At 72.2% G+C, this 56,498-nt stretch carries 55 protein-coding genes and 2 pseudogenes (2 of these 57 only partly in view); 37 read left to right on the forward strand and 20 right to left on the reverse strand.

The window, feature by feature from the left end; genetic code table 11:
- Positions 1-700: the 5' portion of a right-handed parallel beta-helix repeat-containing protein gene (locus tag O7602_RS08140; RefSeq protein ID WP_281587599.1), read on the reverse strand. Its footprint begins 968 nt before the window's first position; only the first 700 of its 1,668 coding nucleotides appear in the window; the start codon lies at positions 698-700; the stop codon falls past the left edge of the window.
- Positions 701-767: 67 nt separating this feature from the next.
- A complete protein-coding gene (locus O7602_RS08145; RefSeq protein WP_281587600.1) occupies positions 768-1,730 on the reverse strand; it encodes a COX15/CtaA family protein in 963 nt (320 codons plus the stop codon).
- Positions 1,731-1,861: 131 nt separating this feature from the next.
- Between O7602_RS08145 and O7602_RS08150 the strand changes: the two genes are divergently transcribed.
- The 11 genes and pseudogenes from O7602_RS08150 to O7602_RS08200 all read left to right on the forward strand — a co-directional run bounded on the left by O7602_RS08150 (position 1,862) and on the right by O7602_RS08200 (position 11,466).
- Positions 1,862-2,566 (forward strand): ArsR family transcriptional regulator, encoded by a 705-nt coding sequence (locus O7602_RS08150; RefSeq protein ID WP_281587601.1) that lies wholly within the window; start codon positions 1,862-1,864, stop codon positions 2,564-2,566.
- Complete coding sequence (gene sufB, locus O7602_RS08155) at positions 2,563-3,993, forward strand: Fe-S cluster assembly protein SufB (protein WP_281587602.1); 1,431 nt, start codon at positions 2,563-2,565, stop codon at positions 3,991-3,993. The genes O7602_RS08150 and sufB overlap by 4 nt, the downstream gene beginning before the upstream one ends.
- 85 nt (positions 3,994-4,078) lie before the next feature.
- Complete coding sequence (sufD, locus tag O7602_RS08160; RefSeq protein ID WP_281587603.1) at positions 4,079-5,224, forward strand: Fe-S cluster assembly protein SufD; 1,146 nt, start codon at positions 4,079-4,081, stop codon at positions 5,222-5,224.
- Complete coding sequence (locus O7602_RS08165) at positions 5,224-5,550, forward strand: non-heme iron oxygenase ferredoxin subunit (protein WP_281587604.1); 327 nt, start codon at positions 5,224-5,226, stop codon at positions 5,548-5,550. The genes sufD and O7602_RS08165 overlap by 1 nt, the downstream gene beginning before the upstream one ends.
- Positions 5,550-6,323, forward strand: coding sequence for a Fe-S cluster assembly ATPase SufC (gene sufC, locus O7602_RS08170; RefSeq protein WP_281587605.1), 774 nt, complete (start codon positions 5,550-5,552; stop codon positions 6,321-6,323). Before O7602_RS08165 ends, sufC begins: the two co-directional genes overlap by 1 nt.
- Positions 6,324-6,329: 6 nt before the next feature.
- Positions 6,330-7,637: a cysteine desulfurase gene (locus O7602_RS08175; protein ID WP_281587606.1), complete on the forward strand. Its 1,308-nt coding sequence runs from the start codon at positions 6,330-6,332 to the stop codon at positions 7,635-7,637.
- Positions 7,637-8,095 (forward strand): annotated as a pseudogene (sufU, locus tag O7602_RS08180) (Fe-S cluster assembly sulfur transfer protein SufU); the annotation flags it as partial. The gene O7602_RS08175 and the pseudogene sufU, both read left to right, overlap by 1 nt.
- Positions 8,096-8,166: 71 nt before the next feature.
- Positions 8,167-8,568: a metal-sulfur cluster assembly factor gene (locus O7602_RS08185; RefSeq protein WP_281587607.1), complete on the forward strand. Its 402-nt coding sequence runs from the start codon at positions 8,167-8,169 to the stop codon at positions 8,566-8,568.
- 248 nt (positions 8,569-8,816) lie between these two features.
- The gene (locus O7602_RS08190) at positions 8,817-9,443 is read left to right on the forward strand and encodes a LysE family transporter (protein WP_281587608.1); all 627 of its coding nucleotides are present in this window, start codon (positions 8,817-8,819) and stop codon (positions 9,441-9,443) included.
- A gap of 18 nt (positions 9,444-9,461) precedes the next feature.
- Complete coding sequence (locus O7602_RS08195) at positions 9,462-10,100, forward strand: acVLRF1 family peptidyl-tRNA hydrolase (RefSeq protein ID WP_281587609.1); 639 nt, start codon at positions 9,462-9,464, stop codon at positions 10,098-10,100.
- A gap of 166 nt (positions 10,101-10,266) precedes the next feature.
- Positions 10,267-11,466 (forward strand): hypothetical protein, encoded by a 1,200-nt coding sequence (locus O7602_RS08200; protein WP_281587610.1) that lies wholly within the window; start codon positions 10,267-10,269, stop codon positions 11,464-11,466.
- A 67-nt stretch (positions 11,467-11,533) separates the two neighbouring features.
- Here the strand turns inward: O7602_RS08200 and O7602_RS08205 are convergent, their stop codons facing one another.
- On the reverse strand, positions 11,534-12,448 hold the full coding sequence (locus O7602_RS08205; protein WP_281587611.1) for a neutral zinc metallopeptidase: 915 nt from the start codon (positions 12,446-12,448) through the stop codon (positions 11,534-11,536).
- Positions 12,449-12,693: 245 nt separating this feature from the next.
- On the opposite strand from O7602_RS08205, the gene O7602_RS08210 reads away from it, so the two are divergent.
- The 4 genes from O7602_RS08210 (at position 12,694) to O7602_RS08225 (ending at position 17,900) form a co-directional block, all read left to right on the forward strand.
- A complete protein-coding gene (locus O7602_RS08210; protein WP_281587612.1) occupies positions 12,694-14,301 on the forward strand; it encodes an ABC-F family ATP-binding cassette domain-containing protein in 1,608 nt (535 codons plus the stop codon).
- Between the two features lie 459 nt (positions 14,302-14,760).
- Positions 14,761-14,988, forward strand: coding sequence for a helix-turn-helix domain-containing protein (locus O7602_RS08215; protein ID WP_007072022.1), 228 nt, complete (start codon positions 14,761-14,763; stop codon positions 14,986-14,988).
- Between the two features lie 46 nt (positions 14,989-15,034).
- On the forward strand, positions 15,035-15,802 hold the full coding sequence (locus O7602_RS08220; protein ID WP_281587613.1) for an enoyl-CoA hydratase/isomerase family protein: 768 nt from the start codon (positions 15,035-15,037) through the stop codon (positions 15,800-15,802).
- 115 nt (positions 15,803-15,917) lie between these two features.
- A complete protein-coding gene (locus O7602_RS08225; protein ID WP_281590204.1) occupies positions 15,918-17,900 on the forward strand; it encodes an ABC transporter ATP-binding protein in 1,983 nt (660 codons plus the stop codon).
- 40 nt (positions 17,901-17,940) lie between these two features.
- On the opposite strand, the gene mug is transcribed toward O7602_RS08225, so the two are convergent.
- The 6 genes from mug to O7602_RS08255 all read right to left on the reverse strand — a co-directional run bounded on the left by mug (position 17,941) and on the right by O7602_RS08255 (position 22,204).
- Positions 17,941-18,564, reverse strand: a complete 624-nt coding sequence (mug, locus tag O7602_RS08230; protein WP_281587614.1) for a G/U mismatch-specific DNA glycosylase — start codon at positions 18,562-18,564, stop codon at positions 17,941-17,943.
- Positions 18,561-19,322 (reverse strand): SDR family oxidoreductase, encoded by a 762-nt coding sequence (locus tag O7602_RS08235; RefSeq protein WP_281587615.1) that lies wholly within the window; start codon positions 19,320-19,322, stop codon positions 18,561-18,563. The genes mug and O7602_RS08235 overlap by 4 nt, the downstream gene beginning before the upstream one ends.
- Before the next feature lie 32 nt (positions 19,323-19,354).
- The gene (locus O7602_RS08240; protein ID WP_281587616.1) at positions 19,355-19,801 is read right to left on the reverse strand and encodes a hypothetical protein; all 447 of its coding nucleotides are present in this window, start codon (positions 19,799-19,801) and stop codon (positions 19,355-19,357) included.
- The gene (locus O7602_RS08245) at positions 19,798-20,616 is read right to left on the reverse strand and encodes a DUF692 domain-containing protein (protein ID WP_281587617.1); all 819 of its coding nucleotides are present in this window, start codon (positions 20,614-20,616) and stop codon (positions 19,798-19,800) included. Before O7602_RS08245 ends, O7602_RS08240 begins: the two co-directional genes overlap by 4 nt.
- Entirely contained in the window at positions 20,613-21,539 is a 927-nt protein-coding gene (locus O7602_RS08250; RefSeq protein ID WP_281587618.1) for a TIGR04222 domain-containing membrane protein, read from the reverse strand. The genes O7602_RS08245 and O7602_RS08250 overlap by 4 nt, the downstream gene beginning before the upstream one ends.
- A 92-nt stretch (positions 21,540-21,631) precedes the next feature.
- Positions 21,632-22,204 carry a TetR/AcrR family transcriptional regulator gene (locus O7602_RS08255; RefSeq protein WP_281587619.1) on the reverse strand — a complete coding sequence of 191 codons (573 nt, stop codon included), beginning with the start codon at positions 22,202-22,204 and terminating at the stop codon, positions 21,632-21,634.
- A gap of 67 nt (positions 22,205-22,271) precedes the next feature.
- On the opposite strand from O7602_RS08255, the gene O7602_RS08260 reads away from it, so the two are divergent.
- From O7602_RS08260 to O7602_RS08270, 3 genes are all read left to right on the forward strand, one after another.
- Positions 22,272-23,114 carry a carbon-nitrogen hydrolase family protein gene (locus tag O7602_RS08260; RefSeq protein WP_281587620.1) on the forward strand — a complete coding sequence of 281 codons (843 nt, stop codon included), beginning with the start codon at positions 22,272-22,274 and terminating at the stop codon, positions 23,112-23,114.
- Positions 23,115-23,173: 59 nt separating this feature from the next.
- A complete protein-coding gene (locus O7602_RS08265; RefSeq protein WP_281587621.1) occupies positions 23,174-23,818 on the forward strand; it encodes an HAD family hydrolase in 645 nt (214 codons plus the stop codon).
- 163 nt (positions 23,819-23,981) lie between these two features.
- A complete protein-coding gene (locus O7602_RS08270; RefSeq protein WP_281587622.1) occupies positions 23,982-24,908 on the forward strand; it encodes an RIO1 family regulatory kinase/ATPase in 927 nt (308 codons plus the stop codon).
- Between the two features lie 162 nt (positions 24,909-25,070).
- Here the strand turns inward: O7602_RS08270 and O7602_RS08275 are convergent, their stop codons facing one another.
- Entirely contained in the window at positions 25,071-25,319 is a 249-nt protein-coding gene (locus tag O7602_RS08275) for a DUF2630 family protein (RefSeq protein WP_281587623.1), read from the reverse strand.
- A gap of 387 nt (positions 25,320-25,706) precedes the next feature.
- Between O7602_RS08275 and O7602_RS08280 the strand changes: the two genes are divergently transcribed.
- The 8 genes from O7602_RS08280 to O7602_RS08315 all read left to right on the forward strand — a co-directional run bounded on the left by O7602_RS08280 (position 25,707) and on the right by O7602_RS08315 (position 34,014).
- A complete protein-coding gene (locus tag O7602_RS08280; protein WP_281590206.1) occupies positions 25,707-27,044 on the forward strand; it encodes a cytochrome P450 in 1,338 nt (445 codons plus the stop codon).
- The gene (locus O7602_RS08285) at positions 27,041-27,916 is read left to right on the forward strand and encodes a terpene synthase family protein (protein ID WP_281587624.1); all 876 of its coding nucleotides are present in this window, start codon (positions 27,041-27,043) and stop codon (positions 27,914-27,916) included. The genes O7602_RS08280 and O7602_RS08285 overlap by 4 nt, the downstream gene beginning before the upstream one ends.
- The gene (locus O7602_RS08290) at positions 27,913-29,475 is read left to right on the forward strand and encodes a prenyltransferase/squalene oxidase repeat-containing protein (RefSeq protein ID WP_281587625.1); all 1,563 of its coding nucleotides are present in this window, start codon (positions 27,913-27,915) and stop codon (positions 29,473-29,475) included. Before O7602_RS08285 ends, O7602_RS08290 begins: the two co-directional genes overlap by 4 nt.
- A gap of 80 nt (positions 29,476-29,555) precedes the next feature.
- Positions 29,556-31,973, forward strand: a complete 2,418-nt coding sequence (locus tag O7602_RS08295; protein WP_281587626.1) for a nitrate- and nitrite sensing domain-containing protein — start codon at positions 29,556-29,558, stop codon at positions 31,971-31,973.
- A gap of 66 nt (positions 31,974-32,039) precedes the next feature.
- Entirely contained in the window at positions 32,040-32,465 is a 426-nt protein-coding gene (locus O7602_RS08300) for a roadblock/LC7 domain-containing protein (RefSeq protein ID WP_281587627.1), read from the forward strand.
- The gene (locus O7602_RS08305) at positions 32,462-32,851 is read left to right on the forward strand and encodes a DUF742 domain-containing protein (protein ID WP_281587628.1); all 390 of its coding nucleotides are present in this window, start codon (positions 32,462-32,464) and stop codon (positions 32,849-32,851) included. Before O7602_RS08300 ends, O7602_RS08305 begins: the two co-directional genes overlap by 4 nt.
- Positions 32,832-33,440 carry an ATP/GTP-binding protein gene (locus tag O7602_RS08310; protein ID WP_281587629.1) on the forward strand — a complete coding sequence of 203 codons (609 nt, stop codon included), beginning with the start codon at positions 32,832-32,834 and terminating at the stop codon, positions 33,438-33,440. The genes O7602_RS08305 and O7602_RS08310 overlap by 20 nt, the downstream gene beginning before the upstream one ends.
- 91 nt (positions 33,441-33,531) lie before the next feature.
- A complete protein-coding gene (locus O7602_RS08315) occupies positions 33,532-34,014 on the forward strand; it encodes a GNAT family N-acetyltransferase (protein WP_281587630.1) in 483 nt (160 codons plus the stop codon).
- 74 nt (positions 34,015-34,088) lie between these two features.
- Here the strand turns inward: O7602_RS08315 and O7602_RS08320 are convergent, their stop codons facing one another.
- Positions 34,089-34,937 carry a LysR family transcriptional regulator gene (locus O7602_RS08320; RefSeq protein ID WP_281587631.1) on the reverse strand — a complete coding sequence of 283 codons (849 nt, stop codon included), beginning with the start codon at positions 34,935-34,937 and terminating at the stop codon, positions 34,089-34,091.
- Between the two features lie 95 nt (positions 34,938-35,032).
- Here O7602_RS08320 and O7602_RS08325 point away from each other — a divergent pair, with 95 nt between their 5' ends.
- Positions 35,033-35,761, forward strand: coding sequence for an SDR family oxidoreductase (locus tag O7602_RS08325; RefSeq protein WP_281587632.1), 729 nt, complete (start codon positions 35,033-35,035; stop codon positions 35,759-35,761).
- A gap of 21 nt (positions 35,762-35,782) precedes the next feature.
- Here O7602_RS08325 and O7602_RS08330 read toward each other — a convergent pair whose 3' ends face one another.
- On the reverse strand, positions 35,783-37,525 hold the full coding sequence (locus tag O7602_RS08330; RefSeq protein ID WP_281587633.1) for a DUF6461 domain-containing protein: 1,743 nt from the start codon (positions 37,523-37,525) through the stop codon (positions 35,783-35,785).
- An 88-nt stretch (positions 37,526-37,613) separates the two neighbouring features.
- Between O7602_RS08330 and O7602_RS08335 the strand changes: the two genes are divergently transcribed.
- From O7602_RS08335 to O7602_RS08345, 3 genes and pseudogenes are all read left to right on the forward strand, one after another.
- Entirely contained in the window at positions 37,614-38,018 is a 405-nt protein-coding gene (locus tag O7602_RS08335; protein ID WP_281587634.1) for an SRPBCC family protein, read from the forward strand.
- A gap of 507 nt (positions 38,019-38,525) precedes the next feature.
- Positions 38,526-41,759 carry an RHS repeat-associated core domain-containing protein gene (locus O7602_RS08340; RefSeq protein ID WP_281587635.1) on the forward strand — a complete coding sequence of 1,078 codons (3,234 nt, stop codon included), beginning with the start codon at positions 38,526-38,528 and terminating at the stop codon, positions 41,757-41,759.
- Between the two features lie 474 nt (positions 41,760-42,233).
- Positions 42,234-42,344, forward strand: a pseudogene (locus O7602_RS08345) (IS5/IS1182 family transposase); the annotation flags it as partial.
- A gap of 347 nt (positions 42,345-42,691) precedes the next feature.
- Here O7602_RS08345 and O7602_RS08350 read toward each other — a convergent pair.
- Complete coding sequence (locus O7602_RS08350) at positions 42,692-42,913, reverse strand: DUF397 domain-containing protein (protein ID WP_281587636.1); 222 nt, start codon at positions 42,911-42,913, stop codon at positions 42,692-42,694.
- Positions 42,904-43,671 (reverse strand): DUF5753 domain-containing protein, encoded by a 768-nt coding sequence (locus O7602_RS08355; RefSeq protein WP_281587637.1) that lies wholly within the window; start codon positions 43,669-43,671, stop codon positions 42,904-42,906. The genes O7602_RS08350 and O7602_RS08355 overlap by 10 nt, the downstream gene beginning before the upstream one ends.
- A gap of 88 nt (positions 43,672-43,759) precedes the next feature.
- Between O7602_RS08355 and O7602_RS08360 the strand changes: the two genes are divergently transcribed.
- Entirely contained in the window at positions 43,760-44,074 is a 315-nt protein-coding gene (locus O7602_RS08360) for a hypothetical protein (protein WP_281587638.1), read from the forward strand.
- Positions 44,075-44,143: 69 nt separating this feature from the next.
- Here O7602_RS08360 and O7602_RS08365 read toward each other — a convergent pair whose 3' ends face one another.
- A complete protein-coding gene (locus O7602_RS08365) occupies positions 44,144-46,999 on the reverse strand; it encodes an aconitate hydratase (RefSeq protein ID WP_281587639.1) in 2,856 nt (951 codons plus the stop codon).
- 247 nt (positions 47,000-47,246) lie between these two features.
- On the opposite strand from O7602_RS08365, the gene O7602_RS08370 reads away from it, so the two are divergent.
- A complete protein-coding gene (locus O7602_RS08370) occupies positions 47,247-47,900 on the forward strand; it encodes a DedA family protein (protein ID WP_281587640.1) in 654 nt (217 codons plus the stop codon).
- A 130-nt stretch (positions 47,901-48,030) separates the two neighbouring features.
- Here O7602_RS08370 and O7602_RS08375 read toward each other — a convergent pair whose 3' ends face one another.
- The 3 genes from O7602_RS08375 to O7602_RS08385 form a co-directional block, all read right to left on the reverse strand.
- A complete protein-coding gene (locus O7602_RS08375) occupies positions 48,031-48,675 on the reverse strand; it encodes a C39 family peptidase (protein ID WP_281587641.1) in 645 nt (214 codons plus the stop codon).
- Between the two features lie 943 nt (positions 48,676-49,618).
- A complete protein-coding gene (locus tag O7602_RS08380; protein WP_281587642.1) occupies positions 49,619-50,344 on the reverse strand; it encodes a hypothetical protein in 726 nt (241 codons plus the stop codon).
- A 43-nt stretch (positions 50,345-50,387) separates the two neighbouring features.
- The gene (locus O7602_RS08385) at positions 50,388-50,576 is read right to left on the reverse strand and encodes a hypothetical protein (protein WP_146180017.1); all 189 of its coding nucleotides are present in this window, start codon (positions 50,574-50,576) and stop codon (positions 50,388-50,390) included.
- Here O7602_RS08385 and O7602_RS08390 point away from each other — a divergent pair.
- Both O7602_RS08390 and O7602_RS08395 read left to right on the forward strand, forming a co-directional pair.
- Positions 50,575-51,303 (forward strand): hypothetical protein, encoded by a 729-nt coding sequence (locus O7602_RS08390; RefSeq protein ID WP_281587643.1) that lies wholly within the window; start codon positions 50,575-50,577, stop codon positions 51,301-51,303. The two genes, O7602_RS08385 and O7602_RS08390, sit on opposite strands and share 2 nt — an antisense overlap.
- A gap of 40 nt (positions 51,304-51,343) precedes the next feature.
- Entirely contained in the window at positions 51,344-51,733 is a 390-nt protein-coding gene (locus tag O7602_RS08395) for a hypothetical protein (protein WP_281587644.1), read from the forward strand.
- A gap of 62 nt (positions 51,734-51,795) precedes the next feature.
- Here the strand turns inward: O7602_RS08395 and O7602_RS08400 are convergent, their stop codons facing one another.
- Entirely contained in the window at positions 51,796-53,304 is a 1,509-nt protein-coding gene (locus O7602_RS08400; RefSeq protein ID WP_281587645.1) for an APC family permease, read from the reverse strand.
- A 196-nt stretch (positions 53,305-53,500) separates the two neighbouring features.
- Here O7602_RS08400 and O7602_RS08405 point away from each other — a divergent pair, with 196 nt between their 5' ends.
- Positions 53,501-54,154, forward strand: a complete 654-nt coding sequence (locus O7602_RS08405; RefSeq protein ID WP_281587646.1) for a GPP34 family phosphoprotein — start codon at positions 53,501-53,503, stop codon at positions 54,152-54,154.
- A gap of 91 nt (positions 54,155-54,245) precedes the next feature.
- Here O7602_RS08405 and O7602_RS08410 read toward each other — a convergent pair whose 3' ends face one another.
- On the reverse strand, positions 54,246-54,845 hold the full coding sequence (locus tag O7602_RS08410) for a GNAT family N-acetyltransferase (RefSeq protein ID WP_281587647.1): 600 nt from the start codon (positions 54,843-54,845) through the stop codon (positions 54,246-54,248).
- A gap of 189 nt (positions 54,846-55,034) precedes the next feature.
- On the opposite strand from O7602_RS08410, the gene O7602_RS08415 reads away from it, so the two are divergent.
- Together O7602_RS08415 and pulA are read left to right on the forward strand one after the other, a co-directional pair.
- Complete coding sequence (locus O7602_RS08415) at positions 55,035-55,733, forward strand: cellulose binding domain-containing protein (RefSeq protein ID WP_281587648.1); 699 nt, start codon at positions 55,035-55,037, stop codon at positions 55,731-55,733.
- A 130-nt stretch (positions 55,734-55,863) separates the two neighbouring features.
- A protein-coding gene (gene pulA, locus O7602_RS08420) for a pullulanase-type alpha-1,6-glucosidase (RefSeq protein ID WP_281587649.1) crosses the window boundary here: on the forward strand, positions 55,864-56,498 show its 5' end (the start). 4,861 nt of this gene lie beyond the right edge of the window; only the first 635 of its 5,496 coding nucleotides appear in the window; the start codon lies at positions 55,864-55,866; its stop codon lies off the right edge, out of view.

The following is a 56,498-nucleotide window of genomic DNA, read 5'->3' on the forward strand; positions in this document are numbered from 1 at the left end:
CGTTGGTGCCGTTGCCGACGGTGGTGCAGTTGGCGATGGTGAGGCGCTCCACGTCCCCCCAGCCGCCGACGCCGACGCCGATCCCCGCGCCGCCCATCTGCTGGCCGTTGTCCAGCCGGCCGCAGCCCACCACGACCACACCGTCGATCAGGGTGTCCTGGAGGAAGTCGCAGCCGAGCCCGGTCGCGCCGGTGTGATGGATGTAGAGGTTGCGGAACACGCCCCGCACCACATACTGCAACCCGAGGCCCTTGGCCAGGTAGTCGTAGGCGGTCTGCGCCACCCCGGAGCCGTCGATCTCGAAGTCGGCGAACGTGCAGTCGGCGATGTGCCGGTCCCGGTCCGCGCCGTGCTGCACGGTGGTCCAGTAGGCCAGCGGCACCGGGTCGGCACGGTTGCCCTCGTTGCTGAGCAGGAAGCGGGTCGCCGCCGGGCCGGCGCCGATCAGCGAGACCCCGCTGCGCCAGACCGTGCCGGCGTCACGGATGGAGTAGAGGCCCGGCGGGCAGTGGATGACCCGGGCCCGCCCGTCCGCGTCGTAGCCGGCGCCGAGACGGTCCACCAGCGCGGCCAGTGCCGGCTGGTCGTTCGTCACCCCGTCGCCGGCGAGGCCGTGCTCGCGGGCGTCGCACCACAGCGGCGCGCCGGCCACCGGGGTGAGCCGCTGCGGGGCGGTGGTGGCAAGGCTCCTGCGCGACACCGGCGGCTCCCCTCGGGCGTGCGGTCCGTGGCCGCTTTCCCGTTTCCGCCCGGTGGTAACGCCCGACTCAGGCGGTGGCGCCGACCGGTTCGGCGAGGGGCGTGGCAGGTGCCGGCGGCGTGTCCGGGAGCCGTTCCCGGGTGCTCCAGAGCACGCCCAGCGTGGCCAGCAGCACCAGGCAGGAGCCGAGCATGTGCGCGGCGACCAGCGCCGCCGGCAGGTGGGTGAAGTACTGCACGAAGCCGATCAGGCCCTGGCCCGACTCGACCGCGAGCAGCACCCCGGCGGCCCGGGCGGCACGTTGCGCGCCGACCGCGCGGAACGCGAAGAACAGCGCCACCGAGAGGCCGATCAGCAGGAAGACGCCGTCCGCGTGGACCTGGGAGATCGCCTCCGGGTCCAGGCCGTTGCGGGCCGCGCCGTGGTCGCCGGCGTGCGGGCCGCTGCCGGTCACCCAGGTGCCGACCACGAGCACGGCCGTGGTGACCACGGCGGTGATCCAGGCGAGGGTACGCAGCGGCGCCGGCACGGTCGGGGTCACCGGCCCGTCCGGCTCGCCGGTGCGCCGCCAGAGCGCGTACGCGGCGGCGATCACCGCCATCGAGGCGAGGAAGTGCAGCCCGACCACCCACGGGTTGAGGTTGGTGAGCACGGTGATCCCGCCGACGACCGCCTGGGCCGGGATGCCGAGCAGCACGCCCACGGCCAGCGGCAGCAGCCCCCGGCGGCGCGGGCGTTGGGCCAGCACGGCAAGCACCACGGCGAGCGCGATGATTCCCACCGCGAACGTCAGCAGCCGGTTGCCGAACTCGATCACACCGTGCACGCCCATCTCGGACGTGGTGGTGTAGGACTCGTCGGTGCACCGGGGCCAGGTGGGGCAGCCGAGGCCGGACGCGGTGAGCCGGACGCCCCCGCCGGTGACCACGATCGCCACGTTCGCGATGATCGAGGTGTACGCGAGCCGACGCAGCAGCGTGGGGGAGACCGGGAACCGGACGGAACGCTTCACCCCGCGAATCCTACGCATCGTAGTTGATCCCGATCGGGTGACTCCGCCGCTCCGGTGGTCGGGATCACCGGACCCCGGGTTTGCGGGCCTCGCGCGAATTACGTAACGTTGCCGTTGTGAAAAACGTGGCAGCGCTGTCCGGAGGGCCGGTGACCAGCACGGTCGCCGGTGCGACGGTGCCTGCCGACCCGCCGACCCGGGACCGGGTCACCCAGCTGCTGCTGGAGCGGGGCGCGACCACCGCCGCGCAGCTCGGCTCGGCGCTCGGCCTCAGCCCGGCGGCGATCCGCCGGCACCTCGACGCGATGCTCGCCGACGGTGACGTGGTCGCCCGCGAGCAGGTGGTGCGGGGCAGCCGGGGGCGGGGCCGGCCGGCCAAGGTCTTCGTGCTGACCGAGGCGGCGCGGGTGCGCTGCGGCACCCACCACTACGACAACATGGCCACCGCCGCGCTCCGGTGGATCGCCCGCACCGGCGGCGACGAGGCGGTCGCGGAGTTCGCGGCCGACCAGGTCGCCGCGCTTGAGGCGCGCTGCCGGTCCGCCATGGAGGACGCCGGTGACGCCCCGCTCGCGCGGGCCGAGGCGCTCGCCGGCGCGCTGACCGCCGAGGGCTACGCTGCCAACGCGTCCACGATCGCCTCCGGCGGCCAGCTCTGCCAGCACCACTGCCCGGTGGCGCACGTGGCCGCCGAGTTTCCCCAGCTGTGCGAGGCCGAGACCGCGGTGATCTCCCGTCTGGTCGGCACCCACGTGCAGCGCCTGGCCACCATCGCGCACGGCGACGGCGTGTGCACCACGCACATTCCCGCCCAGTCCGGTTCCACCGTCACCACTGTGAGGACAGATAGATGACCGAGCAGATCGTCCAGCCCCTGACCCAGGAGGAGCAGCTCGCCGCCCTCGGTCGTTACGAGTACGGCTGGGCCGACTCCGACGTCGCCGGCGCCGCCGCCCAGCGTGGCCTGAACGAGGCGGTGGTGCGGGACATCTCGGCCAAGAAGAACGAGCCGGCCTGGATGCTCGACCTGCGCCTGAAGGGCCTGCGCCTGTTCGGGCGCAAGCCGATGCCGGCCTGGGGCGCGGACCTCACCGGGATCGACTTCGACAACATCAAGTACTTCGTGCGGTCCACCGAGAAGCAGGCCACCAGCTGGGAGGACCTGCCCGAGGACATCAAGAACACCTACGACCGGCTGGGCATCCCGGAGGCGGAGAAGCAGCGGCTGGTCGCCGGCGTCGCGGCGCAGTACGAGTCCGAGGTCGTCTACCACAAGATCCGTGAGGACCTTGAGGAGCAGGGCGTCGTCTTCCTCGACACCGACACCGCCCTCAAGGAGCACGAGGACCTGTTCAAGGAATACTTCGGCACGGTCATCCCGGTCGGCGACAACAAGTTCGCCGCGTTGAACACCTCCGTCTGGTCCGGCGGCTCGTTCATCTACGTGCCGAAGGGCGTGCACGTGGAGATCCCGCTGCAGGCATACTTCCGGATCAACACCGAGAACATGGGCCAGTTCGAGCGGACGCTGATCATCGTCGACGAGGGCGCGTACGTGCACTACGTCGAGGGCTGCACCGCGCCGCTCTACTCCTCCGACTCGCTGCACAGCGCGGTCGTGGAGATCGTGGTCAAGAAGAACGCGCGCTGCCGCTACACCACCATCCAGAACTGGTCGAACAACGTCTACAACCTGGTCACCAAGCGCGCCGTGTGCCACGAGGGCGCGACCATGGAGTGGGTCGACGGCAACATCGGCTCCAAGGTCACCATGAAGTACCCGGCGGTCTACATGACCGGCGAGCACGCCAAGGGCGAGGTGCTCTCGGTGGCCATGGCCGGCGAGGGCCAGCACCAGGACGCCGGCGCCAAGATGGTGCACGCGGCGCCGCACACGAGCAGCACCATCGTGTCGAAGTCGATCGCCCGCGGCGGTGGCCGCACCTCCTACCGCGGCCTGGTGCAGGTGCTCGAGGGTTCGCACAGCAGCCGCAGCACGGTCAAGTGCGACGCGCTGCTCGTCGACACCATCTCCCGCTCCGACACCTACCCGTACGTCGACATCCGCGAGGACGACGTGTCGATGGGGCACGAGGCGACCGTCTCCAAGGTCAGCGACGACCAGCTCTTCTACCTGATGAGCCGGGGCCTGAGCGAGGACGAGGCGATGGCGATGATCGTGCGCGGCTTCATCGAGCCGATCGCCAAGGAGCTTCCGATGGAGTACGCGCTGGAGCTCAACCGCCTGATCGAGCTGCAGATGGAGGGCGCGGTCGGCTGACGCCGCCCGGCCCCGGGCCGGGCCTCGTGCCCGGCCCACCCTCCGGTTTCACTGATCCCGCGTCGCTGAACAGACCAAGGAAGAGATGACTACCCAGGCTTCCGCGCCGCCCACGACCAAGTCGCAGGCGCTCCGCTCGTACGACGTCGCCGACTTCCCGGCCCTGACCGGCCTGGAGGAGGAGTGGCGTTTCACCCCGCTCAAGCGCCTCCGCGGCCTGACGGGTGACGGCTCCGGCTCGCCGCGCGGCACGGTCCGGCACGAGTACGCCGACCTGCCCGAGGGCGTCACCGTCGACCGGATCGGCCGGGACGACCCGCGGATGGGCAGCGTGCTCACCCCGTTCGACCGGGTCAGCGCGCTCGCCTACGGCGGGGCCGAGGGCGCGCTGCTGGTGGCGGTCGCCCGCGACGCCGTGGTGGACGCGCCGGTGCGCCTGCGGGCGGTCGGCGAGGACGCCGGGGCCCTCGCGTTCGGCCACACGTTCGTCGAGGTGGGTCGGTTCGCCGAGGTGACAGTGGTGCTGGAGCATGTCGGCTCGGCGACGCTCGCCGACAACGTCGAGGTGACGGTGGCGGACGGGGCGAAGCTGACCCTGGTCACGGTCGCCGACTGGGCTGACGACGCGGTCCAGGCGCAGCACCTGAAGGTGCGGCTGGGCCGGGACGCCAGGATCGTCCACGTGCAGGTGACCCTCGGCGGTGACCTGGTCCGGCAGCACACCACTGTGGAATACACCCAGCGCGGCGGCGAGGCCGAGCTGTACGGCCTCTACTTCGCCGACTCCGGCCAACACCTGGAGCACCGGCAGCTGGTCGACCACTCGGTGCCGGACTGCCGCAGCAACGTCGGCTACCGGGGCGCGCTCCAGGGCGACGAGGCGCACACCGTCTGGGTCGGCGACGTGCTGATCCGGGCCGAGGCGACAGGCACCGACACGTACGAGATCAACCGGAACCTGCTGCTCAGCGACGGCGCCCGGGCCGACTCGGTGCCCAACCTGGAGATCGAGACCGGCGAGATCGCCGGCGCCGGGCACGCGAGCGCGACCGGCCGGTTCGACGACGAGCAACTGTTCTACCTGATGGCCCGGGGCATCCCGGAGGCCGAGGCGCGGCGCCTGGTGGTGCGGGGCTTCTTCGCCGAGCTGATCAACAAGATCCCGGTCGAGGACCTGCGCGAGCGGCTCGGCGACGCGATCGAGGCCCGTCTCGCGAAGGCCGGCGCCTGATGATCCGGATCTGTCCGACCGAGGACGTGCCGAAGGGCGCGGCGATCAGCGTCGACGTGGACGGCGTGCAGATCGCCGTGGTGCACGGCGAGGACGACGTGTTCTACGCCGTGCACGACGAGTGCTCGCACGCCGCCGTGGCGCTCTCCGAGGGCGAGGTCGAGGGCTGCACGCTGGAATGCTGGCTGCACGGATCCCGTTTCGACATGCGTACCGGTGAGCCCACCGGCCTGCCCGCGACCGAACCCGTACCCGTCTATCCCGTCGAAGTCCGCGACGGCGACATCTTTGTCAGTCTGACGCCGAGCAATGGAGTGACCCGCTGATGAGCACCCTGGAGATCCGCGACCTGAAGGTGTCGGTCAAGCTGCCCGAGGGTGAGCTCAAGCCGATCCTGCACGGGGTCGACCTGACCGTGCGCTCCGGTGAGACCCACGCGATCATGGGCCCGAACGGCTCCGGCAAGTCGACGCTCGCCTACTCGATCGCCGGCCACCCCAAGTACGAGATCACCGGCGGCGAGGTGACCCTCGACGGCTCCGACGTGCTCTCCATGTCCGTCGACGAGCGGGCCCGCGCCGGCCTCTTCCTGGCCATGCAGTACCCGGTCGAGGTCCCCGGCGTGTCGGTGGCCAACTTCCTGCGTACCGCGAAGACCGCCCTGGACGGCGAGGCGCCGAAGCTGCGCACCTGGGCCGGCGAGCTGCGCGGCGCCATGGAGAAGCTCCAGATGGACCCGGCGTTCGCCCAGCGCAACGTCAACGAGGGCTTCTCCGGCGGCGAGAAGAAGCGGCACGAGATCGTGCAGCTGGAGCTGCTCAAGCCGAAGATCGCCATCCTCGACGAGACCGACTCCGGTCTCGACGTGGACGCGCTGCGCGTGGTCAGCGAGGGTGTGAACCGGGTCCGCGACACCGGCGACACCGGGATGCTGCTGATCACCCACTACACCCGGATCCTGCGCTACATCAAGCCGGACTTCGTGCACGTCTTCGTCGCCGGCCGGATCGTCGAGCAGGGCGGTCGTGAGCTGGCCGACAAGCTTGAGGAAGAGGGCTACGAGCGGTACGTCGCCGGGGCCGGCGCGGCGCGGGTCTGACCTGACATGACCTCCTCCATCGCGATCCCGGCGGGCATGCCGCAGTACGACGACGTGCCGCGGTTCGACGTGGCGGCGGTGCGGGCCGACTTCCCGATCCTGGACCGGGAGGTCAACGGCCACCCGCTCGTCTACCTGGACAGCGCCAACACCTCGCACAAGCCGCGGCAGGTGCTCGACGTGCTCGCCGAGCACTACGCGATGCACAACGCCAACGTGTCGCGCTCGGTGCACACGCTCGGCACCGAGGCGACCGAGGCGTACGAGGGCGCGCGGGCGAAGATCGCCGCGTTCGTCCACGCGCCGAGCGTGGACGAGGTGGTGTTCACCAAGAACTCCACCGAGGCGATCAACCTGGTGGCGTACGCGTTCTCCAACGCCTCCGTGGGCGCGGGCGGTGACGACCGGTTCCGGCTCGGCCCCGGCGACGAGATCGTGATCTCCGAGATGGAGCACCACTCGAACATCGTCCCGTGGCAGTTGCTGGCGGAGCGCACCGGCGCGACGCTGCGCTGGTTCCCGGTCACCGACGGCGGCCGGCTGGACGAGTCGGGCCTGGACGACCTGGTCACCGAGCGGACGAAGATCGTCTCCCTGGTGCACGTGTCGAACATCCTCGGCACGGTCAACGCCACCGCCCGGATCACCGAGCGGGTCCGCCAGGTCGGGGCGATGCTGCTGCTCGACTGCTCCCAGTCGGTGCCGCACCTGCCGATCGACGTGGTCGACCTGGACGCCGACTTCATCGTCTTCACCGGGCACAAGATGTGCGGTCCGACCGGCGTCGGCGTGCTCTGGGGCCGGGGCGAGCTGCTCGCCGCGATGCCACCGGTGATGGGCGGTGGCTCGATGATCGAGACGGTGACGATGGCGCGGTCGACGTTCGCCGCGCCGCCGGCCCGGTTCGAGGCGGGCACGCCGCCGATCGCCGAGGCGGTCGCGCTCGGCGCGGCGGTGGACTACCTGACCGGCGTCGGCATGCCGGCGATCCAGTGGCACGAGAAGGAGCTGACGGCGTACGCGCTCGACGCCCTCGCCACCGTGCCCGGGCTGCGGATCTTCGGCCCGTCCGTGCCGGTGGGTCGGGGCGGGACGATCTCGTTCGCCCTCGGCGACGTGCACCCGCACGACGTCGGGCAGGTGCTCGACTCGCTCGGCGTGCAGGTGCGGGTCGGCCACCACTGCGCCAAGCCGGTGTGCGCCCGCTTCGGGGTGCCGGCCATGACCCGGGCGTCGTTCTACCTCTACACCACCACGGCGGAGATCGACGCGCTGGTGGCGGGCCTGGAGCGGGTGCGGAAGGTGTTCGACTGATGCAGCTTGAGTCCCTCTACCAGGAGATCATCCTGGATCACTACAAGCACCCGCACGGCCGTGGCCTGCGGGACGCGGCGGATCCGGCGGCCACGGTCGGCGAGGCGCACCACGTCAACCCGACCTGCGGCGACGAGATCACCGTGCGGGTGGCGACCGACGGCACCGTGTTCACCGACATCTCGTACGACGGAATGGGCTGTTCGATCAGCCAGGCGTCGGCGAGCATCCTGCACGAGCTGCTGCGCGGCCGGGCGGCGGGCGACGCCGCCGTGGTGCACGAGGCGTTCGTCGAGTTGATGTCCGGGCGTGGCCAGGTCACGCCGGACGAGGACGTGCTCGGGGACGGGGTGGCGTTCGCGGGTGTCGCGCGCTACCCGGCCCGGGTCAAGTGCGCGCTGCTGTCGTGGATGGCGTTCAAGGACGCCGCGGCACGCGCCGGGGTGGGCGTGAGCCCCGAGTCGAAGGCGAATCACCAACACGGCGCGGCGGTGTCCCATGCCGGCGCCGAGCGAAGCGAGGGGGCGGCATGAGCGACGACGAGACCACCACGACGCCGGAGACCGGCGCGGTGGCGACCGACAGCCCGGTGACGCCGGGCGGTGGCAAGGCCGCCGTCGGCGACATCGAGGAGGCGATGAAGGACGTCGTCGACCCCGAGCTGGGCATCAACGTGGTCGACCTGGGTCTGGTGTACGGCGTGCACGTGGACGACGAGAACGTCGCCACGCTCGACATGACGTTGACCTCGGCGGCCTGCCCGCTCACCGACGTGATCGAGGACCAGGCCCGCCAGGCGCTCACCACCGGCCCGGGCGGCGGTCTGGTGAACGACATCCGGATCAACTGGGTCTGGTTGCCGCCGTGGGGCCCCGACAAGATCACCGACGAGGGGCGCGACCAGCTCCGCTCCCTGGGCTTCAACGTCTGACCCTCCCGACTCACCGCGATGGGCGCGGCACCCCGACCGGGGCGCCGCGCCCATCGCGTCACCCCACCCCACCCGCACCGAGGTGGGGGTGGGGTGGGGTGGAGGGGAAAGGGGTGGCGGGGGAGTGTGGGCGGGTCGCAGGATGAGTGGGTGATCGAGGCGTACCCGAAGCAGGCTCCTGTCCGTGCGGGCTTCCGCGCGCGCCGACAGCGTGCCCTGCCGGCGGCCTCGACCCGTCGTCCGCCGTCGTGACCGGCGCGTTCCTGGCCGGGCTGGTCGCCGGCTACGGCGTCGCGATCCCGGTCGGCGCGATCGCGGTGCTCATTCTCGGGCTCAGCGCACGCGACGGGTTCCGGGTCGGCGCTGCCGCCGCGCTCGCCGTGGCCACCGCCGACGGGCTCTACGCCACGGTCGCCGCGCTTGGCGGCGCCGGGCTGGCCGGCGTCCTCGCCCCGGTTGCCGGGCCACTGCGGGTGGTGGCCGCGCTGGTCCTGCTCGGCGTCGCCGGGCACGGCCTCTGGCGCGCCTGGTCCGGCCGGCGTGAGGTCCCGCGGGCACCGGCCGGTCGCGGGCTGCGCACCCCGGGCCGGGCGTACACGGCGCTGCTCGGGCTGACCCTGCTCAACCCGGCGACGGTGCTCTACTTCGCCGCCCTGGTGCTCGGTCGCCGGGACGCCGCCGACCCGGATCCGGTCACCGCGGCGTTGTTCGTGACCGGCGCGTTCGTGGCCTCGGCGAGTTGGCAGTTGCTGGTGGCCGGCGGCGGTTCCGTGGTGGGCCGCGTGCTGACCGGCCCGCGCGGGCGGCTGGTCACCGGCCTGGTCTCCAGCGCGCTGATCGCCGGCCTCGCGGCCAGCACCCTGCTGTCCGGCTGAACCGCGTACCGTCGTGCCATGAGCAGCCGACCCGCAGCCGGGGGCGGCCGGTGGGTCGAGGTCGACCCGGCCCGCGTCACCCGCTGGGTCGAGGGCTTCGCCGACCGGCACGGCCCGCCCACCACCACCGCCCTGGGGTACGGGCTGCTGCTGACCGCCCCGGACGGCGCCACCGCCGAGTTGCACTCCCCGCCCGGGGCCCGCCCGGCGGCGGACCTGCCCGGGTTCGTCGGCGTCGCCGCGGCTCCCCGCCGGCTCGGCCTGCTGCTGGCCCGCAAGGGCGCGGTGGCGGTCGGCGTCGCGGACGGCACCGACCTCATGGTCTCCAAGGTGGACACGCGATACGTGCAGGGCCGCACCGCCGCGGGTGGCTGGTCCCAGCAGCGGTTCGCCCGGCGGCGCGACAACCAGGCGAAGGCGGCCCTGGGCGACGCGGCCGACCTCGCCGTACGCCTGCTGTTGCCGGCCGTGGGCACGCTCGCGGCGCTGGTCTGCGGCGGTGACCGGCGGGCGGTCGACACGGTGTTGGCCGACCGGCGGCTGGCCCCGCTGGCGGCGCTGCGTGCGGAGCGTCTGCTCGACGTGCCCGAGCCGCGGCACGTGGTGCTCGTGGCCGCCGTCGCCGCCGCCCGGGCCGTCCACATCCTGGTCCGCTGAACGGGAAAGATCGCATCAAGGCAGGTCAATCCCACTGAGCGATAGTGCATCGAGCAAAGACGATGCCTAAGGTCGGTGTCACGAAGTGGTGGGTCTCCGGGCGACCCGCCGGGGCAGCTTCGCCTCCGCCATCCGAGCACCGACATCGTTGGGAGAGAACAATTTCATGAGCGGACAACAGGACGGCCGGCTGCGGGCCCGGTGGCGCCGTGCGACGAGGCTCCTCGCCGTCGCGGTGGCGATGTGTGCCGGGAGCGTCGTGCTCACGGCGGGCACGGCGACCGCGAGCGTCACCTCCGCCGCCGCGCTCGCGGCCCCGGCGGTCAGCAAAGTCACCACGGGCGGCGCGCACACGTGCGCGATCGTGACCGACGGGGGCCTGTGGTGCTGGGGCTCGAACTACGGTGGCCAGCTCGGCGACGGGACCACCACGAACCGGAACACTCCGGCGCGGGTGGGCAGCGCCACCTGGACCGCGGTCGACGGTGGCACCGGGCACACCTGCGCGGTCCGGACGGACGGCACGTTGTGGTGCTGGGGCTCGAACTTCCGGGGTCAGGTCGGTGACGGCACCACCACGAGCCGGAGCGCCCCGGTGCAGGTCGGCACCGCCACCAACTGGGCCACGGTCGACGCCGGGCCGTTGCACACCTGCGGTGTGCGCACCGACGGCACGCTCTGGTGCTGGGGCTTCAACCGGACCACCCAGTTGGGCGTCGGCGCCTCGCCCTACATGGCGACCACGCCGCTGCAGGTCGGCACCGCGACCAACTGGGCGAGCGTCTCGACCGGCTACGCGCACACCTGCGGCCTCCGTACCGACGGCACGCTGTGGTGCTGGGGTCTCAGCTCGGACGGCCAGGTCGGCATCGGCACCCTGAGCGCCCAGGCGACACCGGCGCAGGTGGGCACCGCGAACAACTGGACCGGCGTCACCGCCGGCTACGTCCACACCTGCGGGATCCGGTCCGGCAGCCTGTGGTGCTGGGGCGAGAACGGGTACGGGCAGCTCGGCGTGAGCGGCAGTTTCCAGACCTCGCCGGTGCAGGTCGGCACGACCACCACGTGGAGCCGGGTCGCCGCGAGTGGCGACACGTCCTGCGCGGCGCGCGCCGACGGCAGCCTGTGGTGCTGGGGCAAGAACTCGATGGGCCAGGTGGGCGATGGCACCACCACCCACCGGTCCGCGCCGACCCGCGTCGGTGACGCCACCACCTGGACCGGCGGCCTCGCGGTCACCGACCACGCCTGCGCGATCCGCACCGACGGCGGCCTGTGGTGCTGGGGCGACAACAGCGGGGGGCAGCTGGGCGACGGCACCACCACCCAGCGGCCCACCCCGGCCCAGGTGACGATGCCGGGCTGACGACAGGGGGCCGCCGGTCCGCGCCGCGGAGACATACCGCAGCGCGGACCGACGGCCCCCGAGGGTGTTACTGGCCGCCGCCGAAGGTGTCGCAGACCTTCGGGTCACCGGTGGTGAAACCCTTGGTGAACCACTGCTGGCGCTGCTCGGACGTGCCGTGGGTGAACTCGTCGGGGTTCACCGGCCGGCCGGAGCGCTGCTGGATGGCGTCGTCGCCGATCTTCTCGGCGGTGTCGACGGCCTGTTGGATGTCCTGGTCGGTGATGCTCTTGAAGATCTTCTGGCCCTGGTCGTCGGCGGTGCCGGTGGCGTTCTTGGCCCAGGCGCCGGCATAGCAGTCGGCCTGCAACTCCAGCTTCACCGAGAGCGCGTTGGCGTTCTGCGGGTCACGCTGCTGCTGGCGGCGCATCTGCGCCTCGGTGCCGAGCAGGTCCTGCACGTGGTGCCCGTACTCGTGGGCCAGGACGTACGGCTGGGCGAACTCGCCCTCGGCGCCGAGCTGGTCGGCGAGCAGGCGGTAGAAGGTGAGGTCGATGTAGACCAGGTCGTCGGCCGGGCAGTAGAACGGGCCGACCCCCGAGTCGGCCGCGCCGCAGCCGGTGCTGACGTTCTGGCTGAAGAACACCGTCTTGGACGGCTTGTACTGCTCGCCGAACACCTCCGGCATGGCGGTGCGCCAGTAGGCCTGGATGGAGTTGACGTAGAGCGTGTTGCGGCAGTCGAGCTGCTCCAGCGCGTCCTGCGCGGAGCATTTCTGCTCCAGCGAGGCGTTGTCGCCCTGGTCCGAACCGCCGCCGTTGGTGGCCGCGTTGAGGCCGAAACCGCCGCCCACGAGGGCGACGAGCACGGCGATGATGATGCCCACGATCCCGCCCCGGCCACCGCCGATCGGGATCGGGATGCCCATCCCGCCCCCTCCGCCGGACCCTCGCCGGTCGTCCACCTGGCTGGTGTCGACCCGCGCGTTCTCATTCAGCTCCATGTTGACCCCGATCACCGATGTGTCCGTGTGTGGTGGTTGCGGTACCGGACCGGGTCCGGACGGCGGATTCGGTACCCGATGATCTTGCACGGTAATCCGGCGGGACGGGTGCGACGCGCCCGGTACACTTGTGCCGTGCTGCGCTGCGAAGGCTGAACCGCCCCGCGCCGACGGAGATGACGATCCGCCGGCGCTTTCGCGTGCCCTGAGTCAGCCCTTCCGGACCCGAGAGCGAGTCTTCCGAAATGATCACTGCCACCGGCCTGGAACTGCGCGCCGGTTCCCGGATCCTGCTGTCCGACACCACCCTGCGGGTGCAGCCCGGAGACCGGATCGGCCTGGTCGGGCGCAACGGCGCCGGCAAGACCACCACCCTCAAGGTGCTCGCCGGGGAGGGCCAGCCGTACGCCGGGCAGATCGACCGGCGCAGCGCCATCGGCTACCTGCCGCAGGACCCGCGTACCGGCGACCTGGAGGTCACCGGCCGGGACCGGGTGCTCTCCGCCCGTGGCCTGGACGTGCTGATGGCGCAGATGACGGAACTGGAGAACAAGCTCGCCGAGGGCGCCGACGACGAGCGGCTGGTCCGCCGCTACGGCGCGCTGGAGGACCAGTTCGCCTCGCTCGGCGGGTACGCGGCCGAGGCCGAGGCGGCCCGGATCTGCGCCAACCTGGGCCTGCCCGACCGCGCCCTGGCACAGACCATCGGCACCCTCTCCGGCGGCCAGCGCCGCCGCATCGAGCTGGCCCGGATCCTGTTCCGCGACGCGGGCGAGAACGGCGGCGGCATCCTGCTGCTCGACGAGCCCACCAACCACCTCGACGCCGACTCGATCACCTGGCTGCGTGGCTTCCTCGCCAACCACAAGGGCGGCCTGATCGTGATCTCCCACGACGGGTCGCTGCTGGAGTCCGTGGTCAACAAGGTGTGGTTCCTGGACGCCACCCGGTCCGTGGTCGACACCTACAACCTCGGCTGGAAGGCGTACCTGGAGGCGCGGGAGACCGACGAGCGGCGCCGCCGCCGGGAACGGGCCAACGCCGAGAAGAAGGCCGGCGCGCTGATGGCGCAGGCGGACAAGATGCGGGCCAAGGCCACCAAGACCGTCGCCGCGCAGAACATGGCCCGCCGCGCCGAGCGCCTGCTCTCCGGCCTCGACGAGGTCCGGGTGTCCGACAAGGTGGCCAAGGTGCGCTTCCCCAACCCGGCGCCGTGCGGCAAGACGCCGCTGACCGCCGCCGGCCTGTCCAAGTCGTACGGGTCGCTGGAGATCTTCACCGACGTCAGCGTCGCGGTGGACCGTGGCTCCCGGGTGGCCATCCTCGGCCTCAACGGCGCCGGCAAGACCACCCTGCTGCGGATGCTCGGCGGTCTGCTGGAGCCGGACACCGGCGAGGTGCGCCCCGGGCGCGGCCTGCGGCTCGGCTACTACGCCCAGGAGCACGAGACGCTCGACGTGGAGCGGACGATCCTGGAGCACATGCGCAGCGCCGCCTCGGACCAGACCGACACCGACCTACGCAAGATCCTCGGTGCGTTCCTGTTCTCCGGGGAGGACGTGGACAAGCCGGCCGGGGTGCTCTCCGGCGGGGAGAAGACCCGGCTGGCGTTGGCCACCCTGGTCTGCTCCGGCGCCAACGTGCTGCTGCTCGACGAGCCGACGAACAACCTCGACCCGGTCAGCCGGGAGCAGGTGCTGGACGCGATCGCCCGCTACCCGGGCGCGATCGTGCTCGTCACCCACGACCCGGGCGCGGTCACCGCGCTCAAGCCGGACCGCGCCATCCTGCTGCCCGACGGCGACGAGGACGCCTGGTCCGACGACCTGCTGGAACTGGTGGAACTGGCCTGACCTGGCCCCCGTCCTTCCGATGTCGATCATGAAGTTGGCGGCACCGTACGAGATCCACACCGCCGTCAACCTCATGATCACCCGCTTGCTCTTTCGGAAGGTCGGGCTCGGGGTTGGTCAAGGAGGTGCCACACCTCCAGACCGGCGCTGTCCGGGATCTTGGAGGGCGGTGGCCCCTGGGGCGGCACGCTCCACGATCGGCAGCAGCCCGAGCAGCCCGGGCCGCGGGTCGGGTAACCGTCCGGATCGATGCCCTCACGTCGGCGCCCGTGGAGCGGATCAAGCCGGCATCCGGCACGCGATACGGATCGAACGCTCGAAAGGATCACTCTATCGGGAACCTGACACTGCGTAGCGTGTCGGTTGGCGAATAGTTGATATCTGGCGCATGATCGTCCGAGGCGGTCTAATAGGTGGGACCGTATCCGAACCGCACAGTCTGGGACGTGAGGAATCAGCATGGCAGCCACCGGCACAGCCACCAGCACTGAGAAGGGTCGCCGGATCGTCGGGGCCGAGCGTCAGACGCTCGCCAAAGACCTGGTAAAGCGGTACACCGGGGGTGAGAGCATCCGTGCGCTGGCGGCCTCGACCGGCCGTTCCTACGGGTTCATCCACCGGGTGCTCACCGAGTCCGGGGTGCAGCTGCGGCAGCGCGGCGGCGCCCGGCGCCGCAAGAAGGCGTGACCCGCCCCCCAGCGTCGTCCATCAGCGTCGCGCTCCGGGTGGTCCGGTGACCGCCGAGACGACCGGAGTTCGACTCGACTGCGACGGGCCGGTTGCGACGGTGACGTTGTGCCGGCCCGACGTGCTCAACGCCCAGACCCCGGCGATGTGGCGTGCCATGAGCGAGTTCTCCCGGGACCTGCCGGGTGACGTCCGGGTCGTCGTCGTACGCGGGGAGGGGCGTTCCTTCTCCGCCGGCCTGGACCTTTCGGTCGCCGGTGCCTCCGGGCCGGGCTCCTTCGCCGAGCTGGCCGCGCTCCCCGAGAGCGAGTGCGCCGACCGGATCGCCGGATATCAGGGCGGCTTCACCTGGCTGCACCGGCCGGACGTCATCTCGGTCGCCGCCGTGCAGGGCCATGCCATCGGCGCCGGTTTCCAGCTCGCCCTCGCCTGTGACCTGCGCGTGCTCGCCGCCGACGCCCGGCTCTCGATGGCCGAGGTGACGCTCGGCCTGGTTCCCGACCTGGGCGGCACCCGTCGCCTGATCGACCTGGTCGGCTACTCCCGGGCGCTGGAGATCTGCGCCACCGGCCGCCGGATGGACGCCGCCGAGGCGGACCGGGTCGGCCTGGCCACCCTGGTGGTGCCGAACGACGAGCTGGACGGCGCGGTGCGTGACCTGTCCGCCGGGCTGCTCGCCAACAACCGGGACGCGGTCGTGGAGATCAAGGCGTTGCTCGCCGGCGCGGTCGGGCGGTCGCACGCCGAGCAGCAGCGGGCCGAGCGGGAGGCGCAGACCCGGCGGATCCGCGACCTGGCCGGCCGCGGCGAATAGTAAGGACCGCACGGGAAGATCCGGGTTACTCGCGAGGTTGTCACAGGCGTCGGGAGAATGGACCCCGACGGTTCTCCGTTGCCCGACGACCCGGAGGTGACGAGTGTCCAACCACATGGCCGGCGGCGGCATGGGTGGCTGGAGCATGCTCCGGTCGCTGCGCAACCGCGACGAGGTCTCCGCCCACCAGCTCAAGCGCGGCACCGCCCGGCGGATCGTCGCGTTCGCCCAGCCCTACCGGCGCGATATCGTCATCTTCCTGATCACCGTCATCGTGGCCGCGGTGATCGGCGTGGCCACCCCGCTGCTCGCCGGTGACGTCATCGACGCGATCGCCGGCGGCGGCTCCGACGCCCGCGACACCGTGGTCCGGCTCGCCCTGATCATCGCCGTGCTGGCCGTGGCCGACGCGCTCTTCTCGCTGGCCCAGCGGTGGTATTCCGCCCGCATCGGCGAGGGCATCATCCTCGACCTGCGCACCCGGGTCTACGACCACGTCCAGCGGATGCCGCTGCAGTTCTTCACCCGCACCCAGACCGGCGCGCTCGTGAGCCGGCTCAACAACGACGTGCTCGGCGCCCAGCGCGCGTTCACCTCGACCCTGTCCGGGGTGGTCAGCAACGTCATCCAGCTCGTGCTCACCGCTGCGGCGATGCTCGTGCTGTCCTGGCAGATCACCGTGCTGGCGCTGGTGCTGCTGCCGATCTTCATCATCCCGGCCCGGCGGGTCGGGCGGCGGCTGGCCGAAATCACCCGCGAGTCCTACAACCTCGACGCCAAGATGAACGCCACCATGACCGAGCGGTTCAACGTCTCGGGCGCCCTGCTGGTCAAGCTGTTCGGCGCGCCCGAGGTGGAGGCCACGCGGTTCGCCGGCCGGGCCGAGCGGGTGCGTGACATCGGCATCCAGTCCGCGATGTACTCCCGCACCTTCTTCGTGGCGATGCTGCTCGTCGCCTCGCTCGCCCAGGCGCTCACCTACGGGCTGGGCGGCTGGCTCGCCGTCGCCGGCGCGGTCAGCGCGGGCACCGTAGTCAAGCTGGCGCTGCTGCTCACCCGCCTCTACGGTCCGCTCACCGCGCTGTCCAACGTCCGGGTCGACGTGATGAGCGCGTTGGTCTCCTTCGACCGTGTCTTCGAGGTGCTCGACCTGCGTCCGGGCATCGCGGAGAAGCCCGACGCGGTGCCCGTCCCGCCGCGCAACGGCCGGGTCGAGTTCCGTGACGTGCGCTTCCGCTACCCGAGCGCCGCCGAGGTGTCGCTGGCCTCGCTGGAAGAGGTCGCCGCGCTCGACCGGACGGTCAACGAGCCGGTGCTCAGGGGCGTCTCGTTCGCCGTCGAGCCCGGGCAGATGGTCGCCCTGGTCGGCCCGTCCGGCGCCGGCAAGTCGACGCTGTCCATGCTGGTCTCGCGGATCTACGACGTCAGCGACGGTCAGGTGCTCGTCGGCGGCGTGGACGTCCGGGACGCCACGCTCGCCTCGCTGCGCGACGAGATCGGCGTGGTCACCCAGGATTCGCACCTGTTCCACGAGACGATCCGGGAAAATCTGCGCTACGCCAAGCCCGACGCCACCGACGACGAGATCTGGGCGGCGCTGGCCGGCGCACAGGTCGCCGACCTGGTCCGGTCCACGCCCGACGGGCTCGACACCACGGTCGGCGAGCGGGGCTACCGCTTCTCCGGCGGTGAGAAGCAACGGATCGCCATCGCTCGACTGCTGCTCAAGGCCCCGTCGATCGTGATCCTCGACGAGGCCACCGCGCACCTCGACTCGGAGAGCGAGGCGGCGGTGCAGCGGGCGCTGTCGGTGGCGTTGACCGGGCGCACCGCGTTGGTGATCGCGCACCGGCTCTCCACCGTGCGCGACGCCGACCAGATCCTGGTCCTCGACGAGGGGCGGATCGTCGAGCGCGGCCGACACGACGAGCTGGTGGCGGTCGGCGGTCTCTACGCCGAGCTCTACCGCACCCAGTTCGCGGTCAGCGACTCCCCGGCGCCCTACACCGAGCCGGAGCAGCCCGAGCCGGTGGTGACCACGGTGCCGATGGGCACGTACGTCGCGCAGGAGGCGATGCCGCCGGCGTCGGCGAACTAGGGCTCGCCGGTCCGACCGCGTGCCGGCGGATCCGGGGAGGCTATTCGCCGGTGACCGCCGCGCGCAGCTCGCCGAAGGCGGCACCGAGCGTCTCCGGCGTGAAGTGGGCGTTCAGGCCGCTCGGGTTGGGCAGCACCCAGAGCCGGGCCGGTCCGAGCGACTCCGGCTGCGGCCCGAAGCGGGCCTTCGGCCGGGCGAACCCGATCCGGTACGCGGTCACCCCGACCACCGCCACCCAGCGCGGCCGGTGACGCTCGACCTTCTCGGTCAGCACCCGGGCGCCGTCGACCAGCTCCTGCGCGGTCAGCTCGTCGGCGCGGGCGCTGGCCCGGGCCACCATGTTGGTGATGCCCAACCCCAGCGCCGGCAGCTCGTCCTGTTCGCTGGGGTGTAGCAGCCGCGGGGTGAAGCCGCCCCGGTGCAGCGCCGGCCAGAACCGGTTGCCCGGGCGGGCGAAGTGCCAGCCGGTGGCCGCCGACCACAGGCCCGGGTTGATCCCGACGAAGAGCACGTCCAGCCCGGGCGCGAGCACGTCGGGCAGCAGCCGGTCGGCCGCGGCGGCGAGCTGTTCCCGGCTGGGCCGGGGGTGGCGTCGGGCCGGCGTGCCCGGACCGGGGGCGGCCTCGGGCCGCCGACCGGCGGGCCGGCGGCGGGGCGCCGTCACAGCCCGCGCACCGCGCCGCCGTCGACCGGCACGGTCAACCCGGTGACGTAGCCGGCGGCGGGGGAGAGCAGGAACGCGGCCACCCGGCCGAACTCGGCCGGTTCGCCGAAGCGGCCCAGCGGGATCGCCGCCTCCGCCTCGGCGCGGGCCCGGTCGGCGTCGCCGGTGGCGGCCAGCAGCTCCCGGTTGCGGTCGGTCATGATGCGTCCGGGCAGCAGGCTCAGCACGCGTACGCCGCGCGGACCGTACTCGTCGGCCATGTCCTTCGCCACGCCGGCCAGGCCGGGTCGCAGGCCGTTGGAGATGCCAAGCCCGGCCAGCGGCCCGCGTACCGAGGTGGACAGCACCAGGGCGATCGCGCCGCCGTCGGTGAGCGCGCCGGCCACCGTGCGGGCGACCCGGACGCTGCCCAGGAAGACCGTCTCGAACGACTCCCGCCACTGCTCGTCGGTGACCTCGGCGGCGGTGCCCCGGGCCGGGCCGCCGACCGAGACCAGCGCGCCGTCGAGCCGGCCGAAGTGTTCGCGCGCCGCGGCGACCAGGCGGGCCGGGGTGTCGGGGTCGGCCAGGTCGGCGGCCAGCCCGATGGCCCGCGTCGGGTCGCCGAGCGACTCGACCGCGGCGGCCACCCGCTCCGGCGCCCGGGCGGAGAGCACCACCCGGGCGCCGTCCGCGACGAGCTGCTGGGCGGTGGCGAAACCGAGGCCGCCGGACGCACCGGTCAGCACGTACACCCGGTCGGCGAGTCCGAGATCCATGCGCCCGATCCTGCCGTACCGGGTGGGACCTGTCAGCGCGGGGCGGGCCGCAGCAGGCGTACCCGCCCGGCGAGCTGGACCGCGACGGCGCCACCGGTGCGGGCGAGCGCCGGGAGACGGCGGGGCCGGGGCGCGGCGTGGCCGTCGTAGCGGCTCGCGGCCTCGCGTCCGGCCAACTCGTCGGCGCCCAGCGGGGGCAGCGTGCCCGCGTCGCGCAGCGCGCGGGCCAGGTCCCAGCCGTCGCGCAGCGACCCGTTCGTGGGGCGGCCGGCGGCCCAGCCGGTGAAGGCCGCCGGCCAGTCGGCGCCGAGTCCGGCGGCGAGCAGCGGCCAGTGCCGGGCCACGTCGCCGGCCCGTTTGCGCAGCAGGGCCCGGCGGGCGGCCTCGACCGGCGCCGGGGCGAAGCCGGGCGGCAGCGGCCCGTCGGCCACCAGCGCGGCGACCAGCTCGGCCTGCCGGGCGGCCAGGTCGCCGCTCACGTGACCACCGGGTGGCCGGAGGCGGCGGCCAGCGCGTCCAGCTCGCCGCGCAGCTCGGCGGCGGGCGGATAGTGGCCGTCGCGTTCCAGCAGCAGCGCCGGCGGCCGGCGCCGCTCGCAGAGCTGGCGGACCAGGTCGAGCACCTCGGCGGGCACCGGGTCGGTGTGCGTGTCGTGGTAGAAGCCGCCGGCCTCGGCGCCGCCGGCCACGTGGACGTAGGCGATCCGCTCCAGCGGCAGCCGGTCCAGCAGCGCGGCGGCGTCGCCACCCCGGTTGCGGGCGTTGGCGTGCACGTTGGCGACGTCGAGCAGGAGCAGCGCCCCGGTGGCGTCGAGGATCTCGGTGAGGAAGTCGGCCTCGTCCAGCTCGTCGTCGGGCCAGTCGAAGAGCGCGGCGATCGGTTCCAGCGCCAGCGGCACCGGCAGCTCCGCCTGCGTCCGCCGCACGTTCGCCACCACCGCGGCCACCGCCTCCCGGCTGCGCGGCAGCGGCAGCAGGTGGCCGGCCTCCAGCCCGCCGGCCCGCACGAACGCGATGTGCTCGCTGACCAGCGGCGCCGCCAGCGTCGTGGCTACCCCGGCCAGGTGCGCGACCCGGGCCGGGTCGACCGGTTCCGCGCCACCGAGCGAGAGCCGCACCCCGTGGGGTACGACTGTGACGCCGCGCTCGCGCAGCTCGGTCAGGCCCTCGGGCGGCGGCCCGGTCGGGGCGACCGACTCCGCCACCACCTCGACGAACCGCAGCCCCGGCAGGCCGGCCACGAAACCGGCGATCTCGGGACGCCAGCCGATGCCGACGCCGGACGGGCCGTTCATCCGCCGCACCCGCCGCCGCCCCCGCACCCGCCGCCTCCACCGCAGGAGCTGCCGCCGCCGCAGGAGGAGGAGCTGCCACCGGAGCAGGAGCTGCCGCCGCCGCACGAGGTGCCGGAGGTGCCGGCGGTGCCCATCGCCTGGCGCTGGATCTCGGCCTGCTCGGCGAAGCCCGGGTCCATGGTCCAGAGCGTGGCGGTGCCGAACAGCGCCACGCCCAGGGCCGCGTCCGACGGGCCGTAGGTGGCGTACGCGGGTGCGGCGGCGGGGCGCAGCCAGGCGTGCCGGCGGCGCATGTCGCGCAGCGCGGCGGTGGCCGCCCGGGTGCGCCAGGGCACGCGGTTGAACAGCAGGAACGCGGCGAACAACGGGAACAGGGTGAGGAGCAGGAAGCCGGCCGGGCGGCCGTTGGTCAGCCCGACGAAGGCGCGCACGACGCCGATCGCCAGCAGGAAACCGACAAGCATGGACCCGCGCCGCAGCGACCGGCGGCGCTCCTGGTCCAGGGCCAGGCCCCGGCGGACCAGGCCGTCCCGCAGCTCGTCGAGGGCGCGCCGGATCCACTCGTCGCGGACCAGCTCGCGGGAGCGCAGCCCGCGGCTGGCGGCGTGGTGGACGGCCTGGTCGAGCGGGGTCATCCCGGCCGGAAGCGGCCCGCCGGGCGCCAACCGCCGGTCCGGGTGCGCGCCGACCGCGCCGGCCCGGCGCAGCCCGCCGAGGGAGGTCCAGACCGCGAGCTGGTCGCCCCCGTTGAGGTACGCGACCTGTTGCGGCCCGAGCGCGCCGTGCTCGGTCACGGCGGTGCCGGCGAGCGCGCGGAACCGGTACACCGCCGTGCCGACGACCAGGACGACGGCCGCGACGAGATACCAGCGCAGGAAGACGGGGCCGGGGACGCCCCAGGTGTCGGCCGCGAGGACGGTCATGGTCTGCTCCTGTCGCGAGGGGGTCGCGGCTCATTGTGGAGCAGACGCGCCAGCGTTGATCACTGGGAAGGGTGCAGTTACCGGACCGAGACTCAGGGCCGGCGGACGGCCTCCTCGACCAGGTCGAGCACGCGGCTCAGGTCGCCGGCCGGACGGCCCATCGCCAGGTGCAGCACCAGCCCGTCGTACGCCAGCTCCAGGAACTGGGCCAGCACGTCGATCGGCACGTCGTCGCGGAGCACGCCTGCCTCCCGCTGGCGCAGCAGCCGTTCCCGGGTCGCCTCGGCGATCGCCGCGGACCGCTCGGACCAGCGCCTGGCGAACGCCGGGTCGGTGCGTAGCCGGCGGGAGACCTCAAGCTGGCTGCCGAGCCAGCCGGTGGTGTCCGGGGAGACGGCCCGGGCCAGCAGGTCGCGCATCACCTGCACCAGGCCGTTGCGGGCCACGGTCTCCACCATGGCGGCGGCGTCGTCCTCGGCGACGGCGAGGAAGAGCGAGTCCTTGTCCCGGAAGTGGTGGAAGATCGCGCCCCGGGAGAGGCCGGTGGCCTCCTCCAACCGCCGCACGGTGGCGCCCTCGTAGCCGTGTCGGGCGAAACACGCCCGCGCCGCGGCGAGGATCTCCTGCCGGCGCGCGTCGAGCTGGTCCTGACTTACTCTGGGCACGGCACGATCGTCCCAGGTGGGAGGGGACCGGCGCAAACCGTACGTACGGTTCGCTACGATCCCGGTCGTGTCCCTCCCCACCCGACCGCTCACCGTCGCCGCCGTGCAGGCCGAACCGGTGCCCGGGGACGTCCCCGGCAACGCCCGCGCCGCCGCCCGCCTGGTCCACCGGGCCGCCGGCGCCCGCGTCGTCGTGCTGCCCGAACTGTTCCTGCCGGCGTACCACCCGCCGACGCTCGGCGCGGACCCGACCGGGACGGACGTGGCCGCCGACCCCGACGGGCGGGTCGACGACGCGCGGCTGGACCCGCTGCGCACCGCCGCCCGCGACGGCGGGACCGCCGTGGTGATCGGCGCGGCGGTCCGCCACCCCGACCGGCGGCGCACCATCTCGTCGCTCGTCGTCGACCCGACCGGCACGGTCACCGCGGCGTACGACAAGCAACAGCTCTGGAGCGGCGAGCGCGAGCTGTTCGACGCCGGCCGGCGCGGCGCCACCCTCATGGTCGACGAGTGGCGGCTCGGCCTCGGCATCTGCTACGACGGCTGCTTCCCCGAGCACGGCCGAGCGGCGGCGGCCGACGGCGCGCACGGATATCTGTGTCCCAGCGGCTACTTGGCCGGCTCGGCCCATCGCCGCGACCTCTACTACGCGGCCCGCGCCCTGGACAACACCATGTTCGTGGTCTTCGCCAACGCGGTCGGCGGCGCGGATCCCTGGCGGTTCAACGGTGGCGCGGCGGTCTACGACCCGGAGGGCCGGCCGCTGGCCCGGGGCGCGGACACCGGGGAGGACGTGCTGGTGGCGGCGCTGGACCCGGGCGTCCTGGCGGACACCCGCGCGGCACACACCATGCTGCTCGACCGGCTGCCCGACGCCGGGGCCGCCCGCGCGACCCTCATCGCGTGACCACGTACGCGGGCCCCTCGACCCTGCCGGTGTCCCGGCCGTTCCCGTAGGGTGCTCAGGTGCCGTTGCTCCTGCTTGATCTGGACAACACCCTCCTGGACCGCGACGGGTCGTTCCGCGCCTGGGGAGCACGCTTCCTGGACACCATCGGCGCGCCCACCGTCGACCTCGACTGGCTGGTCTCCGTCGACGCCGACGGGTTGACCGACCGCTGGGACGTGGCCGACGCCATCCGTGACCGCTACGGCCTGCGGATCCCCTCGATCGACCTGGTCGACGAGCTGCGCGACGGTGTGGTGGCGCACATGCGACTGGACCCGCTCGTGGCCTGCGCGCTGCGGATCGCCGCCGACGCCGGCTGGGTGCCGGTCGTGGTCACCAACGGCGCGACGCGCCAGCAGGACGACAAGATCCGGCGGACCGGCCTGGACCGGTACGTCGCCGACTGGGTGATCTCCGAGGAGGCCGGGGTCAGCAAGCCCAACCCACGGATCTTCGCGCTCGCCGCCCAGCGGACCCGGATGCCGCTGCGCGGCGCGTGGGTGGTCGGCGACAGCCCGGAGGCGGACATCGGCGGCGCGACCGCGGTCGGCCTCCCGAGCGTCTGGCTGCACCGGGGCCGCCGCTGGTCGGACCCCCGGTTCGCGCCGACCCGGGTCGAGGACGGGTTGATCCCGGCCGTCGCCGCCGTGCTGGCGGGCTGAACGGGGAAAATTGGTTGCCCCGCCCGAGCGGGCCCGCGACCATGGTGCCGCGCGAGGGCGCACCCGGGCGTCGCCCGGTCGAGGAGAGGAGGTCGGTCATGGCCGTCTTTGCAGGGTCGTTCCGCCTGCCTCCACCAGCCTCGACCGAAGGACAGATCCACCCGTGCGTGACCACGACATCCCGGCGCCGCAGCGCCGTGGCCGCGGCAAGAGCCGCTTCGACGACGACGAACCCGATTTCCTGAAGCGGGGCGGTCCCCGGCCGACCCTCGGCGACCCGGACGCCGAGCCCGACGCGGAGGACCGCTGGTCCACCTGGGACCAGGCCGTGCACGGCCCCGAGCCGTACCCCGCCTGGCTGGTCACCGAGTTGGCCGCCCGGGACACCGAGCTCGGCATGCTCAAGACCGGCAAGGAGGCGGACGTCCACCTGGTCCGTCGTGCCGTGCCGGACACCGATCGGAGCTGCCTGCTGGCGGCCAAGCGCTACCGGGACGCCCAGCACCGGCTCTTCCACCGGGACGCCGGCTATCTCGAGGGCCGGCGGGTACGCCGGTCGCGGGAGATGCGGGCGATGGCCGGCCGGACCACGTTCGGCCGGCAGATGATCGCCGGGCAGTGGGCGGCGGCCGAGTTCGCCGCGCTGTCCCGCCTCTGGGAGATCGGCGTCGCCTCCGGGCGGATCGCCGTGCCCTACCCGGTGCAACTGCTCGGCACCGAACTGATGCTGGAGTTCGTCGGCGACGCCGAGGCGGGGGAGGCCGCGCCCCGGCTGGCCCAGGTCCGACCCACCGACGCCGGGTTGCGTGACCTCTGGGAGCAGATGGTCGACGCGTTGGTGGTGCTGGCCCGCGCCGGATACGCCCACGGCGACCTGTCGCCGTACAACCTCCTGGTGCACGCCGGCCGGCTCGTCATGATCGACCTGCCGCAGGTGGTGGATGTGGTGGCCAACCCGCAGGGCGGGGAGTTCCTGGCCCGGGACGTGCGGGTGGTCGCTGCCTGGTTCACCGCCCGCGGCCTGCCGGCCACCACCACCGACCCGGCCGCGCTGACCGAGACGTTGTTGCGGGAGGCGGGCATCCGCTGACCACACGCCGTGTCCCGGGCGGGCCCGCTCGGTCCCCGCCCGTGGACACGGGTCGGCGTCGTGCCGTGGTCATCGGGTCGGCGTTGGGCCGTGGTTACCTGGTCGGCGGTCGTGGTCGCCCAGGGGCCGCCGGGTCGGCGTCGTGCCGGACGGGCCGCCGGATCACTGGAGGTAGCGCTCGACCTCCGGCACCGGGCGCTCGCCCTGCGCCTCCGGGTCGCCGTGCGCCTGACGGGCCGCCCGGCGGCGGCGGAGCAGGTCCCAGCACTGGTCCAGGGACTCCTCCAGGTGCCGCAGCCGCTCGCGGGCCTCGTCGTCGGTGCCGGCCTCGTGCTCCTGCGCGCCGGCGCGCAGCCGGTGCTCCTCGTCGACGAGTTCCGAGATCCGGCTCAGGATGGTCTTGTCGTCCATCCCCGAAGCTTGGCACAGCCGACGCGCCCGCGCCCGCGTTCCGCGCCGCGCGCCCGGGTGTCGCCCCCGCGCCCCGCCCGCGCTCGCGCGCCGAGTGTTAACAAGGGGCCCCGCCTCTACCGAATGCGTTAACAAGGGGCCCCTCCTTGCATGCAGGAAGGCTTGCGGCGTGGCGTATATCCCACCGGCTCCATTCTCGACAAAGAGATTGTTGTTACGTGAAATATCCTCTGTGCCGCCTTTTGATTCATCGCTCAGGATGGCATGCTCACGAGCAAGGTTCACGGGTCGAGACGGGGTAACGACCCTCAGTCAACCCGAGGGAGCGTTCAGGTGGTCGATTCGTCCGACCCGTCCCTGCCGTCATCACCCCGGAAGCCGCACACCGTGCCGCTGCGGCGGATCCTGCCCGCTGTCCTACGGGACCCGGCGCGCGCGCTCATCGACATCGGCAACCGCACCGGCGGCGACCTGGTCCGGCTCAACCTCGGTTCGTTCCGGCCCTACCTGGTCACCCACCCCCGGCACGTGCAGCACGTGCTGCGGGACCGGGCGGACAACTACGAGCGCGCCGGCGACGGGTTGTTCTGGCGTCCGGTCAAGCGGCTGTTCGGCGAGGGCATCCTCGGCGAGGGGCAGGTCTGGTCGGCCAGCCGCCGGATGTTGCAGCCGATGTTCACCGCCCGCCGGGTGGAGGCGCTCATCGACGGCATGGCCGACGCCATCTCCGACGCCGTCGACGAGCTGGACGAGCCGTACCGCGCCGGCCGCCCGGTCGACATCGGCGTCGAGCAGGCCCGCATCGTCAGTCGAGCGATCATGAAGGTGCTCTTCGCCGACCGGATCTCGGTGCCGGACGCGATGCGCGTGATCGACGCCCAGGACCGCATCGCCACCGCGGTCATCCCCCGGATCGTCGTGCCGTTCGCGCCGCTGTCGCTGCCCATGCCGGGGGACCGTACGTTCCGGCGTGCGGTGCGCGTCGTCGACGACGTGCTGGTGCCGATCGTCCGGCGGACCCGCGACGACGCCGACTCCGGCGACGACATCATCTCCACGCTCTGGCGGGCCCGCACCGACGACGGCCGGCGACTCGACGAGCGGCAGGTCCGCAACGACACCGTGGCCATGTTCGCCGCCACCACCGAGACCACCATCAACGTGCTCACCTGGGCCTGGCCCCACCTGCACCAGCACCCCGAGGTCGCCGGGCGGCTCTACGCCGAGATCGACGAGGTGGTCGGCGGCGGGCCGGTACGCCGCGAGCACCTCGACCGGCTCACCTACACCCGGATGGTGCTCGACGAGCTGCTGCGGCTCTATCCGATCGGCTGGATCATCCCGCGCCGCGCGGTCGCCGAGGACGTCATCGACGGCGTGCCGATCGAGGCCGGGGCCACCATGGCGGTCAGTCCGCTGATCACCCAGCGGATGCGGCAGTTCTGGGACCGCCCGGACGAGTTCGACCCGGAGCGGTTCCGGCCGGACCGGGTCCGCGCCCGCCACCGGTACGCCCACTTCCCGTTCGGCGGCGGCCCGCACCAGTGCCTCGGCATGTATCTGTTCTATCTGGAGGCCCAGCTCATCCTCGCCACCATGCTCAGCCGCTACCGTTTCCGCCTGCACCGCACCGACGTGCCCGGGCTGCGGCTGGCCGCCGCGTTGCGGCCACGCGAACGGGTCGAGCTGACGCTGCTCGCCGCCGGCCGGGTGGAGGCGGCGTGACCGGCGTACCGGCGTCGGATCCGATCGCCGCGGCGGCGGAGCAGGGCCGGATCTGCGCGCTCGCCGCGCACGGCCAGCGCGGGCTGCGCCGGGCCGCCGCCGCACATCCCGAGCTGTTCCCCGGTGACCCGTTCGACGCGACGTTGTTCAGCAGCATCGCCTCGGCCATGGCGTTCAGCGCGCCCTGGCACACGGCCGCGCAGCTGGCGGTCACCAACCGCGCGGTGCTGTGGGGCTTCGCCGTCGACTGGCTGGTCGACCACGAGGCGACCAGCCGCGCCGAGGTGGACCGGATCGGCCGTACCTGCCTGGACGTGCTCGACGGCGCCGGCGCCGACGACCCGCTGGGCCGGTTCCTCGCCGAGCTGCGCGACGACGTCGCGGCTGCGCCCGCCTACCGGGCGTTGCGCGGACGCTGGCGCGCCACGATGGAGCGCACGCTCGACGCGATGGCCCGGGAGTGGACGTGGCGACGCACCGGCCGCCCGACGCTCGCGGAATACCTGGCCAACGCCGACAACCTCGCCGCCACCGTGGTCAACGTGGCGCACTGGATCCACACCGGATCGGTGACCGACGCCGCCGTGCTGGACCGGCTGATCGAGGTCGGCGACGAGGTGCAGCGGGCCCTGCGGCTCGTCAACGACCTCGGCACCCACCGGCGGGACGTGGCGTCGGGCGACCTCAACGCGTTGCTGCTGGTGGACGACCCGGCGGAGGTCGAGCGGCGGTTCGCCGAGCAGGTGGACCACTGCCGCGTCCTGCTGGCGAAGCTGGCCGGCGAGGCGCCTCGGGAGGCCGACTTCCTGTCCCGGCAGCTCGGCTTCACCACCGGGTTCTACCGCCACACCGACTTCTGGGGTGTGCGGTGAGCCTCACCGCCCAGCCCACGACCCGGGCCGGCGCCGCCCAGCACCTGGTCGACGCGCTCGCCCGCGACCCGGCCGGGCAGACCTCGCCGTCGGTCTACGAGACCGGCCGGCTGACCGCGCTGGCGCCCTGGCTGCCCGGTCATGATGTGCGGGTGGCCTGGCTGCTCGACCGGCAGCGCCCGGACGGCGGCTGGGGTGGTCCCGGCGGCTACGCGCTGGTGCCGACGTTGAGCGCCGTCGAGGCCCTGCTGGCCGAGCTGCACCGGGCCGGGTCCACCAGCCCGGCGTCGGCGCCGACCGCCGCCGCGCACCGGGGCCTGGCCTTCCTGGCCGCCGCGCTGCGCGGCGACGCCCCGCCCGACCTACCGGCCACCGATCTGATCGTGCCCGCGCTGCTGGCCGCCGTCGACCGGCACCTCACCGGGCCGGCGGGTCCGCCGCCCGGGCTGGCCGAGTGGGCGGACCGGCCCCGCCTGCCGCTGCCGGCCGGTCTCGACCCGGCCCGGCTGACCCGGGTACGCGGACTGCTGGCCACCGGGCGGCCGGTGCCGGAGAAGCTGGCGCACGCGCTGGAGGTGGCAGGCGAGCTGGCGTACCGGGCGGCCGGGGTCCAACCCTCGGCGAGCGGGGCGGTGGGCGCCTCCCCGGCGGCCACGGCGGCCTGGCTCGGCCGACCCGAGCCCGGTCCCGCGCTCGACTACCTGCGCGCCGTCGCCGGGTCCGGGCCGGTGCCCTGCGCCAGCCCGATCACCGTCTTCGAGCGGGCCTGGGTGCTTGCCGTCCTGATCCGGGCCGGCGTCTCGGTGCGCGTGCCCGAGCCGGTGTCGGCCGGGCTGCGCGCCGCGGTCGGCGCGTCCGGCGCGGCCACCGCGCCGGGGTTGCCGGCCGACGCCGACACCACCTCGGTCGTGCTCTACACGCTGGCCCGGCTGGGCCGGCCGCTCTGCGTCTCCCCGCTCGCCGGGTACGACACCGGGCGCCAGTTCTGCACCTGGCCGGGGGAGGACGGCGCGTCGCTGACCACGAACGCGCACGTGCTCGACGCCCTCGGCGAGCACCCGACCCGGCCCGGAGTCACCGCGTCCCGCCGCCGGGTCACCGACTGGCTGGTGCGACGCCAGGAGCCGGACGGGCGGTGGGACGACCGCTGGCACGCCTCGGCGTACTACGCCACCTACGCGGTGTTGCTCGCCCTGGCCGATCACGCGCCCGACGGCGCGGCCCGCGACGCCGTGGAGCGGGGCGTGCGGTGGCTGCTGGACACGCAGCGGCCGGACGGCTCCTGGGGTCGCTGGCACGGCACCGCCGAGGAGACCGCGTACGCGGTGCTCACGCTGGCGCGGGCCGGCGGCTCGGGCGACGCCCGGATCGCCGCGGCGTTGGTGCGGGGTCGGGGTCGGCTGTCCGAGCTGGACCGTTGCGACGACGGACCGGCGCTCTGGCACGACAAGGACCTCTACCGCCCGACGCTCATCGTGCGCGCGGCGGTGCTCGCCGCCTCGGGACGCACCGGTTGGACATCGACGCAACCCCTACCTGCCATGATCAGGATCGCTTGAACGGAGTTCACGACGACTGCTAGCGTGCGCCGGAGTCGATCGAATGTCGGACCGACCGAAGACCGGGCCAGGACGGTGTGATGGGTTCCCGCAGTACGAATCTCCGTACGAAGATCATCGCCCTGCTGGCGTCGTTGGTCGCGCTCTGGGCGTTCGCCGCCTGGGTGACCGTGCGCGACGGGTTCAACCTGCTCGGCGTGCAGGCGCTCAACGCCCGGGTCTTCGAGCCGAGCGATCCGCTGCTGCTGGAGTTGCAGAACGAGCGCCGGCTCTCGCTGCGCTATCTGGGCGAGTCCGACCCCGGGCAGTTGGCGGAGTTGCGCACCCAGCGTGAGCGCACCGACGAGGCCGCCGGCGCGCTCTGGCGGTCGGTGCGGGACTGGCGCACCACGATCCCGGCCAGCGACGAGTTGGAGCAGCGCCTCGCCGAGCTGAAGGGCGAGATCGACCAGCTCGCCCAGGTGCGGGACGAGGTCGGCCGCAAGGCCATCGACCGGACCGCGACGCTCACCGCGTACGACGAGGCGGTCGACGGCATCTTCGCCGTATTCGACGCGCTCGGCGGCCTCGACGACGACCAGATCGCCCGGGACACCGCCGCGCTGATCGACCTGAACCGCTCCCGCGAGCTGCTGTCCCAACAGGACGCCCTGCTCACCGGCGCGGTCGCGGCCAACCGGCTGACCGTCGCCGAGCAGACCGCGTTCGCTCGGCTGGTCGGTGCGCAGTGGTTCCTCGGCGACCGCACCGCCCGGGAACTCGCCCCGACCGACCGGGCCCGCTACCAGCGGATGACCGAGGGTGACACCTTCAACCAGCTCCGTACGCTCCAGGACCGGGTGCTCGCGGCCAAGGGTGAGGACGTGCGGCCGCCGGTCACCGCCGCGGCCTGGCGGACCGCCGCCGACCAGGCGATGGCCGACCTGCGCGCGGTGATCCTCGCCGGTGGTGAGGACATCGTGTCCCGGGCCACCCCGGTCGCCGTCGGCGTCATCGTCCGGCTGGTGCTCGCCGCCGGTCTCGGTCTGATCGCCGTCGTCGCGTCCGTGATCGTCTCGATCACCACGGCCCGGGCGCTGGTCCGGCAGCTCGAACGGCTGCGTGAGGCGGCCCGGCGGCTGGCCGAGGAGCGGCTACCAAGTGTGGTGGAGCGGCTGGGTCGCGGCGAGGAGGTGGACGTCGCCCGCGAGGCGCCACCCCTGCAGTTCGGCGACGACGAGATCGGCCAGGTCGGCCGGGCCTTCAACGCGGTGCAGGAAACCGCCGTGCGCACCGCCGTGGAGCAGGCCGAGCTGCGCCGCAGCGTCCGCGACGTGTTCCTCAGCCTGGCCCGGCGCACCCAGGCGCTCGTGCACCGCCAGCTGACCCTGCTCGACGCCATGGAACGCCGCGAGCACGACGCCGAGGAGCTGGAGGACCTGTTCCGGGTCGACCACCTGGCCACCCGGATGCGGCGCAACGCGGAGAACCTGATCGTGCTCTCCGGCTCGACGCCCGGACGGGCCTGGCGACGCAACGTGCCCATGGTGGACGTGGTGCGCGGCGCGGTCGCCGAGGTCGAGGACTACACCCGGGTGACCGTGCGGCCGTTGGGCGCGGTGTCACTGACCGGCCGCGCCGTCGGTGACGTGATCCACCTGCTGGCCGAGCTGATCGAGAACGGCCTCTCCTTCTCGCCGCCGCAGACCACCGTGGAGGTTCGCGGCCAGCTCGTCGCCAACGGCTTCGCCATCGAGATCGAGGACCGTGGCCTCGGCATGAGCGGTGACGAACTGGCCGCCGCCAACGGCCGCATCGTGGACCGGTCCGAGCTGAACCTGGCCGACGCCGCCCGACTCGGCCTGTTCGTGGTCAGCCGGCTCACCGAACGGCACGGCGTGAAGGTGCAACTGAGAGAGTCGGCGTACGGCGGCACGACCGCGGTGGTGCTGATCCCCCGCGAACTGATCACCACGGACGCCGGTGAGCCCGCCGCCGTCGCGCCGCCGCCGGTCGACGAGCCGGCGGAGACGCCGGCCGCCGCCGAGGACACCGGCGCGGTCCGGGCGAGCGGCGACGGCGACGCCGGTGCGACCGCGCCGGCCACCCCCGCCACGCCCGAGACCGAGCCGGAACCGGCGGCGCCCCGGCTGACCCCGTCCGGGCTGCCGGCGCGTACCCGCAAACGACAGTCGGCGGCCGCCGCGCCGACCGCGGAGCTGGCCGTGGTCGAGCCCCGCGCCACCCCGGCGGCGACCGACGAGACCCCGCCGGTCACCGACGCGGGGTTGCCGGTCCGGGTACGCCAGGCCAGTCTTAACCCGGAGCTGCGGCACGACCCGTCCGGCGCGGGCGACGACGAGGCGGGGGACATGGCACGCGCGCCGGAGCAGGTACGCCAGATGATGAGCTCCTACCAGAGTGGAACCCGCCGCGGCCGCACTGACGCGGCCCGACTGCTCGGCGGGGCGCACGGGGCCGGCGGTGGGCCGGCCGACGCAAACGAGCAGGCCACCTGACCGGCCGTCGACGCCGACGGATCCGGGACGAGAACGGCACACCAGCCGGGGAGAAGAGGACGACGAGTGGCGCAGAAGACGGCTTCGGGCGCGGATCTTGCGTGGCTGCTGGATGACCTGGTCGGCCGGGTCAAGCAGGCGGAACACGCCGTGGCGCTCTCCACCGACGGACTGCTGATGGCCTCGTCCCGCGGATTGAGCCGGGACGACGGCGAGCACCTGGCGGCGATGGCGGCGGGCATCCAGAGCCTCGCCCGTGGCGCGGGCAAGCGGTTCGGTGGTGGTCAGGTGCAGCAGACCATCATCGAGATGCAGTCCTCCTTCCTCTTCGTCACCGCGGCCGGCCGCAACGCCTGCCTCGCGGTGCTGGCGTCGGAGGACGCGGACGTGGGTTTGATCGCGTACGAGATGGCCATGCTTGTCACCCGGGTCGGCCGGTTCGTCGCCTCACCGACCCGGGAACAGCCCGCCGGCGAGAACGCGGCACGATGACCGGCCAGGGGGAGCCCACGGAGCAGGAGTGGGTCGACGACCACGCGGGTCCGGTGGTTCGCCCGTACGCGGTGACCGGTGGCCGGGCCCGCCCGGTGACCGGCACGTTCGATCTGATCTCCCTGGTGAGCTCGACCCGCACCGAGGTGGGATCGGAGTCCGGGCTCGGCCCGGAGCACGTGGCGATCGTCGGCCTCTGCCAGCGGATCCAGTCCGTGGCCGAGATCGCCGCCCATCTCGACCTGCCCGTGGGCACCGTCCGGGTTCTCCTCGGAGACCTGGCGGCCCGCAGTCTGGTGCAGGTACGCGAGCCGCGCGCCACCCCCGCCGGCCTTCCCGACGAGCACGTTTTCGAGGCGGTAATCAATGGACTACGGGCGCTCTGAGCGGCCGGCGGGTGCGGCCCCGCTGCCCACCGCGATCAAGATCCTGATCGCCGGTGGCTTCGGCGTCGGCAAGACCACAATGGTCGGCGCGGTAAGCGAGACCCGCCCGCTGCGTACCGAAGAGGTGCTGACCGAGACCGGCATCGGCATCGACGACCTGTCCGGCGTGGAGGAGAAGTCGACCACCACCGTGGCGATGGACTTCGGCCGGATCACCCTCAGCGACGACCTGGTGCTCTACCTGTTCGGCACGCCCGGGCAGGACCGGTTCTGGTTCGTCTGGGACGAGTTGGCGCTCGGCGCGCTCGGCGCGGTGGTGCTTGCCGACACCCGGCGGCTGGCCGACTGCTTCCCGTCGATCGACTACTTCGAGGGGCGGGGCACGCCGTTCGTGGTGGCGGTGAACTGCTTCGAGGGCGCCCGCGAGTTCCGGCTCGACGAGGTGCAGGCGGCGCTCGACCTGGACCCGGGCGTGCCTGTGGTGCTGTGCGACGCGCGGCGGCGGGAGTCGGCCAAGGAGGTGCTGATCACGCTGCTGGAGCACGCCATGAAGCTGCGCGAGGCGCGCCGCCGCGCCGCCGACGACTGAGCGCGTCCGCCGTCCGGGCAGCCTTCGGCGTGGCTCCGTGCCGCACGTCTCGGGGCAGCCTGGGCGGGCGGATCGTGAGAGCCTGTGGCGCATGACCGAGGTGAACGTACGGGCGATGTCCCCGGAGGAGTTCGACCGCTGGCAGGACGAACTCGCCGCCGGCTACGCGCAGGAGCACGTGGCCGCCGGCAACTGGACTCCGGAGGAGGCGCTCGACCGCGCACGGGAGGCGAGCGCCGTCCTGCTGCCGCAGGGCATGGCCACACCCGGCATGCTGTTCCTGCTCGGCGTGCTGCCCGACGGCTCGCCGGTCGGGCGCCTGTGGCTCGGCCTCACCCATCCGCGCGGGCTCGCCGGCTGCGCCTTCCTCTACGACATCGAGGTGGCCGCCGAGCACCGGGGCCGAGGTCTGGGGCGGGCGTTGCTCGCCGCGGGCGAGCGGGCCGCCCGGGAGCAGGGCGCCCAGGCGCTCGAACTGAACGTCTTCGGCTCCAACGAGACGGCGCGCAGGCTGTACGAGACGTCCGGCTACCGGGTGGTCACCCAGCAGATGCGCAAGGACCTGCCCGCCTAGCGCCGGTCCGGGCCGCTCACTCCTAGCGCCGGTCCGGTGGGCCGGGCCGGGCCCGGCGAACAGGCCCGAGATCGTCAGAGGCGGGTGGCGGTCCGGACCAGGGCGGCGAGGGCCCTTGACCGGCTGTGCGGCGGCCACGCGATCACCGTGGTCACCGTGGGCGCGTCCGGCACCGGCACGGCGGCCAGGTCGGGGAGCAGCAGCGTCCGGGCCGACTCGGGCAGCACCGCCGTGGCCCGGCCGAGCGCGATGAGCTGGAACAGCTGGGTGTGGTCGCGGACCTCCGGGCCCGGCCCGTCCGGATACGTGCCGTCCGAGCGCGGCCAGCGCGGCATCGGCAGGTCGGTCAGCGCCTCGACGTCGGCCGTCCGCAGCTGCGCCCGACCGGCCAGCGGATGCGTGGCCGGCAGGATGACCACCTGCTGTTCCGTCACCAACTCCTCGGTGTCCAGCCCGGCCGTCGAGTCGAACGGCAGGTGCAGCAGCGCCACGTCGGCCCGCCCGTCGCGCAGCAGCCGGCCCTGCTCGCCGATGCCGCACAACAGCACGTCCACCGGGACCGCGTCCGGCTCGGCGGCGTACGCGTCGAGCAGTTTCGGCAACAGCTCGCTCGACGCGCCGGCCTTCGTGGCCAGCACCAGGCCCGGGCCGCCACCCGCGACGGACGCGGCGCGGCGGGTACGCCGGTCGGCGGCGGCCACCGCGTCGAGCGCGGCGTGTCCCTCGCGCAGCAGCACCGCGCCGGCCGGGGTCAACGCCACGGTCCGGCTGTCGCGTTCCAACAACCTCACCCCGAGCCGCCGTTCGAGCGCTCTGATCGCCCGGGACAGCGGCGGCTGGGCGATGCCGAGGCGTCGCGCGGCGCGGCCGAAGTGCAACTCCTCGGCCACCGCGACGAAGTAGCGCAGCTCCCGCGTCTCCACCCCACCACCGTACCGCCGGACCGATACCCGCCGGGTATCGGACGCTACCCGGATGGTGTTGGAGCACCGGCGGCGACCCGGACAGGATCGACTGCATGAGCGAACGCAGGATTGCGCTGGTGACCGGCGCGAACAAGGGAATCGGGTACGAGATCGCGGCCGGCCTGGGCGCGCTGGGCTGGCGGGTGGGCGTCGGCGCCCGGGACGAGCAGCGCCGGGCGGCCGCCGTGGCGAAGCTGCGCGCGGACGGCGTGGACGCCTTCGACGTGCCGCTGGACGTGACCGACGACGCGAGCGTGACCGCCGCCGCCCGCCTGCTGGCGGAGGCCGGCGGCCTCGACGTGCTGGTCAACAACGCGGGCGTCACCGGCGGCATGCCGCAGCAGCCCGGCGACGTGGACGTGGCGACAGTGCGGACGGCGGTCGAGGTCAACGTGATCGGCGTCGTCCGGGTCACCGAGGCGATGCTGCCGTTGCTGCGCCGCTCGGCGGCGCCCCGGATCGTCAACATGTCCAGCGGCGTCGGCTCGCTCACCCGGCAGAGCGCCTCCGCCGGGGAGCACCAGACCGGGCCGCTGTCCGTGGCGTACGCGCCGTCGAAGTCGATGCTCAACGCGGTGACCATCCAGTACGCCAGGGCGCTCGGCGACACGAACATCCTGATCAACGCCGCCTGCCCGGGTTTCACCGCGACCGACCTGAACGCCTTCCGTGGGGTGCGGACGCCGCAACAGGGCGCGGCGATCGCGATCCGGCTGGCCACGCTGCCCGACGACGGGCCGACCGGCGGCTTCTTCGAGGACGCCGGCGTGGTGCCGTGGTGACCGTCGCGGATCATGCGGCCCTCAGTGGGTGATCCGGTAGCCGTCGGCCGCCGTGTCGATCCGGGCGAGGTCGGCCGAGGTCAGGCCGCGACCGGTGAACCGCTCGACCGCCACCAGCCCTTTCTCCACATGGTCGCCGGCCTCGGCGAAGTCGAGGCCGGCGACCGCTGTCGACACCTCCGGCGGATAGACGTCGCGCCCCCACGGCTCGGACGCGGCGAGCAGCCGGCCGTCCTCGGCGAAGGAGAGCCGGGTGACGGCGTTGACGTTCCAGAACATGCTTGCCGCCCGGCCACCGATCGAGGCGGCGCACAGCACCGCCGCATCCGAGCCCCGGTAGCCGTTGTCCTCGACGACCACTACCGCGTCGTCGTCGGCCAGCACGGCGGCGACCCAGGTGTGGGCCGCTCCGCGCAGGGACAGGTCACGGCGGAGGGTGTCGACCGGCTCCGGGCGGGCCGGATCCGCGCCGAAGGCGCGCACCACCTGCTCGACCGAGGCGCCGGTGACGACCGTGACGGTCGCCGCCTGCGAGATCGGGGAGCGCTGGATCCACCGGTACGCGTGCTCGGGCGGCCGGGCCGGCTCGGGCTCGCCGCGCAGCCGGTGCCCGAGCTGATCGGAGCGCCGGTGCACCACCTCCGGCGCGGTCGGGGCCGACCAGACGACGAGCTTGTAGCCCTCCAGCCCGGCGTCGTTGTCGTCGCGCCCGCGGGCGTGCACCCGGACCCGGTAGTCGCCCGGCCACGGCGGGGTGAGCCGCGACGATCTGCCGTCGCCCGGCACCCAGGACGTGTCACCGGCGGCGGCGTGCCAACTGACCTCGACGATCTCCTCCCACCCCGACTCCACCTCGTCCGGCGGCCCGGCAAGCACGAGAAGCTCGACGCGCACGTGACCGGTCGCGACGCCGGTGCGCACCGCCACGCCACCGTCGACCACGGCGACCAGCCCGTTGCCCGTGAAGTCGACCTCGTCGGGGAGCCCGTGCTCGGCGAGCCCGAACCGGTGCCCCTCGACGTGCAGGGTGCTGGAGGAGTGTCGCGGCAGCAGATATTCCGCGCGGATCCGCTCCAGCAGCGCCGCCGCGTACACCGGCGGCAGTGGCACCTCGCGCAGCACGAGCGCTGCCGCGCCGACGGCCAGGCCCACGACGGCGGCGGCGCGCTCCACGATCACCGGCGGGTCCGCCTGGTGCACCGCGGCACCGGCGACCGCCACGGCGAGGCCGAGATGGGCGGCGCCGTGTGCGGCGGCGATCGCCGGCTCATCGGCCCCGGCCGGCGTGCCGGCGAGCAGCGGCGCGACGCTCCGATGCGGGACCAGGGCCCGCACCGCGGCGACCACCCGGTCGGTCAGCCCGGGGCGCAGCGCGTGCAGCACGGTCGCGGCGGACGTCGCCGCGCTGTCATTGCCGCCGCCGGTGGTCAACCACGCGTACTGGCCCGCCGGCGGCGGGGGTAGGTCGCCGACCAGATCCGGCGCGCCACTCCAGTCGTGCTCGGCGACCGTTGACTCGAGCGCGCCGAGCAGGCGCTCCACCGGCAGCGGACCGAGCGCGCGCATCTCGGCCATCCAGTCGGGCTCGTCGCCGCGCGGCTGGACCGGCCAGCGGTGCGCCTGGTGCGGATCCGCCTCCGCCGGTGCGGCCAGGCGCCCCAGCAGCCGCGCCGGCGGGACGGGCACCCGGGCCGCGAACACCGGTATCGTCGCGGCGGCGAAGGCGGCCAGCGCGTCGTTCACCGCATCCAGTGGTGCGGGCATGTGGGACCTCCCCGTCCGGTCTTCCGACAGCGGGCAGAGAATCGCATCAACCCCCGACAGTTCCGGCCGGCGTGCCATCATCGGCGGCGTGGCTAGCGAGTCCCGGCACCTCAGCGTGCACATCGACCGTCCGGTCGCGACGGTCTACGCGTTCGCGTCCGACCCGGCCAACCTGCCCCGCTGGGCACCCGGCCTGGGCGGCTCGGTGACGCGCGAGGGCGGCGACTGGTTCGTGGAGACGCCCGCGGGCCGGGCCCGGCTGACGTTCGCGCCGGCGAACGACTACGGCGTGCTCGACCACGAGGTGCGGACGCCGTCCGGCGAGACGGTGTACGTGCCGTTGCGCGCCATCGCCGACGGCGACGGCACCGAGGTGGTGTTCAGCCTGCGGCGGGGGCCCGGCATGAGCGATGTGGAGTTCGAGCGGGACACCGCTCTGGTCGAGGCCGACCTGGCCCGGCTCAAGGCTGTGCTGGAGTCCGCAGAGCGGTGAAGGTCGCCGTTGTCGTGACCACAGAGCGCAATTCCTTGATGGCTTGTGCCCCGTTTTGCAACCTTGATCCTTTCCGGATGTAGTTTTCATTGACTCCGGCTTGCGTCGTGGATAGCGTCGGGGCCAGGTTGATTGACCGATGACAACCACGGGGATGGCATGAGTGAGGTTCTGCGGCGCTGGCCGCATTCTTGGCTGCATTATTGAGCTGTCTCGGCAGACCCATCTCGGGTTTTCTGGTCCTGGGATGGGTCTTTTTTGGCATTCGCCTGAGGCGGTTCGCCGGGTGAATTAGGGGCATGGCCGCGCTGGTGAAGGCCGTTGCGGCGCATTGATCGCACCGATCGATTCTCGGCATTCTTCTGCCTTTTCCGCGATTGCGCCTGCCGCACTTTCGGGCATTTTTCCAGTGCTGTGTCGACACGAATTATTCGTGGTCGGCGTGGCGCAGCGTGTCCTTTTCCCGGCGGAAGCAGGTCCGCCGGTCCCTATTGGTGAGGAGTGTTGATGGGTCAACGTCGAGTGGCTGTGGGGGTGGCGTCCGCGCTGCTGGCCACGTCGGTGCTGGCGGTTCCGCCGGCTGTGTCATCCGCTGCGCCTGCGGTGCCGCAGAAGGAGGTGTCGGAGGCGCCGCAGGTGTCGCCGCGGTCGTCGTCGAAGGTGTGGTTGTTCGACTCGCCGCAGCGCGCCGTGGCACGGGCCGCGGCGGGGGCGGCGCCGTCGGTGCCGAAGGGCACCGGGCCGGTACGTAGCGGCACCCTGGTGCCGTTCTCGCTGGCGGATCGGATGGAGGTGAAGGTCAACGTCGGGTCCGGGAACCTGATGGTGAACACCACGGACCTGACGTTGCCGGGGATCGCCGGGAACGTGACGCTGGGCGCGTCGTTCAACAGCCTGATGTTGGGCAGTGACCTGTCGGTCGGTGCGCACGGGCCGGGTTGGCGGACCAGGGGCGGGCAGGATGTGAAGCTGTATCCGGCCGACGACGGGTCGGTGACCTACGCTGCCGCCGACGGGGTGGTGGGTAAGTTCACCTGGTCCGGGTCGGCCTACACGACGCCGGGTGAGTTCAAGGCCAAGCTTGTCAAGAACGGGACCGGCTGGAAGCTGACCGAGAACGACAGCGGCAAGGAGTTGTTCTTCACCTCCGACGGTCTGCTGGACAAGACCGAGGACCGCAACGACAACGTCACCGACTACTCCTACAGCGGCGGCCAGCTGACCCAGGTCGTCTCCGACCGGGGTGGCCAGTACGCTCGCACGGCCACGGTGACGTTCGTGAACGGGCGGCTGAAGACGTACGAGCAGAGTGACGGCTACAACGTGGTCCGGACGGTGTCCTACAAGTACGACACCAACAACCGGCTGCAGGCGATCGACCTGCTGGGGGCGACCCGGCAGTGGGCGTTCGAGTACAACGGCGCCGGTGACCTGACCAAGATCTGGTCCAAGGACGACCTCTACAGCGTCGTCACCTACGACGGGCAGCACCGGGTCACCTCGTTCACCCAGGTCACCGACACCGCCACCGGCCAGGGCGCGACCACCCGGTTCGCGTACCCGACGTCGTCGCAGACGAAGATGGCCGACCCCCGCCAGGACCTGTCGCAGCCGGTGGCGTCCGTGCCGCACACCACGTACGACCTGAACAGCGACAAGCGGGTCACCAAGGCCACCGACCCGGCGGGCCATGAGCGGTCCAGGACGTACACGCCGTGGCAGGACGTGGCCACCGACGTCAGCCCTGAGGGCAGCACGGTCACCAACACCTACGGCGCCAACGCCGGTCAGTCGCTGACCAAGTCGGCGTCGCCGTCCGGTGCCAGCGCCTCCGCGGCGTACGCGAACGCGGCGACCTCGACGAACCCGACGGCGAACTTCCAGCCCTCCTCGTCGATCGACACTCAGGGCAACAGCTCCACCTACACCTACAACGGCGCCGGCAACCGCACCTCCACCGCCGACGCGCTTGCCGCCGAGGCGGAGGTCGACTACAACAGCGACGGCACCGTCAAGTCCTCCACTGACCCGGGGAACACCGACAACCCCACCACCTACGCCTACGACAGCGACAAGCAGATCACGACGCTCACCCCGCCGACCGGCAACGGGCTGGCGGTCAAGACGTTCACCTACGACGTCCTCGGCCGGGTCCACACCGTCGCCCAGGGTGGTTGCACCACGATCTACGACTGGAGCAAGGACGACCGGCTGGACAAGACGAGCTACGCCGGCTGCGGCAACCTCACCCCCGTCATCTACCAGTACGGGCGCGTCGGAAACCTGATAAGCCGCACCGACTCCACCGGCACCACCACCTACGAGTGGGACAACCTCAACCGGCTGCACAAGCGCACCAACCCCGGCACCGCCACGTTCGTCTACGACCACGACCTCGCCGGCAACCTGACCGGGATCACCGACGGCCGCGGCACGACCAAGCACTACTACAACACCCGTAACTGGCTGGTGCGCACCGACACCGCCGGCGGCACCCGCTACAACTACTCCTACGACGACGACGGCAACCGCGAGAATACCTTCTTCGCCGCCAACACCAACAACAGCGTGTACGCCCTACGCGTCAAGACGGTCTACGACAAGTCGAACCGGCCCACCCGCATCACCGCCACCCGCAACTCCGCCGCCCCGGCGACGGTGTTCGACGTGACCTACTGCTACGCCGAGTACACCTCCGGGCAGCCCTGCTCCACCGCCACCGCCGACGACACCGGCCTACGGCAGTGGCAGAAGGACGAGAGCACGGGCGCGATCAGCCAGTTCACCTACGACGAGGCCAACCGGCTGACCAAGGCCACCAACTACAACGGCAAGACCTACGACTACACGTACGACAGCAACGGCAACCGCACCACCGTCAAGGTCGACGGCACCACCACCCAGACCCTGACGTTCAACACCGCCAACCAGATCACCACCACCAACAACACCTACGACAACCGCGGCAACCAGACCCGCGCCAGCAGCCCCACGGTCAACCCGATGACCTACAACGGCGCCAACCAGATGACCGGCGCGAACTCCGGCACCTACGCCTACGCCGGCACCGACCAGGTCGAGTTGACCCGCGCCGGGACCACCACCATGCAGTACGGCTACGAGGACCAGCACGGCATGCCGTGGCTTCAGTCCTGGACCGCTGGCGGCACCACCGTCTACGTCGAACGGGACGGCCTCGGCACCCCGCTGGGTTTGCGCGTCAACGGCACGGACACCGCCTTCGTCCTCGACGGACTCGGCACTCCAGTGGCGGTCGTCAAGGCGAACGGCGCGCTCGCCGCGACCTACAAGTACGACCCGTACGGCAACGCCACCACCACCGACGAGTACAACCTCGGCGCCAGCAACATCGTCCGTTACACCGGCGGCATCTACGACTCCTCGACCGGACTCACCAAGCTCGGCCAGCGCTGGTACAACCCTCAACAAGGCCGCTTCACCCAGCAAGACAATCTCAGTTTCATCGGCAGCCCAGAGCACGGCAACCGATACGCCTACGCTGGCTGCAACCCCATCAGCTACATTGATCCCACGGGACAGCTGTTCTCGCCTGAATTTAACTGTGGGGTGGCCGCCGTTTCGTTCGTGGTCGCCACCGGCCTGTTAGTCGCGGCCACTGTAACCGGGGCAGGTTTCGCCCTGGCGGCCATCGGATACGGTCTTGGCGGGCTCGGCATTCTTGGTAGCTGCTACGACGAGGAAGGTGACGCAATCCTCTAGCGTCACGGAAGAACTAGGAGTGGAGAATTGGGTAAAACCCCCCGCTGGATGTATTGGGGAATCTTGGTTGTCGCAATCGGCGTTCTTGCGGCTCAGGTATTCTCAGGTTTTGATCGACCTGTAGAGGTCACCGCAGGCTTCTTGGCCGCAGTAATGGTGATCTTCTGCGTTGTTGCACTAATCATCCATCGCGACAGAAGCGATTCGTAACGGTGCAGTTACTTTGGGTCGGGGTCCTGTCAGTGCGACTCCGACCCAAAGCGCTGCTATATCCCGCAGCCGCTCGAAGGGAAGGGCTTGCAGCTGCAGGGGCCGAGGAGGCTGGCGGCGTCACCGAGGATGCCGGCCGGCGATACGCACCCGGTCGGTCAGCTCTCGTGCCAGCGGGTCACACCGCTGGCCTCCTCGACCCGCTCACCCGCCGCCGCGACGACCTGGGTGAACGCGGCACGGATCTACTCCGGACCGCGCACGTCCCGGGCCAACCGCCGCTACCTGCGCCGGCGTGGGATCGTCGCGACCATCCCGTCCAAGGCCGACCAGGACGCCAACCGGCGCAAACTCGGGTCGAAGGGCGGTCGACCACCCGCCTTCGCCCCCGAACGCTACAAGCTCCTGATCCTTTCGATCATCCACCCGGCCATCTATGCGATCGCGAATCCCAAGGCCGACTACTTCGCGGTGACGAAATACTTCGAGGACTACGTCATGGACGGCCGGACGGTGTGGCTGACCTACTGGCACCGGCCGCTGCACGCCGTGACTGATGCTTTCGACGCGGCCGGGTTCCGCATCATGACGATCAGCGAGCCGCCCCCTGCTCCGGACACTCCCGCAGAACTGCTTCCGCCGGACCTGCCTTCCGGGTCCTTCATGTGCTTCCTGTTCTTCGTCCTCGAATCCGTCTAGCCGGCGGTTCGAGGACGCGGCGCTCAGCGGCGGGTCAGTGTCACGAACCGGGTCCACGCGGCCGGGGTGAAGGTGAGCACCGGCCCGGACGGGTCCTTCGAGTCGCGGACGCCGACCACGCCGCGCAGGTTGCCGGCCACCTCGACGCAGTCGCCGCCGTTGCCGCCGCTGCGGGTGCTCTTGCGCCACCGGGCGCCGCTCAGGCCGACGCCGCCGCTCAAGTCAATGCCGCCGCTCAGGCCCATGCCGCCGCAACTTCCCTCAACAGTTCCAGGGTCCGCGCGCGGGGCAGTGCCTCGCCCCGGATGCGTTCCCACCGACGCTCCAGGGTAGCAATCTCCGAGGGCTGCTCGATGATCTGCGCCTGCGCCTGGCTGTCCACATGCGCCACCCGGCTGCCGTCGCGCAGCTCGGCGATGATGAACGGCCCGTCCAGCCCGGGATAGGTGGGCGTGTCGGCGGGCACCACGTGGAGTTGTACGTTCGGCAGCTCGGCGCAGGCCGCCAGGTGTGCGACCTGGGCGGCCATCAGCGGCCGGTCGCCGGCGGCGGCGCGACGCAGCACCTGCTCGTCGAGCACTACCACGTACAGCGGTCCGCGTTGCCGGTTGAGGATGCCCTGCCGGTCCAGCCGCGCGGCGACCAGATCGGTGACCTCGTCGGCGGTGAGCGGTTGACCGAGGAACGTCGCGCGGGCGTACCCCTCGGTCTGCAACAGGCCGGGCACCCAGGCGAGTTGGAACGCGCGCAGCGCGACCGCCTCGCGTTCGATGTCCACCCACGGGCGGAACCACACCGGCTCGCGACGGCGACCCGCGTCCGGCCAGAGCGCGTCCATCGGCAGGCCGAGCAGGTTCGCGACCGTCGCGCGGTGCCGGCTCTGCCGAATGTGCCCCGGGTTCGCCCACCGGGCCACCGTCTTCGGATGCAGGCCGAGCCGTTCCGCCAGGGTCTCGGCGGTGTGGCCCGAGCCGGCAAGCGCGGTGACGAAGGCATGGTTCATGCCGGTTCCTCCCCGGAGCAAAAGAAGCGTCCGAAGGAGATTACACAACGCTGTGTGATTGTGTGGCCACGTTCGGCACGGTGGAGGCATGACTGACCCGACACCGATCTCCGCGTACCCCCGGGTGGTGCTGCCGCTGCCCACGCACCGCGCGTGCGGTCCGGCCTGGCGCTGCGACGACTGCGGCGAGCCCTGGCCGTGCCCGGCGCTGCGCGCCGTGCCCACCGACGCGGCCCGGCGCGCGACGCTGATCCCCGAGTTCTCCCGGATCACCCGCCAGGCCATCCGCGACCTGCGTGGGCAGCCCGGCGGACCGGACCCGGTCGCGATCGTGCGGCGCTTCCTGTGGTTCATGCCGCTCACCGACGCGGAGGCGCGCGCCGTAGCCCTCCGCCTCCGCTGAGATGCAAGGCGGGGGCCCTTCTTAACACACGTGTGTTAAGAAGGGCCCCCGCCTAACAGCAGCAGCCGATCAGCTCGCGATCATCCGGCGCAGCACGTACTGGAGAATGCCGCCGTGCCGGTAGTAGTCCGCCTCACCGGGAGTGTCGATGCGGACCACGGCGTCGAACTCCACGCCAGTGTCGGTGGTGACGGTCACCGTGCGCGGGGTGTCGCCGTCGTTGAGCGCGGTCACGCCGCTGATCGAGAACGTCTCCGTGCCGGTCAGGCCCAGCGACTCCGCGGTGGTGTCCACCGGGAACTGGAGCGGCAGGACGCCCATGCCGATCAGGTTCGAGCGGTGGATCCGCTCGTATGACTCGGCGATGACCGCCTTCACCCCGAGCAGCATGGTGCCCTTGGCCGCCCAGTCGCGCGACGAACCCGAGCCGTACTCCTTGCCGGCCAGGATGACGAGCGGGACGCCCGCCTCCTGGTACGCCATCGAGGCGTCGTAGATCGACGACTGCTCGCCGGTGAGGTGGTTGACCGTGAAGCCGCCCTCCACCCCCGGGACGAGCTGGTTGCGCAGCCGGATGTTGGCGAACGTGCCCCGGATCATCACCTCGTGGTTGCCCCGGCGGGAGCCGTACGAGTTGAACTCGTGCCGGGCCACGCCGTGCTCGGCCAGGTAGGTGCCGGCGGGGGAGTCCGCCTTGATCGAGCCGGCCGGGGAGATGTGGTCGGTGGTCACCGAGTCACCGAGCTTCGCCAGGACGCGCGCGTCGGCGATGTCCTGCACCGGGGTCGGCTGCTGCTGCATGCCCTCGAAGTACGGGGGCTTGCGCACGTACGTCGAGTCGCCGTCCCAGGAGAACGTGTCGCCGGTCGGGGTCGGCAGCGACTGCCAGCGCTCGTCGCCGGCGAACACATCGGCGTACGCGGCGCTGAAGCCGGTCGCGCCGATCGCGGAGGCGATGACGTCCTGGATCTCGGCGCTGTTGGGCCAGATCTCCCGCAGGAACACCGGGTTGCCCTGCGAGTCCTCACCGATCGGCTCGTTGGCCAGGTCGATGTCCATCGTGCCGGCGAGCGCGTACGCGACCACGAGCGGCGGGGACGCCAGGTAGTTCATCTTGACGTCCGGGTTGATCCGACCCTCGAAGTTGCGGTTGCCGGACAGCACCGAGACGACCGCCAGGTCGCCCTCGTTGACGGCGGCGGAGACCTCCTCCGGCAGCGGGCCGGAGTTGCCGATGCAGGTGGTGCAGCCGTAGCCGACCAGGTTGAAGCCGAGCTTCTCCAGGTACGGCGTCAGGCCGGACCGGTCGTAGTAGTCCATGACGACCTTCGAGCCCGGCGCGAGGGTGGTCTTCACCCACGGCTTGCGGGCCAGGCCCTTCTCCACCGCGTTGCGGGCCAGCAGCGCCGCGCCGATCATCACCTGCGGGTTCGAGGTGTTGGTGCAGGAGGTGATCGCGGCGATCACCACGGCGCCGTGGTCCAGCTCGTACTCGACGCCGTCGGCGCCGGTCACGCGTACCGGGTTGCTGGCCCGGCCGCCCGCGCCCACGGCGGCGGTCTCCAGGTCACGCGGCGCGTCCGCCGGATCGTTGACGCCGTTGGCCGGCGCGTCGCTGGCCGGGAAGGACTCGGCGCTCGCCTCGTCGGCCGGGCCGTCGGTGCCGAACGGCTTCTGCTGCTGCGGCACGCCCGGCTTGCGGGCCGGGTCGCCGCCGGTCTCGTCGGCGGCCACGTAGTCGGTGAGCGCGGAGCGGAACAGGGTCTTGGCGCTGCCGAGCGGCACCCGGTCCTGCGGGCGCTTCGGGCCGGCGAGGGACGGTTCGATGGTGCCGAGGTCCAGCTCCAGGCGCTCGGAGTAGTCTGGCTCGTGGTCCGGGTCGTGCCAGAGGCCCTGCTCCTTGGCGTACGCCTCGACCAGCGCGACCTGAGACGCGTCGCGCCCGGTCAGCTCCAGGTAGCGGACGGTCTCGCCGTCGATCGGGAAGATCGCCACGGTGGAGCCGTACTCCGGCGACATGTTGCCGATGGTGGCGCGGTTGGCGAGCGGCACCGCGCTCACGCCCGGACCGTAGAACTCGACGAACTTGCCGACCACGCCGTGCTTGCGCAGCATCTCGGTGATGGTCAGCACCAGGTCGGTGGCGGTGGTGCCGGCCGGCATCTCACCGGAGAGCTTGAAGCCGACCACGCGCGGGATCAGCATGCTGACCGGCTGGCCGAGCATCGCGGCTTCGGCCTCGATGCCGCCGACGCCCCAGCCCAGCACGCCCAGGCCGTTGACCATGGTGGTGTGCGAGTCGGTGCCGACGACGGTGTCCGGATACGCCTGGCCGTTGCGCTCCATGATCGTACGGGCCAGGTACTCGATGTTGACCTGGTGCACGATGCCGGTGCCCGGCGGGACGACCTTGAACTCGTTGAACGCGCTCTGGCCCCAGCGCAGGAACTGGTAGCGCTCCTTGTTGCGCTCGTACTCCAGCTCGACGTTGCGCTCGAAGGCGTCCTCGCGGCCGAACAGGTCGGCGATGACCGAGTGGTCGATGACCAGCTCGGCCGGCGCGAGCGGGTTGACCTTGGTGGCGTCGCCGCCGAGGTCGCGCACGGCCTCGCGCATGGTCGCCAGGTCGACGACGCAGGGCACGCCGGTGAAGTCCTGCATCAGCACCCGGGCCGGGGTGAACTGGATCTCCACGCTCGGGTCGGCGGTGGGGTCCCACCCGCCGAGCTGCCGGATGTGGTCGGCGGTGATGTTCGCGCCGTCCTCGGTCCGCAGCAGGTTCTCCAGCAGGATCTTCAGGCTGTAGGGCAGCCGTTCGTGCCCCTCCACCTTGCCGATCCTGAAAATCTCGTAGCTCGCGTCTCCGACGCGTAGCTGGGTCTTCGCACCGAAGGTGTCGAGGCTCGCCACGTCGTACTCCTTCACACCAGCGACCGTGAGTAGTCCTGAGCAGTTTGTCGCACCGACCGGGGCGCCGCCGTGCTTAGGCGACACTTACCTACGTCGGCATCTACAAAACCGTACGTCCGTCTTGCTATTCACGCAACCTCGCGCCACGCTGCGGGACGAGGAGGCGCCCACCATGATCCACCACGTCCCCGCCCGCAAGGCCCACCCGGTGCTGGACGGTGACGGCCCCTCGGGCTGAGCCTGCGCGGGTAGGGTCGGGGGCGTGGTCGACGTGCAGCACTGGCTCTCCGCGCTACCCCCGGGCGTGATCTACCTGATCGTCGCCGGGGTGATCGGCGTCGAGAGCATGGGCGTTCCGCTGCCCGGCGAGATCGTGCTGGTCAGCTCCGCCCTGCTCGCCGCCACCGGGGTGGTCCAACCCGAGTGGGTGGCCGCCGCCGCCGCGACCGGCGCGATCGTCGGCGACTCCATCGGGTACGCCGTGGGCCGCCGCGGTGGCCGGCCGCTGCTGGAACGGCTGGGCCGACGCTTCCCCAAGCACCTCGGCCCGGCGCACCTGGCCCGCGCCGAACAGAGCTTCGCCCGCCACGGCGTGTGGGCGGTCTTCTTCGGGCGGTTCGTCGCACTGCTGCGCATCCTCGCCGGCCCGCTCGCCGGGGCGCTGCACGTGCCGTACCGCAGGTTCCTGGTGGCGAACGCGGCCGGCGGCCTGGTCTGGGCGTTCGGCACGACGTACCTGCTGTTCTACGTCGGGCGGGCCGCCGAGCACTGGCTGAAGGACATCTCCTGGGCCGGGCTGGTGCTCGCCGTGCTCGCCGGCCTGGTCAGCACGTGGTGGCTGCGCCGCCGCGCGAAGCGGCTGCCCCCGGTCGAGGCGCCGGACAGGCCCGAGCCGGTCGGGGCGACGGAACGCTGAAAGGGCCCGACCCCCGGTGGTGGGGTCGGGCCTGCTCGGGTGTGCCAGGCCCCCGACCCCGTGCTCTTTTCGATACGCGAATGGGCCCGACCCCCGGTGGTGGGGTCGGGCCCATTCGTGTGGTTGTGGGTCAGGAGGTCGAGTAGCCGCGGGTGGCGATCCAGTCGGCGAGGTGGTCGACGGTGATGTGGTAGGAGGCGGTGTTCGGGTTGGCGCTGTCGGCGATGGTGACGGTCTTGCCGCCGTTCTGGTAGCCGACGATGCTGATGTAGTGGCCGCCTTCGAAGGCGTGGGGGTTGCCGTCGGTGTCGGTGGTGGTGCCGGCGATGTTGGCTACGACCGCGCGGCCGTCGTCGATGGTGCGGACGATGTCGGTGCGCAGGGTGTCGGTCTGCTTGTCGTCGGCCTTGGGTGTCTTGATTTCGACGGACTTGTAGGTTTTGCCGGTTTCCTTGTTCAGGACGGGGGTGATGTCGTTGATGCTGTTGGTGCCGTCTTCGGTGGTGCCCATTTCCTTGGCCATGGTGTCGACGTCGATGTTCTTGCCGAGGACGCTGATGGCGTTGCGGGCGGCGGCGGGGCCGCAGTAGTAGAAGTTGGGCTGGGCTTGGTAGCGCACGTCGAGTTCCCGATCGCCGCTCGTGCGGTCGGCGACGACGGCGGTCTTGGGGGCCGGGGTGGCGTGGGCGGCGATGGCGGGTCCGGCGATGCCGCCGGTGGTGGCGGCGATGCCGGCGGCGGTCAGCACGGTCTTACGCAGCAGGGTGGTAGCCATGATGGTTGCCTCCCAGGGGGTTGGGGGAAGACGCGGCAGGTTCCCGGCGGGGTGCCGCGTGCGGGGGAAGACTGTGGTGGGCGGGTCCGGCGGTCCGTGGGGACCTGCTCGGGTGGCCCGAGGGGATGGGTAACGACGGCCGGTGGCCGGTCATTCCCGACCGGGGCTGCCTCGGCGGGGGCCGGGCTCCACGCGGTCTGCCGGGTATAACGCCTGACCCCCGGCGGCGATTCCGCCGAGGCGGTGGCACCGACCACCCCCGAACCACCCGAAACCGGACATGCCTGACCCCGGCCCCACCCACGAAATCCACAATCCGCCCACACCCCCCACCCGTGGACAGATGCTCTCCTCCACAGGCCGAACCGGCGGGACGCCAACGTCCGCCCGGCTGCAGCTCCTCCGCCGCCTTGCTCTGCAGCCACCCGCGCGTCGGCGTCCGCGCGTGTCGGTGTCTGCGCCGGTCGGTGTCTGCGCCGGTCGGTGTCCGCGTCGATCGGTGTCCGCGCGGGTGTGTGGCTTCGCTCGCCGCCTTGCTCTGCAGCCATCCGCGCACCGCGCACGGAACGTCACCGAATTGGCCCCTTGCCCGCGCCGGCGGCCCTTGCGTCCGAGCAGGTCAACCGGCTGATGCGGATAGGGCTGCAGGTCAAAGGCGCCGAGCAGCGCCCTCTCACCCCGCCTCAGGCCGTTCACGCTCAGCTACCACTGCGGGCGAATCTTGGTACGGCACGGCCCCTCCGGGGCTTTCTGTGCCAGGATCTCCAGTTGTCCCGGGCGGTGGGAAAATGATGCCGGATAGCGGGACTTTCGCCTGACCGCACTCCAGTTCGCCGAAGTGGCGGCATCCCGGTGCGCCCGACCCCGCCACCTCGCCGAAGTGGAGTCGATCAAGGGCGCCGGATGCCGCCATCTGGGGGGGGGCGGAGTCGATCAAGGCTGGTCAGAGGGCGGTGAGCAGGTGGAACAGGGCGGCGCGTACGGCGGCGCGGGACTCCTCGCTGTGGTCCAGGGCGTCGAACCCGTGCCGCCCGTTCGGCACGTCGACCACGTGCAGCGGCAGGCCGCGCCGGCTGGCGGCAGCCGTGAACGCCGTGACCCCGGCGTCGACCTCGGGCCGCTCCCGCCCGACCCGGCTCAGCACGAGCGGCGGCAGGGTGGCCCCGCCCGTCGCGAGGACGTCGATCGGATGGAAGCGCGAGTCGACCGGGGGCCATTCGGGCAGCGGCGCCAGCAGGGGGTACGTCGCGGCGAGCCCGCGTAGCCAGCGGGGCGGATCGCGTAGCCAGTCGCCGATCAGCAGCCCGGCTCCGGAGAAGAACCAGAGGGCCACCCGTTCGGAGTCGACGCGCGGGTCGGCGCGGACGAGGTCGGCCGTGTCGGTGATCCGGGCGGCGACCGTGGTCAGGTCGTCGGGGCTCGCCACGGTGAGCCGGGGGATCGCGACGACCGCGCCGTTTTCGGCGAGCAGTGCGCCGTAGCCGCGGTAGAGCGGCCAGTCCCGGGCGTCGGGTGCGTCCGGTGGCCCGGGAACGCCGTGCACCACCACGATCGCGGTGTGGCCGCCACCGCCGCCGGCCGGCAGGTGCAGGTCGACGTCGCCGTGTCGCTCGACCGGCGCGGGCGGCGGGTCGAGCACAAACTGTGTCTCCCAGAAACTATTTGCCATGACGCCGATCATAGGGCAGCACGCTGCCCTATCAACCCTCCACTCAGGAGGACGAAGCCTTGGCGTGCCGCTCGCGTAGCCGGTCCCGGATCTCCTCCGGCGTGTAGGCCCGGCGCTGCCGTTCCGCCCGGGCCACCACCACGCCGGTCGCCGCCACACCGGCGAGACCGGCCAGGCCGAGCACCTTCCACCACCGCATCCGTTGCCGCATCGGCTTAGGGTAGTCCTCCATGAGCATCAGCCTGGACGAGGCCGTGGAGCTGACCCGCACCGGCGACCTGTGGGTGTTCCGCGGGCGCAGCGTGCCCGACCGCGCGATCCAGCTCACCACCAACAGCCCGGTCAACCACGTGGGCATGGCGGTGGTGCTGGACGACATGCCGCCGTTGATGTGGCACGCCGAGCTGGGCCGCTCCCTGACGGACATGTGGACCGGCACCCGCCAGCGTGGCGTCCAGCTGCACGACCTGCGGGACGCCGTCTGCGTCTGGGCCAACCGGTACGGCCAGCGCGGTTGGCTGCGCCAGCTCGAACCGCCCGCCGACGCCGCCATGGAGGAGGCGGTGCTGCGTACCGTGGCCCGTCTCGACGGCACACCGTTCCCGTCCACCGCGCAGCTCGCCTGGCGCTGGGCCCGGGGCCGGGTGCCGCACCCGCGCGGACGCGCGTTCGGGCCGGACGGCGGGAGAACGCCGGACGGCGGAAGGGTGTCGGACGGTGGAAGGGTGCCGGACGGTGACCGGCCGCAGCGCGGCGTGACGCCGGTGCGCGACCGGGCGCTGGAGACGGCGTACTGCGCGGAGGTGGTGGCGGTGACCTACGAGGCGATGGGGTTGCTGCCGGCTGGGCGACGGCCCAACTGGTACGACCCGGGCCGGTTCTGGAGCGGCGACGGCTTGGCGCTGACCGGCGGTGCGCGACTCGGCGCGGAGATCGAGGTGCGCATCCCGCCCCGGTGACCAGGTTTGCCTCGCTGACTGGCCGGTAAAGGTGATCGTCGTGACGGCTTCCACCGACCTCGACACGCTCACCGACTTCTTCGACCGCTACGGCGTGGCGTTGACCAGCGCAGACGTGCCGGCCATCGCCGCCTGCTACGCGCTGCCCGGGCTGGTCGTCGCGGACACGTACAGCTTCTCGTTCACCTCGCCGGCGGCGGTGGCGCTCAGCTTCGTCGGTGCCGCCCCCGACTACCAGGAGCGGGAGCTGGTCGCCGCGAACGCGCAGATCGAGGACGTGCAGCAGGTGTCGGCCCTGCTCACCGAGGTGGCGGTGCGGTGGGAGTTCCTGGACAGCCAGGGCGGCGCGGTGCCCGGAGAGCGTTACCGCTATCTGCTGCGGGCGACCGACGAGGGCCCGGCCATCTGCACCGTCATCCGTACCGCCTGACGGTGTTAAGAAGGGGCCCCTCCTCTACCGAAAGCGTTAAGAAGGGGCCCCGCCTTACATGCTCAGCGGTGGCTGGCGGCCCAGCGGTCGGGGTCGGGGGCCGAGTGGAGGCCGGGTTCGTGCAGGTTCTCCTCGTCGAGCTGGCCGATCCGGCGGTAGGTGTCCGGGCGGCTGGTCCGCAGCACCGCGCCCCAGATCAGGCCGAGCACCCCGGCGGCCACCGGGATCGCCGGCAGCAGCCACTTCAGATAGCTGGCGGTGTCCGGCGCGAGGAGCGCGTCGAAGTTGAACAGCAGCACCAGCAGCACGGCGGCGAGCAGGACCGTGCCGAGGCTCGGCGCGATGGCCCGCTGCCAGGCCGACTCCGGGCCGCCGCGACCCCGGAAGAAGCCGACGACTGCGGCCGAGGTGAGCGTCATCAGCAGGACGACGCCGACCGCGGCGGCGCCGGACAGCCAGGTGAACAGGTCGATGACCGGGTCGCGGCCGGTCATCGCGAACCCCAGGAACACGACCACGGCCAGGATGCTCTGCACCACCGAGCCGGCGATCGGGGCGCCGCTGCGGCTGGACGTCGCGCCGAGGACGCGGGGCAGCACGTTCTCCCGGCCGAGCGCGAACAGGTAGCGGGCCACGCCGTTGTGGAACGACAGCAGGGCGGCCAGCACGCTGGTGATGAACAGGACGTTCGCGATGTCCGCGACGACGGCGCCGGTGTACTGGTCGAGGGCGCCGAAGATCAGGCCCGGGCCCGCCTCGGCGCTTGCCTGCGGCGCGTTGTCCGGCCCGGTCAGCACGGTGAGCGCCCAGGCGGAGAAGGCGTAGAACAGGCCGGTGAACGCGACCGCGATGTAGGTGGCCCGGGCCACGGTGCGCCGCGGGTCCTTGACCTCCTCGCTGTAGATCGCGCCGCTCTCGAAGCCGGTGAACGAGGCGATGGTGAACGCGAGCACGGCCCCGAAACCGGCCCCGAACAGGTGACCGGGGCTGATCCCGGCGGTGGTGACGCTGCCGCCGTCCGGATGGGCGAACGCGACCAGGTCGAAGATCAGCACCGCGACGCACTCGAGGACGAGCAGCACCGCGAGCACGCTGGCGTTCAGGTCGATCCGCAGCACGCCGAGCAGGCCGATGAAGACCCAGGCCAGGAGCGCCCACACCCACCAGTCGAGGGTGAGCCCGGCCTTGGCCGTCATGAAGTCCGTCATGATCGCGCCGAACAGCCCGTAGAGACCGATCTGGATCGCGTTGTAGGCGGCCAACGCGACCGCCGAGCCGGCCACCCCGCCGGCTCGACCGAGGCCGTTGGCGATGTACGCGTAGAACGCGCCGGCGTTCGCGACGTACCGGCTCATCGCGGCGTAGCCGGTGGCGAACACGGCGAGGACGGCCGCGAGCAGCACGTAGCCCAGCGCGGCGCCGATGTTGCCGCTGACCGCGTACATGGTGGTGACACCGCCACCGAGGACGGTCAGCGGGGCCGACGCGGCGACGGTGAAGAAGACGAGGTGGGCGGTGCCGAGACGGCCACGGCGCAGCCCACCGTCGGAGAAGAACGGATCGGAGGACAAGGCTTCTCCAGGGGAGGGGAAGGGGTTTGAGGTGTCTATTTAGGAACAGCCTGAAGCAGGGTATTGGTGATCACGGATCGTGACAAGCCCACTTCGATATCGATTGGGATGCGCGTGAGAGAGCGGAATTGAGCTGTGCGTGGTCATGCCGTACCGTCCCGTGTCGACGATCACGGCCACCGTTCGAGGATGGACCATGACCTACCCCGGGGCACAAGCCACGTACCGGCTCGCCGATGCGCTGTTCCTCATCGGACATGACGAGTTCACCGGAAAGCCGCACGTCGCCGTCGACCGGTTGGAGTGCGGGCTGGCCGGCGCCGCGCTCGCCGAGCTGATGTTCGAGGGTCGGATCGCCCTCGACGGTGGCGGCATCGCCGCGGTCGACCCGCGGCTCTGGCAGGAACCGCTGACCGACCTGCTGATCACCGAGATCCTGCGCCGGGAGGGCGCGCATCCCGCCCGGCTGTGGATCCGCTACCTGCGGAGCCAGCTCAACATCAACGAGCGGGTCGGCACCCGGCTGGTCACCGCCGGCGTCCTCCGCCGGGAGCAGGGCAAGCTGATCGGCCGTCAGGTGCGGTGGCCGGCCATCGACCCGAACCAGGCGGCCTCGCCGCGGGTCCGGCTGACCGCCATGCTGATGCACTCGTCCCCGGCCGAGCTGGACCCGGGCACGCTGCTGCTGGCGAGTCTCGGCGAGGCGGTCGGGCTCGCCGCGCACATCTTCGACCCGCAGGTCGGCGGCCGGATGCGGGACTGTCGCCGGTTCCTGCCGGCGCAGCTCGACGGGTTGCTCGCCGCGGTGGTGGGCGCGCTCGACGTCAGCACCACGACCGTGCGCCGCTGACGCTCCGCCGCGCGCCCGACGGGAGCGGCGGGGCGCCGCCCCGGGCCGCGTCCCGCCCCGGCGGAAGCGGGGCGGGACGGGCGGGCCGTGCTCAGGCGGGTTCGCGCCACATCGGGTAGAGGCTGGGGCCGCCGGGCAGGTCGAGCGTGACGGGGCGGCGCCGGAAGCCGAGCCGCTCGTACAACGCGGCGTTGCGCGGCGTGCTGGCCTCCAGGTACGCGGCCGTTCCTGACTGATCCAGATCGGTCAACTTGTCGCGCAGCAGCGCCGAGCCGACGCCGCTGCCGTGGTGCTCGGGGCGCACCGCGATGAACGGTAGGTACCAGTGCGGCTCGCCGGGGTGGTTCGCGGCCATCAACTCGTCGAGCACCGCGAACCGCTTCATCGCCTCCGTGCCGATCGCGGACTCCAACTCGGCCAGTTCCTCGCCCTCGTCGCCGTCGTGATCGCCGTCGACCGGCAGCCAGAGCGTGGCGCCCAGCCCGTCGCCGGCCACATGCACTTCGCCGGTGCGCAGCGCCAGCGCGACGAACGGCCCGAAGAAGGCGGGGTGGACCCGCGCCCGGTGGTCGTCCGCCGGGAAGATCCAGCCGCTCACCGGGTCGCGCATGAACGCCTCGGCGAGGATGCCGGTCACGACGGCGTGGTCCGCTGTGGACGCTCGTCGGATGTTGCCCTGCCACTCAGTCATTGGCCACCCGTCCTGCCGCTGCACGAGCCATTGTGGTCATCGATCGGCGTGCAACTTATCAGGTGGCTCCGCCCTGCGGCAGGGCTGCGGATCGGACACTCGCCGCAGACCGGTCCTTCTGGCTAGGCTGGCGCAGTCCGCCAACGGGGGAGGGCAGTCGGGCGTTCCTCGCCCGCCGACAGGAGGAACATGTCCCGCACCCGTCGTGCCCCGTCGCCCGCGTCCGCCGTCACCTCGTCCCCCTGGATCCTCGTCGGCGCCGGGGTGGTCGTGATGGTGGTGCTGCTGGTGGTGGCGCTCGGCGCGGTGCGCGGGCGGCGGACGTTCCCGGCGCAGGGGCCGACGGATCCGGCCATGTCGTTGCCGGGTCTCCCGGTCGCGCCGGCGACCAGTCCCGCGGTGACCGGTGGGGCGCCGGGCGCGGCGTCGCGTCCGGTGGCGCCCGGGCTGTCGCCCCGGTCGACCGTGCTGCCCGCCCGGCCGACGCCGGCCGCGTCGACCGGCAGCCCCCGTGGTGACGTCCGACCGGCTCCGCCCGCGCCTCCGTCGCCTCCGCCGCCGGCCCCGCGGTCCGCGGTGACCGGCCGGTACGGCGTGGTGAACACGTTCGACGGCGGCTTCATCGGCGAGGTGCTGCTTGTCAACACCGGCCGGTCGGCGCACGGCTGGGCGGTGCGGCTGACGTTCCCGCGCGGCCGGCTGGTCACCGCCTGGGTGGAGGGTGCGGAGCAGGGCCCGTTCGGCTTCGACGGTCGGGTCTTCACCTATCGCAGCGGGGTCGACCTGGGTGCGGGCGCGTCGGTGCCGGTGCGGTTCCACTTCGAGCAGACCGGCACCACCCGTCCGGACGGCTGCACGGTCGACGGGGTGTCCTGCGCCGGTCTCTGAGTCGCCGAGCGCCGACAAATGCGCTTTCCGCAAGATGTCTGCCGTGTTGCGACGATGTTTGCAAGGCATTGCAGAATCTTTCCGCAAGGGCTAGCGTGCGGGCGAATCAGCGACCAGAGAAAGGCCGTCGATGAAACCGACGCCGATATCCCCCAAGGCGTTGCTCGCCCTGGTCTCCTCCCTCGTCCTCACCCTCGTCGGCGTTCCGGTGGCCCTCCACCAGGTGAACGCCGCCGGCGCCGACCGCGCCACCACCCCCGACGTCCTGGCGGCGGGCAACGCGCCCCAGTGGAACCGGGAGCCGTCCGCCGAGACGCTGCTCAAGGCCGGGACCCGCACCGCGAAGGCGGAACAGTTCTACTTCGTGCTGCCGGACCGCTTCGCCAACGGCGACAAGCGCAACGACACCGGCGGGCTGACCGGTGACCGGCTCAGCACCGGCCTGGACCCCGCCGACAAGGGCTTCTACCACGGCGGTGACCTCAAGGGCGTCATCGACAAGATGGACTACATCCAGGGCATGGGCACCACCGCCATCTGGCTGGCCCCGATCTTCGCCAACCGGCCCGTGCAGGGCACCGGGGCGGACGTCTCGGCCGGTTACCACGGCTACTGGATCACCGACTTCACCCAGGTCGACCCGCACTTCGGCAGCAACGCCGAGCTCAAGAAGCTGGTCGACCTCGCACACCGGCGCGGCATCAAGGTCTACCTCGACATCATCGTCAACCACACCGCCGACATCATCCGGTACGCGCAGGACAG

This window comes from Micromonospora sp. WMMD1128, from assembly GCF_027497235.1.
Lineage (GTDB): Bacteria > Actinomycetota > Actinomycetes > Mycobacteriales > Micromonosporaceae > Micromonospora.

Bases quoted from the DNA above. Each gene is read 5' to 3' on its own strand.
- O7602_RS08145 (WP_281587600.1), bottom strand. From the start codon at position 1,730: ATGCGTAGGATTCGCGGGGTGAAGCGTTCCGTCCGGTTCCCGGTCTCC.
- sufB (WP_281587602.1), top strand. From the start codon at position 2,563: ATGACCGAGCAGATCGTCCAGCCCCTGACCCAGGAGGAGCAGCTCGCC.
- sufD (WP_281587603.1), top strand. From the start codon at position 4,079: ATGACTACCCAGGCTTCCGCGCCGCCCACGACCAAGTCGCAGGCGCTC.
- O7602_RS08165 (WP_281587604.1), top strand. From the start codon at position 5,224: ATGATCCGGATCTGTCCGACCGAGGACGTGCCGAAGGGCGCGGCGATC.
- sufC (WP_281587605.1), top strand. From the start codon at position 5,550: ATGAGCACCCTGGAGATCCGCGACCTGAAGGTGTCGGTCAAGCTGCCC.
- O7602_RS08175 (WP_281587606.1), top strand. From the start codon at position 6,330: ATGACCTCCTCCATCGCGATCCCGGCGGGCATGCCGCAGTACGACGAC.
- O7602_RS08185 (WP_281587607.1), top strand. From the start codon at position 8,167: ATGAGCGACGACGAGACCACCACGACGCCGGAGACCGGCGCGGTGGCG.
- O7602_RS08195 (WP_281587609.1), top strand. From the start codon at position 9,462: ATGAGCAGCCGACCCGCAGCCGGGGGCGGCCGGTGGGTCGAGGTCGAC.
- O7602_RS08200 (WP_281587610.1), top strand. From the start codon at position 10,267: ATGAGCGGACAACAGGACGGCCGGCTGCGGGCCCGGTGGCGCCGTGCG.
- O7602_RS08205 (WP_281587611.1), bottom strand. From the start codon at position 12,448: ATGGAGCTGAATGAGAACGCGCGGGTCGACACCAGCCAGGTGGACGAC.
- O7602_RS08210 (WP_281587612.1), top strand. From the start codon at position 12,694: ATGATCACTGCCACCGGCCTGGAACTGCGCGCCGGTTCCCGGATCCTG.
- O7602_RS08215 (WP_007072022.1), top strand. From the start codon at position 14,761: ATGGCAGCCACCGGCACAGCCACCAGCACTGAGAAGGGTCGCCGGATC.
- O7602_RS08225 (WP_281590204.1), top strand. From the start codon at position 15,918: ATGGCCGGCGGCGGCATGGGTGGCTGGAGCATGCTCCGGTCGCTGCGC.
- O7602_RS08235 (WP_281587615.1), bottom strand. From the start codon at position 19,322: ATGGATCTCGGACTCGCCGACCGGGTGTACGTGCTGACCGGTGCGTCC.
- O7602_RS08245 (WP_281587617.1), bottom strand. From the start codon at position 20,616: ATGAACGGCCCGTCCGGCGTCGGCATCGGCTGGCGTCCCGAGATCGCC.
- O7602_RS08250 (WP_281587618.1), bottom strand. From the start codon at position 21,539: ATGACCGTCCTCGCGGCCGACACCTGGGGCGTCCCCGGCCCCGTCTTC.
- O7602_RS08275 (WP_281587623.1), bottom strand. From the start codon at position 25,319: ATGGACGACAAGACCATCCTGAGCCGGATCTCGGAACTCGTCGACGAG.
- O7602_RS08295 (WP_281587626.1), top strand. From the start codon at position 29,556: ATGGGTTCCCGCAGTACGAATCTCCGTACGAAGATCATCGCCCTGCTG.
- O7602_RS08305 (WP_281587628.1), top strand. From the start codon at position 32,462: ATGACCGGCCAGGGGGAGCCCACGGAGCAGGAGTGGGTCGACGACCAC.
- O7602_RS08310 (WP_281587629.1), top strand. From the start codon at position 32,832: ATGGACTACGGGCGCTCTGAGCGGCCGGCGGGTGCGGCCCCGCTGCCC.
- O7602_RS08315 (WP_281587630.1), top strand. From the start codon at position 33,532: ATGACCGAGGTGAACGTACGGGCGATGTCCCCGGAGGAGTTCGACCGC.
- O7602_RS08325 (WP_281587632.1), top strand. From the start codon at position 35,033: ATGAGCGAACGCAGGATTGCGCTGGTGACCGGCGCGAACAAGGGAATC.
- O7602_RS08330 (WP_281587633.1), bottom strand. From the start codon at position 37,525: ATGCCCGCACCACTGGATGCGGTGAACGACGCGCTGGCCGCCTTCGCC.
- O7602_RS08340 (WP_281587635.1), top strand. From the start codon at position 38,526: ATGGGTCAACGTCGAGTGGCTGTGGGGGTGGCGTCCGCGCTGCTGGCC.
- O7602_RS08350 (WP_281587636.1), bottom strand. From the start codon at position 42,913: ATGGGCCTGAGCGGCGGCATTGACTTGAGCGGCGGCGTCGGCCTGAGC.
- O7602_RS08355 (WP_281587637.1), bottom strand. From the start codon at position 43,671: ATGAACCATGCCTTCGTCACCGCGCTTGCCGGCTCGGGCCACACCGCC.
- O7602_RS08360 (WP_281587638.1), top strand. From the start codon at position 43,760: ATGACTGACCCGACACCGATCTCCGCGTACCCCCGGGTGGTGCTGCCG.
- O7602_RS08375 (WP_281587641.1), bottom strand. From the start codon at position 48,675: ATGGCTACCACCCTGCTGCGTAAGACCGTGCTGACCGCCGCCGGCATC.
- O7602_RS08380 (WP_281587642.1), bottom strand. From the start codon at position 50,344: ATGGCAAATAGTTTCTGGGAGACACAGTTTGTGCTCGACCCGCCGCCC.
- O7602_RS08390 (WP_281587643.1), top strand. From the start codon at position 50,575: ATGAGCATCAGCCTGGACGAGGCCGTGGAGCTGACCCGCACCGGCGAC.
- O7602_RS08385 (WP_146180017.1), bottom strand. From the start codon at position 50,576: ATGGAGGACTACCCTAAGCCGATGCGGCAACGGATGCGGTGGTGGAAG.
- O7602_RS08405 (WP_281587646.1), top strand. From the start codon at position 53,501: ATGACCTACCCCGGGGCACAAGCCACGTACCGGCTCGCCGATGCGCTG.
- O7602_RS08410 (WP_281587647.1), bottom strand. From the start codon at position 54,845: ATGACTGAGTGGCAGGGCAACATCCGACGAGCGTCCACAGCGGACCAC.
- O7602_RS08415 (WP_281587648.1), top strand. From the start codon at position 55,035: ATGTCCCGCACCCGTCGTGCCCCGTCGCCCGCGTCCGCCGTCACCTCG.